The organism is Vicingus serpentipes (assembly GCF_007993035.1).
GTDB lineage: Bacteria > Bacteroidota > Bacteroidia > Flavobacteriales_E > Vicingaceae > Vicingus > Vicingus serpentipes.
In genome coordinates, this window is record NZ_VOOS01000003.1 from 488872 (window position 1) to 541731 (window position 52860).

Below are 52860 nucleotides of genomic sequence, written 5' to 3' on the forward strand. Positions count from 1 at the left end.
GTTCCATAATTTGGACTGAAACTGTAAATAAAGTAAGAGAGGTTTCTCCAGGGACAACTATGGAAACCCTAATACCTGATTTTAAAGGAGATTGGGATAATTTGCAACGTATTATTGATGTAGCTCCAGAAATTGTATCGCATAACTTAGAAACGGTTCGAAGGTTAACCAAACAAGTAAGAATTCAAGCTAAATACGATAGAAGCTTAGAAGTAATTAAAAGGTTAAAAGATGGAGGGATGAGAACTAAATCAGGAGTTATGCTTGGTTTAGGAGAAACGGAAGAAGAAGTAATTGAAACTATGCAGGATTTAACAAATGCAGGTTGTGATATTTTAACTTTAGGACAATATCTACAACCTACACCAAAACATCTTGCTGTTCAAGAGTTTATAACTCCAGCTCAATTTGCTAAATATAAAGGAATTGGATTGAAAATGGGCTTAAGATATGTGGAGAGTGGACCATTAGTTCGTTCTTCTTATCATGCGGAGAAACATATGTTCTAATAAATAAAATTTAAAAATTAAGCTCCGAATTAACCGGAGCTTTTTTTATTGAATATGGAAAGGAAATACGAACATATATTTTTTGATTTAGATCGAACGCTTTGGCATTTTGATGAGAACTCTAGAAAAGTTTTAGGGGATATTTATCATAAATTCCACTTATATAAGTATATAGATTTACCTGATGATTTCATTTCGGTATATGAAATTATTAATGAAGAGCTTTGGACACTTTACCGAAATGGTAAAATTGCTAAAGAAAATTTACGATCAGAACGATTCCATCAAACCTTATTAAAGTTTAAAAATAATAATGAGCCTTTGGCAGATGAAATAGGTACCTATTATGTAGATAACTCTCCATTGCAAACAATTTTATTGCCTTTTGCAATTGATGTTTTAGAGCATTTAAAAGGAAGGTATCAAATGCATATAATTACTAATGGTTTTGAAGAGATTCAATTAATTAAATTGAATAATTCCAAGATTGAGCATTATTTTGATCAAGTTATTTTTTCAGAGAAAGTGGGAGTAAAGAAACCACACCCTTTAATTTTTAAGCAAGCAATAAAAGGTGCTGGAGCTACTTTTGAAAACTCATTAATGATTGGAGATGATTTTTATGCTGATATCTGTGGCGCTCAACGAGTAAAAATGGATAGTATTTATTTTAACTACAATAAAACAGTACATAATTACAAAATTGATAGAGAGATTAATTGCTTGAGCGAATTGTTTGAAATATTATAAAAATAAAAGAGGCTAACCATTGGTTAGCCTCTTTTATTGAAATACAGTAATAAAAATTATTCTGCAGTTTTAGTTTCAGAAGTTTTAGCTTTTGCTGAATGACAAGATTTTTTGTCAGCAGATGCTTTAGAAGCACAACAAGATTTTTTTGCTGAAGCTTTAGAACAAGATTTTTTAGAATCTTTACTAGTACATTCTTTTTTATCACATTTTTTACCATCTTCACAAGGAGATGCAGAAATTGTAGTTAATCCAACAAAGCTAAATAATGCGATTGATAATAATAATTTTTTCATTTTAATTGAAGTTTAGTTCTTAATAAGGCTAAAAATAAGCATTTTTGTTTTGTTTGTTTGTAGTTTAACGAAATTTAACAATTAATTTAAACAATTCAGAATCGTTCTAAAAGAATTAAAATTCAGCAAGAGTTGTAATCCCTCCTTTTACAGTTTCGTTTAATTTTACCTTTAATTTAGCATCTAGTGGTAAGTATAAATCAACTCGAGATCCAAATTTAATAAACCCACATTCTTCTGTTTGAACACAATCTTTACCTTCTTTGTCAAAGAATACAATTCTTCTTGCTAAAGCACCAGCAACTTGTCTAAACAGAACAGTTCTACCTTTCTCATCTTCAACAACAGCTGTAGTTCTTTCATTATCAGTCGATGATTTTGGGTGCCAAGCAACTAAAAATAAACCAGGGTGATATTTGAAATATTTTAGTTTACCAGCAATTGGATATCTATTAATGTGCACATTAATAGGAGACATAAAAACCGAAACTTGTAAACGTTTTTCTTTAAAATATTCTGTTTCTTCAACTTCTTCAATTACTACAACTTTACCATCTGCTGGCGAAATAATATGTCCATCTCGTTGAACAAAATTTCTGCTTGGACTTCTGAAAAATTGTAAAATTACAATTAGCAAAAATGCAGAAATAGCATAAGCCAAAACTTTAATTATTATATAGTCATTCAAAAAGAAATAAACTAAGCCATTTAAAACAGCAGCAAATAATAAGGTAATCAATAATGAAGGGTATCCTTCTTTGTGAAATTTCATTTAATAGGGTTTAAAAAACGGACAAAAATAATTAAATTAACTTATCAATACTAAATAGCAATAGATAAAAGGTACGGATAGAAATAGTCCATCAAATCGGTCAAGTATTCCGCCATGTCCTGGTAGTATATTTCCTGAATCTTTAATGTTTAAACTTCTTTTTAGCATAGATTCCACTAAATCACCTAACCCACCAAAAATCACTGTGATTATAGCAACTATAATCCATTCCACTAAATTAAGTTCTGTAAAGTAAATTGAACTAATGTAAGCTACAGCCAAGCCTAATATTCCACCACCAATACTACCTTCCCATGTTTTTTTAGGAGAAATTCTTTCAAACAATTTATGTTTTCCAAAAAATCTACCAGATAAGTATGCACCAGTATCATTAGCCCATAAAATAAAAAAGAACCCCCATAAAATATGATAACTAAAGTCAGCTTGAAATTGATTGTTTTGGTAAAATCCTAAATGATATAACAACGCAAAAGGTAAAGCAACATAAATACTAGCTAACAAAGTGTATGCAATATTTACAAAAGGAAATTTAGATTTGCGATACAGTTCGATTAGAAAAATTAAAAAAGATAAACCTAATGGAATTACAAAGTATTTTAACTCAATTTGATTTTGAGTAACTAAAGCAAAAATGCTAAAGAGAAAAATGCTTATGATAATACCAATAATTTTAATTGGGTTTACTTCTTTAGATTTTTTTACAAGGTTGTAAAACTCATCAGTTCCTAAAAGCACAATTGTAAAAAATAAAATAAAAGTACTAAGTTGACCAAAGTACATTGCAGCTAATAGTGTGAGCACAAAAAAAGTTCCAGTGATAGCTCTTGTTAACATTTAATCGATGTTTTTTGTAATGATGTGTTTTGCATTTATTGCATCATTTTCTTTTACATGAACTTCAATATCTCCGTTCATTAAATGAAGGTGCATAGAGTCCATTTTATTAATGATGATAGAAGGAATTTTGTGGTCTTCTAACAGCGATTTAATAATTTCGGCAGTGTTTATATTATTGCATTTATGTATAATAACCCAGCCGTTAGCCATTATGCATTGTTTTCGTCAGCTGTTGTATCATCAACTTTTTTATCTTCGGTTGTTGGGTTAGCAACTTCTGTTTCTGCTTCTAACACTTCTGCTTGTTCAATAATAGCTTCTGCTTTTTTAGAAACTTTTTTCTCAGCAATCAATTCATCTTCAAACATGCTTTTACCGAAAATAGCTTCCAAATCATCTCTAAAGATTACTTCTTTTTCTAATAGTTTCTCAGCTAATAAAATTAGTTTGTCTTTATTGTCTTTTAATATTTGAACAGTTCTTTTGTATGAAGTTTCTATTAAAGCACTAACTTCATTATCAATAAGTTCAGCTGTTTTATCCGAATATGGTTTAGAAAAAGAGTAATCACTTTGGCCAGATGAATCGTAATAACTTCTGTTTCCAATTTTATCATTTAAACCATAAACGCTAACCATTGCATATGCTTGTTTAGTAACTTTTTCTAAATCGCTTAAAGCGCCAGTAGATATTTTACCAAACATAACTTCTTCTGCAGCTCTTCCTCCTAAAGCAGCACACATTTCGTCAACTAGTTGCTCTGTTGTAGTAATTTGTCTTTCTTCAGGCAAGTACCATGCAGCTCCTAAAGATCTTCCTCTAGGTATTATGGTAACTTTAATTAAAGGATTTGCATATTTTACTAACCAACTCACTGCAGCGTGACCAGCTTCATGAAAAGCAATTGTTTTCTTTTCGTGATCAGAGATTAGTTTATTTTTCTTTTCTAAACCACCAACAACTCTATCAACAGCATCTAAAAAGTCTTGTTTACTTACTTTTTTCTTGTCATGTCTTGCAGCAATTAAAGCAGCTTCATTACAAATGTTAGCAATGTCTGCACCAGAAAAGCCTGGAGTTTGTTTCGCTAAGAAATCAATATCAATAGAATCGTCAGTTTTAAGTGGTTTTAAATGCACTTTAAAAATTTCTTTTCTTTCATGAACTTCTGGTAAATCAACATGAATTTGTCTATCAAATCTACCTGGACGAACTAAAGCTCTATCCAATACATCAGCTCTATTTGTTGCTGCTAATACAATTACACCAGTATTGGTGCCAAAACCATCCATTTCAGTTAATAACTGATTTAATGTGTTTTCTCTTTCATCATTCGATCCTTGTGCCATTCCTTTTCCTCTTGCTCTACCAATGGCATCAATTTCATCAATAAAAATAATTGAAGGAGCTTTATCTTTAGCTTGTTTAAATAAATCTCTTACTCTAGATGCTCCAACACCAACAAACATCTCAACAAAATCAGAACCTGAAAGTGAGTAAAAAGGAACTTTCGCTTCACCAGCAACTGCTCTTGCTAATAAAGTTTTACCTGTTCCCGGAGGACCAACAAGTAAAGCACCTCTAGGAATTTTGGCTCCTAAGTCGGTATATTTTTGTGGTTTTTTCAAGAAATCAACGATTTCTTGAACTTCTTCTTTAGCACCTTCTAAACCAGCTACATCTTCAAAAGTTACGTTAGTACCTTTTTCTTTGTCGAATAGTTGTGCTTTGGATTTGCCAATATTAAAGATTTGTCCGCCAGCACCACCAGCACCTCCAGACATACGTTTCATAATAAAATACCAAATACCTACAAAAATTAAAATAGGAAGTAATAAACTTAATATTCCTCCAAACCAATCTTCTTCGGTAGTGTATTTGTATTTTAAATCATAATCTTTCGACCAAGTTTTTAAATCAGCATCAAATACATCTCCAGAACCAATCTCAAATGTATAATGAGGCCCAGCTGCAGGCATTCCAAAGCTAGGTGATTTGATTTTTTTGTTGTGAGGTTCGTTTTCTAAAGCTTCTGGGTTAAGATAAACTTTTGCAGTTTTATGGTTAACAATAACTACTTCGTTAACCTCTCCATTAACTACCATTGATTCGAATTCGCTAGGAGTAATTACAGAATTACCACCTTGCCAGTTGAAAAGATTAAGTGAAATTAATGCAACACCAACTATTGCATAAATCCAATAAAAATTAAAAGGTTTTTTAGGGCTTTTTTTTGCTGCCATTTTTTTAGTTTATTTTTTGTTTCAATCTAAATGATTAGTTGTACTCTTTAAATTTTGCATCGGCCCACAAGCCTTCAACATTATAAAAATCTCTTGTTTCTTCTTGGAAAATATGGATAACTACATTTACATAGTCTAATAGAATCCATTCAGCATTTCCAAATCCTTCAGAATGCCAAGGTTTATCATTTAGCGTTTTTCTTACTTCTTCTTGTACTGCTTTTGACAGTGCATTTACGTGAGTATTTGATGTTCCTGAGCAAATAATGAAAAAATCGCAAACTGCGTTTTCTGTTTCTCTTAAATCTATACTGATGATTTTCTCTCCTTTTAAGTCTTGAAGACCTTTTGTCGCTACACCAACTAACATTTCTGATGATGATAATGCTTTCTTTTTACTCATTAATTATTTTAAAAAATTTGATGCAAAATAACGAATTATAAGCGAGTAAATACTTGTTAATTATAAACATTTAACACTTTTTTGAACTAAAATATTCAAATTCTTCTTTTTTGCTCTAGCTATTGAATATATTTGGCTTTAATATGAGTGAAGGATTAACTTTTGGCTATAGAATAATTAAATTAGATGAAGTGGCATCTACCAACTCATATGCTCATAATTTAGCTGTTGAAACAAATTTAATTGAAGGATTAGTTGTTTTGGCAAAAAATCAAACAGAAGGCAAGGGGCAAAGGGGTAATATTTGGCAAGTAGAATCGGGTAAAAACTTAACGTTTTCGTTGGTGTTAAAACCCAATTTAGCCGTAAGCGAACAATTTATGCTAAGTAAAGTTGTTGCCTTAGGAATTGCTGATTTTTTAGCATCGTTAAACTTAGAACAAGTTAACATAAAATGGCCAAATGATATATGGGTAAACAACAAAAAAATTGCAGGTATTTTAATTGAAAACACCTTAAAATCCAATAAAATAAGCACCTCAATTGTTGGGGTTGGTTTAAATGTAAACCAACAAGTATTTAACTCAAATTTAAATGCTACTTCTTTACAAAACGAGTTGAGTATAAATTTTGATATAGAAATCCTTTTAAACGATTTATTAATTTGTTTAGAGAAACGCTACTTAATGTTAAGGGCTTTACAATACCAAAAAATAAATACCGATTACCTTAATAATTTACTGGGTTATAATACTGAACTCAACTATAAAATTGGCGAAAACCATTGTAAAGGAATAATAAGAGGAGTAAACCCTCTAGGTTTATTGCAATTAGAAATTGAAGGACAGCTTAATGAATTTGATTTAAAAGAAGTGAGTTTGATTGGGGTTTAGTGTTTCGTTTAACGTTTTGGCTATGCGCAGTGTCCCGAAGGGCATTGTGTATAGGTATTGTTGTAGCCAGTTATTTTTTTTAAGTTCATATCTTCTATAAGTGTAGTTATCTCATTCGTAAAAAAACTATTTAACAAGTGTCATAAACTTATCCAAAATCTTTACCGAAGGCAAATTCGCAAGATTTACGTCAGCTGTAACGAGGCCCCTTTTCAGCACATTGAAATAATGGCAGCATTTAAACACGTTGAATGTTTTACAAGAAATGGGCTTCTTTTACAATATCCCAGCCAAAAAAGCCTTCATCCATGGTATAGTATAAGTATGTGCTACTTTTGGTTTTGCCAATATTTATGGTGAAAATAACATCTTCGTGCTTGAAAATTACTTTTGTAAAAGTGGATTGCTGCAGCCCATTATTGGCGAGTTTATCAGCATCATAAAGGTCTTCATCATGAGCTCCAAAAGCTGTTGTTTTGTAATGCTTCAATTTGCCTTTGCTGAAATAATAATTGAATGCGAAAGGCAAGGTTGAAAAGGAAATGATGTAAAAAAAGTAGCCCAAACTTAACGCAAGCATCATTTTATTCTTCTTACTTATTAACTCAGTATTACTCAAATACGGAAGTTCTTTATTTAATGCTTCCTTTTGTTTTTTGGACTGTTTCAAAACCACGAAGTAGAATAGAAGGTAATATGGTATGGCCAAAAATAAATTGATTACAAAAAAATATAGCCAACTTATATCGGTTTTGTAAACGATTTTCAAAAATGCAATGTTTAACCCAACGAGAATCAGGAAAAGTATGCTTATTAACTTGGTTTTTGGAGTGATTTTCATTTTACAAATTGGCTACAACGCTGTTCTTGGAAACGTTTTAATATTTCTTAAAACTGTTGTTAAACGAAGTTCGAGTATTTTTATGATAAAGTCAATGTTTGTTAATAAAAAAGCCTCGCATTGCGAGGCTTTTTTATCGTCTTATTTTGTGTTGTCTTATTTATACTTCTCAACCAATTTATCCGAAAGCATATTAAAAAAGTTTGTCAATGGTTTTTCAACCATCATTTTCATAAATGGGTTTATTTCGCCATCAAACTTTAGTTTGGCTTCGGTGGTGTTGTTTTCTTTTTCTTCTAAAAAAATGTTTAAGGTAAATTTAAAAGGCACTTTACCATAAGAATCTAAATAAATTAAAGAATTAGGTGTAGCAGCTACTCTTTTTAATCCAATATCAGTCATTCCTTTAATTCTAAAGGTACAATACTCTTCAGTTGAGTCCCAGTTTTCAATTTTATCTTCAGGAAATAATCCTTTAAAATTATTAATGTCAAACAAAAAATTATAAACCGTTTCAGGATTAGCGTTAACTATTTTTGGGGTAGTATCAATAATCATAATCGTATTTTATTTTGGTGACCATTCGGATGGATTTTCTCTCCATTCAGTTAATGATTGAACATCTTTTTCAGTAATGTAATTTTCAGCTTCAGCAGCTTGTATCAATACATTATAATCGCTTAAGGTTAATAACTTACATTTCTTTTCCTTAAAGTTGTTTTTAGCTAAATCAAAATCGTATGTAAAAATTGCAGCCATTCCTAAAACAATGCAATCGCTTTCTCTCAAAGCATCAACAGCTTTTAAACTACTTCCACCTGTAGAAATTAAATCTTCGATAACCACTACATTTTTACCTGTAGGTACTTCACCTTCAATTAAGTTTTGCATTCCGTGTCCTTTTGCTGCCGAACGAACGTAGCAAAATGGTAAGCCCATATCTTCAGCAATAAGAGCTCCAATAGCAATTCCACCAGTAGCTACACCAACAATTACATCTACATTTGGGTAGTTGTTTTCTATGGCTTCAACAAACTGTTGACGAACAAAAGTTCTCACCTTTGGATAAGATAAAATTTTTCGATTATCACAATAAATTGGTGACTTCCAACCCGATGCCCACGTAAAATGATTTGCAGGTTGCAATTTAATCGCTTTAATTTGTAATAACGATTGGGCTACTTTTGTTGCCGATTCTTTATTAAATATCATATCGCAAATGTATAAAGTTTTTATTAAGAATAAAGTGATTTTGTTCACGAATAATGAAACAAAATTAGCGCCAAAATTTAATAGTTTTTTACAATTGAATTTTTTTGAAAAAAATGCAGTGCCTTTTATTACCGAATTACTTTTGTCTAAGAATAGAATAAGCGGCATTATTATTTGTGTTGATGATGTGGAAGAAGCATTTCAGGAGTTTAAATCAACCTTTAAAGTAATTGCAGCAGCTGGAGGGGTAGTTAAAAACACCCAAAACGAAACCTTATTTATTTACAGACTAGATAAATGGGATTTACCCAAAGGCAAGGTAGAACAAGGAGAGCAAATTGATGAAGCTGCAATAAGAGAGGTAGAAGAAGAATGTGCAGTTACTGGACTAGAAATTATTGCTTCGCTAAAAGATACTTACCATATTTATACAATGGGAGAGGAGTTGGTTTTAAAGCAAACGCATTGGTTTAAAATGAAAACAACATTTAATGGTAAATTAATTCCGCAAACAGAGGAAGGTATTGAAGAAGTGAAATGGATGAGTGATGATGAAATTAATACTAATGTTTTGGCGAATACTTATGCTTCAATAGCTGATTTTATAGCAACTAGCGTTTGTTTATAAGATCAAAAAAATCTTTTTCAATATTATCTTCTGTTGCACGTTCGGCTGTTCCGCCAGGTCTTCCGGCAGGGGCTTTCAAAATCGTTAAATCATCATCTAATAAATAATAAGCAGGAGTTGTTTTAATCTGATAATACTCCAATAGTTTTTGGTTTTTGCCTAGGTGTAAAAATGGCCAATTGTAAGTTGGGTTTTTAGCTAAAAAAGCAGTCATTTTTTCAAAATCATTGTCGGTACAAATACTTAAGAATTCTATTCCTTGACTATATTTTTTATATAATTGCTCCATTACTTTCATTTCTTTTTGGCTAGGCACATTCCAAGTAGACCAAAAATTGATGTACAACGGTTTGCCTTTAAATGAGGATAAAGAAATTAATTCTCCATTAGGGTTTGTTAACTCAAAACTTGGAGCTTTAGATCCGCTACTTAATGGTTTTTTAGTTAAATCATTAATAAGTTCGGCAGCTATATTTTTTTGATGAGGAAAATCACTTGTTGTTTTTATCTCATTCATTATTTTAATGATGTTGTCTCTGTTAAAATATTTGTCATTGCTAATGGTTAGTAGTCCATACAATGCAAACAATTCTTTAAACTCTTTTGTTTCTAAAAAAGGATATTTATCTAGAGCTTTTGATAAAGCTGAAAAACTAGCTTGTTCATTGATTGCTTTAGCAACATCAAGTCCTGAAATTTTAAGCGTTAAATCTTTCATTTCAGTTTTAAAAAATGTTTTAAAAAAGTTAATGTATTCAGAACTGTTGTATAAAATTGGCTTGTTGTGCAGGTATTCTGTGTAAATGTTTGCTTTAGTGCTTAAGCTGTTTTTACCTGTTTTATTGTCTTGGTAAGAAACATCTATCGAATTTTCGAGTATAGCAATTGTGTATTTAATATAGCCTTTTACAAATGTAGATTTTACATTTTCGGCATCACTTAACATCTTTGTTTTAAAAGCTTTAATTTTTGGTTCTATAGAGCGATCTCTTTTTACAAATAAGGTGTAGTTTTCATCAAAAAATGAATCGTATTTATCGTTAAACTTTTTTATTTCTTGGTTTAGTTCGGTTGGTGCCGGAAAGTTAAATTTAAGCGAGAGTTGTTTGTCGTAAACACGTTGTTTATTATATTCTTCGTTATAACTTAGCGAAACATTATAAACCATTCCAGGTTGAGCAAAAAACCATGTTGTTTTATCTTCTATTTTTAAAAATATTTTTTGAATTTCTTCACATTCAAACTCAAAGTTAAATGTGCCATTTTGAGCTATGGTAGTGTAACCAATTGTTTGAATATTGTCGCTAAAATAATCGGTGTAAGAATAAACTGTAATTTCTTGGTTATCAAAATCTTTTACGTTTCCTTTAATTACAGTTTTGCTACCAAAAGAAATAAGGGTATTAAGTAATAATATAAATGAAAAGAGTGATTTTAAATGCATAAAAAAGGTGTTCTAAAAATCATTTTGAATTGAGGTAGGTACAAATTGCTTTGCATCTCCTTTATAAATTAGTATATCACGTACAATTGTAGAATTTATTGCCATTAACTCAGGAGAAGTTAACATAAATATAGTTTCAATATTGTTATTTAATGCCTTATTCATTAAAGCGATATTGCTTTCGTATCCATAATCTGTAGGGTTTCTTAGTCCTCTTAAAATGTATTGAGCATTAATTTTAGCACAAAAATCTACTGTTAGTCCATCATAAAAAATCACTTCCACTTTTGGGTTGTTTTTAAAAGTTGTTTTAATCCAAGCTATTCGTTGTTCTAATGTAAAAAGGTATTTCTTAGCTGTATTACTGCCAACACCAATAACAATTTTATCGAATAAAGGTAGAGCTCTTAAAACAATATCTTCGTGTCCTTTCGTAAAAGGATCAAATGAACCAGGAAATAATGCAATTTTCATAAAATCAAAGTTAATTATTCTCAATCATAAAACGGTAGAGCAAACGTACTTTAAAAATCAAGCCATCTTCAAAATCTTGGTTTAATTGTTTTCTATCATCTCCAAACTTAAAAGCCGAAAAGCCAAAATCAACTTTATCAGAAGAATCATAAACACGGTACGATCGGCCAACGGAATAACCAACTTGAGGCTCAATAATTAAATGTGTTGTTTTTGAATGGAGCTGTAGTAAAGCAAAAATTTCGTTAGAAGTTTTAACTAAATATTGATTTTGAACATCGCCAATGTAAAAACTTCTAACAAATGAATTAAAAGAAATACCACTATTAAGCCAACTTTTTAGCCTATAATTTAAGCCAGCATATACAGGTAAAGTAAAATTTGCTTCGAATTTTTGATTTTCGCTTTTGTAGTAAAAACCTAATAAAGGAACTGCAAATGGACCAAATAACTCATGGTTATAATAGGCTCCAAACTTGTATTTAAAGTTTTTGGTTTTAGTTTTTTCAAATAGTGCTAATCCACCAATTTGGAAATGGTTCCCATTTATTTTTTTTAAATCAGAAGATAATTTTGGAAGTAAGATAATAGTGCTGCTAAAATTTTCAGAATGATTGGTTTTATAACCAATTTTTGGATTGATGGTGTAGATTAAATTATTGGTTTTAGCGGTTTTTAAATTAGTTTGTTCATAAACAACGCCAGAAATAAAAACATTTTTGTTTTTTAATACAATGGGTGCTGTTAAATCAATTCCAAAATCAATTAATTGTGTTTTTGAGTTGAGATTTAGTGTGTCGTCTTTTATTTTGTTTTCAGGAGTAGCAGAATAGCTAAACTTAACTAAATCAATATAGTTTTGAGTAAAAGTAAATAGGGGTAGAACAGAAAAAAGTAATACAACTAATAATTTTTTTAATGCTAATACTAATTTCATTTAATCTAATTCAATAACAGTTATTTCAGGTAAAATGCCAACTCTTCCAGGGTATCCAAGAAATCCTAAACCTCTGTTTACATAAATGTATTGGTTATTTTTTTTATATAATCCAGCCCATTGCTTGTATAAATATTTAGAAGGGCTCCATTTAAATCCAGGGATTTCAATTCCAAATTGCATGCCGTGTGTATGTCCCGAAAATGTTAAGACAATGTCTTTGTGTTCAGGGAGTATAATTGCATCCCAATGAGAAGGATCGTGGCTTAATAATAATTTCACATCATCTTCTAAACAACCAACTTTTGCTTTATCAATATCACCATACTTTGGAAAGCGTAAGGCACCGCCCCAGTTTTCAACTCCTAAAATAGCAAGGCGTTCGTTGTTTTTGGTTAAGATATGGTTTTCGTTTAATAATAATTTCCACCCCAATTTAGCATGAACAGTTTTCATTAAGTCATAATTGTGTTTTTTTCCTGCCAAGTCATCTTTTTGGTAGTAATAATCTCCATAATCATGATTTCCTAAAATAGAAAATACTCCCATAGGAGCTGAAATTGTTTTAAGTGTTTCAATAAAAGGAATAGCTTCTTCGGTAATATCATTTACCAAATCACCAGTAAAGAAAATGATGTCTGGTTTTTGTTGTTTAATTATTTTGATAGCTGTTTCTAATGGTTCCGTAGAAATAAAACTGCCAACATGTAAATCGGAAATTTGAACAATTCGAAGTCCTTTAAAAGAGTCAGGTAAATTTTCGATTGTGATTGATTTTCTTTTAACAGTATAGTCAAAAGCAGATTTCAGCATTCCAAAAACTAAAGTTCCGAATGGTAATGCAGAAACAATTACCCCCGTTTTTTTTAAAAAATCTTTACGTGTTATTTGATTTTTACCTTCTGATTTTATTGTAGGGTTTAATTTTTTTTTGAGATAAATGATTAGTATTTCAATGTCATGAGCAATAATAAAAATACAGCCAATTAATTTTGATATAAGCACAACAAAAACAAATCCTAATACATAAACACGGACTATTTTAGGAGGTTTTATATTGCTTGAAAAATATGATGCAATATAAAACATTAAGCCAATTGTAGCGGCAGTATAAATCCAATATGCAATTTGTAAAGGCTGTTTTAAGTTGTGGGTTATTTTTTTTACAATAGCATTAAATGAACGGTAGTAATACCAATCAATAATTACGATAAAAAATATAGAAGTAAGTATGAATTTTAAATACACTTAAGTACGCTTTTATGAAAACAAAAGTATTTGTTTTTATTTAATTATTATTTTCCATTAAAATTTAATTAATTATTTGGAATTTTATAGAATTAATGGTTACATTTGCCACCGCTTAAAAAAGAACTGATAAAACAAAAAGAGATGAAAAAAGATATACATCCAGAAAATTATAGAACGGTAGTATTTAAAGATATGTCAAACGAGTATGCATTTTTATGTAAATCTACAGCTGCTACAAATGAAACTATTGAATGGGAAGATGGAAATGAATATCCTGTGATTAAGTTGGAAATTTCTCACAAATCTCACCCTTTTTACACTGGTAAACAAAACTTAGTAGATACGGCAGGTAGAATTGATAAGTTCAAAAACCGTTACGCAAGACACAAAAAATAATATTTTCACAATATTTCTTAAAAAGTCCCGATATACGTCGGGACTTTTTTATTTTAGTGCTATCTTAAAAATTGAATAAAAATGAATGTAGTTTTTTTTGATGATAATAGAATAGAATTTTTACCCTTAACTTATACGAAACCTATTGCATTACTAAGAATTGGTATACTTACTTTGGAGGAAAAATGGGTTAAGTATTTTGAAAAAAATAATGTTAAACCAATTATTTCATATCTAACAGAATCCTACTTAAGTAAAAAATATCCATTTATTGATGTAAAGGAGAGTTTTTACATTAATTCGAGGTATTGTCCTAATCCTTTTTTAATTGATTTTATATTAAACAACATAAATAGCAACGAGGCAATTTATGATGGAGAAACATTAATTGCAGCAAAGAGTAGTTATGAAGAATTTAAGGATCAAAAATTTTATATAAAGGATTACAATCAAAGTTTTGTTCAATTAAAAATTGAAAAGATAACGGATTTATTTGCTAAAAATGAAGAAGCTATAAAGGCTGATTATGAATTTCTTACTGAGGGCAGAAAATCACAAGAATTATCTACTACCAATACACTTGTTGGAAACAATATATTTGTAGAAGAAGGTGCAAAAATTGAAGCAGCAGTATTAAATTCAACAACAGGACCTATTTATATTGGAAAAGATGCTGAAATTATGGAAGGAAGTGTTGTTAGAGGACCTTTGGCTATGTGTGAAGGTGCTGTATTAAAACTTTCTACTAAAATTTATGGTGCAACAACAGTCGGTCCTTATAGTAAAGTTGGAGGAGAAGTAACCAATAGTATAATTCAAGGTTATTCAAATAAAGGACATGATGGCTTTTTAGGAAATTCAATAATTGGCGAATGGTGTAATTTAGGCGCGGATACGAATAATTCTAACCTAAAAAATAATTATGCAGAAGTTAAATTATGGTCATATGAAACTGAAAGGTTTAAGAATACTGGGTTACAATTTTGTGGTTTAGTGATGGGAGATCATTCTAAATGCGGCATAAACACCATGTTTAATACAGGTACTGTAGTTGGAGTTTCAGCTAATATTTTTGGTAGTGGATTTCCACGTAATTTTTTACCTTCTTTCACATGGGGTGGGGCTAGTGGATCAACTACTTATGCTTTAGCCAAAGTGTTTCAAGTAGCTGAAAAAGTAATGGAAAGAAGAGGTGTTGAATTAACTGGTTTTGACAAAGAAATATTGACAACTGTTTTTGATTTATCCGACAAATACAGAAAGTAATTACGACAAAATTTCCGTAATCAAATAATGGCACAAACCTTGAAAGGTTATAGGTGCTATAGTATTTAATTAAGGAATAATTAAATACTGCCATATTGACTTAAATAAAAAGATATTTTATGAAAGATAATTTTGATTTTGACCAAATAGCATTATCAAATGTGATGGATGAAGATGCTGAATTTATTCCTTTGTTATCTGCTGATGATGAAGAGCAGATTAATTCAGAAGAGTTGCCAGTTGAATTACCAATTTTACCATTAAGAAACACAGTTTTGTTTCCTGGGGTTGTTATTCCAATAACAGTTGGACGAGATAAGTCTATAAAGCTGATTAAAGAAGCTTATAAAGGAAATAAAACATTAGGTGTTGTTTCTCAAAAAAATGATGAGGTTGAAGATCCGAATTTTGAAGACTTAAATAAAGTTGGAACCGTAGCCCATATATTAAAAATGTTGAGAATGCCTGATGGAAATACAACTGTTATTATCCAAGGTAAAAGGCGTTTTCGATTGAAAGAAGTAACGCAAACTATTCCCTATTTAAAAGCAACAATTGAATCATTTAACCAAGCAGAAAAACCAAAAGGCAAAAATTTTAATGCCTTAGTAAGTTCTATAAAAGATTTAGCTTCTCAAATAATTGAGCAATCACCAAACATTCCGACTGAAGCAACTTTTGCAATAAAAAATATAGAAAGTCCAACCTTCTTAATCAATTTTATTGCCTCAAACATGAAGGCAGGAGTTCAGGAAAAGCAAGACTTATTGGAAGTTCCTGAGTTAAATGAAAGAGCAAATAAATTGTTAATTCATTTATCTAAAGAGCTTCAATTGTTAGAACTTAAGAATGATATTCAATCAAAGGTTAGAACAGATTTAGATAGACAGCAAAGAGAGTATTTCTTGAATCAACAAATGAAACAAATTCAAGAAGAATTAGGTGGAGACCCTGTTCAGCAAGAAGTTGAAGAATTTATTGCAAAAGCAAAAAAGAAGAAATGGAATAAAGAGGTTGAGAAAAGATTTAACAAAGAGGTTGAAAAATTATCAAGATTAAATCCACAAGCAGCTGAGTATTCAGTTCAACTAAATTATATCGAAACCCTAGTAGAATTACCTTGGGATAGTTATACGAAGGATAATTTTGATTTAAAGAGAGCTCAAAAAATATTAGATAGAGATCATTTTGGATTGGAAAAAGTTAAGGATAGAATAATTGAGCATTTAGCTGTATTAAAGCTAAAAGGAGATATGAAATCTCCAATATTATGTTTGTATGGTCCTCCAGGTGTTGGTAAAACATCTCTAGGAAAATCTGTAGCAGAGGCATTGGGTAGAAAATACGTTAGAATGTCGTTAGGAGGATTAAGAGATGAAGCAGAAATTAGAGGGCATAGAAAAACCTATATAGGAGCAATGCCAGGAAGAGTAATTCAAAATTTGAAAAAGGCAAATTCTTCAAATCCAATTTTTGTTTTAGATGAAATAGATAAATTAAGCAATAGTCATCAAGGAGATCCTTCATCAGCTTTATTAGAAGTATTAGATCCAGAACAAAATGCTACGTTTTATGATAATTTCTTAGAGCTAGATTACGATTTATCTAAAGTATTATTTATTGCAACTGCAAACTCATTATCTTCGATTCAGCCAGCTTTAAGAGATAGAATGGAAATTATAGAAGTAAGTGGTTATACAGTTGAAGAAAAGATTGAAATAGCTAAAAAACATCTTATTCCTAAGTTGTTGAAAAATCATGGACTAAAGAAGACAGATATTAATATTCCTAAAAATGTAATTGAGAAGGTAATTACTGAATATACAAGAGAATCAGGGGTTAGGTTATTAGAAAAAACTTTGGCTAAGGTTGTTAGAAGTATTGCAAAAGAAATTGCAATGGAAAATGAGTTTGAGTCTAAAATTTCATTAGAGCAATTGAGTAAAATTTTAGGTCCTGGTCATTCCAAAGATAAATATCAAGGAAATGATGTAGCTGGTGTAGTTACTGGTTTAGCATGGACTTCAGTTGGAGGCGATATTTTATTTATTGAAACAAGTTTAAGTAAAGGAAAAGGAAAATTAACGCTTACTGGGAATTTAGGAGATGTAATGAAAGAGTCAGCTGTAATTGCGTTGGCTTATTTAAAAGCTCATTCAGAAATGATTGGCCTTACTCCAGAAGTTTTTAATAATTGGGATATTCATGTGCATGTTCCAGAAGGAGCAACTCCAAAGGATGGACCATCAGCTGGAATAACAATGTTAACAGCTTTAGCATCGGCATTTACACAACGTAAGGTTAAAAATAAATTGGCTATGACAGGGGAAATAACTCTTAGAGGAAGGGTGTTGCCTGTAGGAGGAATAAAAGAGAAGATTTTAGCTGCTAAAAGAGCCGATATTACAGAAATAATTCTTTCTGAAGATAATAGAAAAGACATCTTAGAGATTAATGAAAATTACTTGAAAGGAGTAACGTTTCATTATGTGAAAAACATGATGGAAGTGATAGATTTAGCCTTAACAAATCAAAAAGTAAGTAAAGCAATAAAAGTGGCTTAGCCTTTTGTTTTTATAGGGTTTTAGTAATTAACATTGTGTTGATAATTATTGAAAAGTTTAAAAATTAAACAAAAGCAAATAAGTTACTTTTGTTTTAGTTAAAAAAGAAAAAACCAAATGAAATTTATAGTATCAAGTTCAATTTTATTAAAACAACTACAGTTAGTTGGAGGTGTTTTAAACTCTAGCAATACATTACCAATTTTAGATAATTTTCTATTTGAAATCAAAAAAGGAAAATTAAGTATTACGGCTTCTGATTTGGAAACAACGATGATTACTCAGGTTAATGTTGAAGCTAAAGAAGATGGAGTTATAGCAATGCCTGCAAAACTATTGTTAGATACGTTAAAAACGTTTCCAGAGCAACCTTTAACTTTTACAATTGATAATGATAATTTCGGAGTAGAAATTTCTTCAGATTACGGTAAATATAAATTAACAGGACATAACGGCTCTGAATTTCCTAAAACTCCAAAGTTAGATTCTCCATCAAATATTAATATTGATGCAGCTACTTTGGCAAATGGAATTAATAAATCTTTATTTGCTACAGGAAATGATGAGTTAAGACCGGTAATGTCGGGAGTGTTTTTTGAATTGAATAACGATGATTTGACATTTGTTGCTACTGATGCTCATAAATTGGTTAAGTATAAAAGAACTGATATTAAATCAGAAGTAGGGTCATCATTTATTTTACCTAAAAAGCCTCTAACATTATTAAAAGGTGTATTAGCAAATTTAACTGAAGAAGTTAAAGTACAATACAACGAAACAAATGCAATGTTTGCATTTGGAGATACTAAAATGATTTGTAGATTAATTGATGGAAAATACCCAAATTATAATGCAGTAATTCCAACAGAAAATCCAAACAAACTAACAATTAATAGAAACGCATTATTAAGTTCAGTAAAAAGGGTTTCTATTTTCTCTAATAAAACTACTCATCAAGTTCGTTTAAAAATAACGGGAAGTGAATTAAGTGTTTCAGCAGAAGATTTGGACTTTGCAAATGAAGCAAACGAAAGATTAACTTGTCAGTACGAAGGTGAGGATATGGAAATCGGATTCAATTCTAGATTTTTAGTAGAAATGTTAACTAATTTAACTTCAGAAGAAGTAAATATTGCAATGTCGGCACCAAATAGAGCTGGAATTTTAACTCCTTCAGAAAAAGAAGATGAGGCAGAAGAAATTTTAATGTTAGTTATGCCAGTAATGTTGAACAATTAAGATGAAAAAAATAAGAGAACTAAACTGTCATTCTGATAATTGAAGAATGGCAGTTTTTTTATATAAAGTATTATGGAATTTTTAAAAAAATTAACTGAGATAGAGGCTCCTTCAGGAAGTGAATATATGATGAAAGAATTTTTGATGAACTACATCAACGAAAATAAATCGGGATGGAAAGTTCAACCAGAAATAATTGAAGGAGAAGATTTTCAAGACAATATAATTTTAGTTTTTGGGGAGCCTCGAACAGCAATTTTTGCTCACATGGATTCTATTGGTTATACTGTTGGGTACGAGAATAATTTGATTAAAATAGGTGGTCCTGGAGCTAAAAAGGGAGCACTATTAGTTGGAGAAGATAGCCAAGGAAGAATTGAAGGGGAGTTAGTTACAGAAGAAGATGACCATCAATTTTTAACCTATTCTTTAAAATTTAATCGAGAAGTTGAAAGAGGAACAACATTAACTTATAAATCTGACTTTAGAGAAACAGATGAGTTTGTTCAATGTTGTTATATGGACAATCGATTAGGAATGTGGGTAGCTTTAGAAGTCGCAAAAACACTTGAAAATGGTATAGTTGTTTTTTCATCATGGGAAGAACATGGAGGGGGTAGCGTTGGTTATTTAGGTAAGTTTTTATACGAAGGCTTCGATGTGAAACAAGCCTTAATTTCTGATATAACTTGGGTTACAAAAGGAGTAGAACACAATAAAGGTGTAGCAATTTCATTACGAGATTCTGGTATACCAAGAAGACTTTATTTAAATAGAATTAAAGAACTTGCAAAAGAAAGTGGAATTCCATATCAATTAGAAGTAGAAAGTGCTGGAGGAAGTGATGGGAATGCTTTGCAGCGTTCACCTTATCCTTTTGATTGGTGTTTTATTGGTGCCCCAGAAGATAATGTTCATACTCCAGATGAAAAAGTACATAAAAACGATATAAAAGCCATGGTTGATATGTATAATTATTTAATGGCAAGACTTTAATAATGTTAAACTTATAAAGTTTAAAAAATGAATAAATTTTTAGGATTACAAGTTATTATTTCTTTGTGTTTACTTTCAACTAAAGTGTATTCACAATGTGATACCACAGATATTGTTGTCAATAAGGTAATAATGCCTAATATTTTTACTCCAGATATCGATGGTTATAATGATGGGTTTAGTATATATGCAGACTGTATAAAGAGTATAGAGAAAAAAATCTATAATAGATGGGGGCAATTACTTTATAAATCAAATTTTGTAAATGACCAATGGAATGGTAGGACTACAACAGGTTCAGAAGTACCTGAAGGGACTTATTTTTATGTGTTTGATGTGGTTTATAGCTTTAATAATATAGAGTCTCAAAAAACTTATAAAGGTTCGCTTACTTTGATGAGATAAAATTTCATCAAAGTAACCTCAACATTATTGCTATATTTACTTTTTATTAGAGTTTAAAAGTGAAGATTCCAACTACCATTTTTTCTAAAAGTAATTTAATTTTAATAGCCCTGCTTTTAATAGGGTTGCTTTATTTCTGTCTAAAATCTAATACATATATTCATGAAAATTTAAGTTGGGATGAAGTACATTACAGCAGTTTGGCAGACAAAGGAATTGTTTATAATGCATTAGAAAAAAACAGCTTAAATTTTATTGGTTTTTATAAAATTGGAAAAGCTAGAGCTGATAAGGATACTTTACTTAATCAGCAGTTGGTAAAGGAATATAACTACCCTGATGAAAATCTAAACCCGTTTTATTTACGTCATTATCACCCTCCCTTAGCAACTTATTATTGGAGTTTTTTTACTTCAAATGCTAATATTTATGAAAAAGATAAAAGTTTAAGGTTTAGCAATATCCTTTTAGGCGTATTTACTATTTTATCGCTTTTAATTTCACTCAGAATTGCAAAAATATTAACCGCTCAAAGTTTTAGTAGTATATTAATCTTCTCAATACTTTTGATTTTAAGCGATATCTTTAATTACAGCTTTGAAACACTCAATTTTCATACTTTTCAATTTCTTTTTTCGGTAATTTTTGTTGCCTGCTTAATTCGTTGGATTAACAATCAAACTAAAAAGAATGCTTTATTTGTTGGTGTGTCAACTGCTTTTATGTTTTTATCTTTAGAGACAGGTTTGTTTGTTGTTGCAGGTGCAATTTTAGCCTTATTATTAACAAAGCAAATAAAAGTAATTTTTAATTTTTCACTTCAAATATTTGGGAGCTTTTTCATTACAATTATTGCTCTTTGGCCTGGTATTTTAAAAACATTAGCCCCAGTAAAAACATGGATAATGTATGCGGCTCGAATATTTTTAAAAGGGAATGATGAGTATGACAGTGTTGATATGGGAGGAGCATGGAAAACAATGTTTTATGAGAATATTGTTTTATTTACTGTAATAATATTTACTGTAATAATACTCCTTATAATTTCAAGAAAAATAGCAAAAAATAAAACTTACATCATTCCTTATCTTGTTGCATTTACTTATTTTATTGCTATAACTCCCTTTATTTTAAATAAGACTTACATTTTTCCAGTTATCGGATTGCTAATTTTTGCAATTGTATATAATATATCAGTAATAGATTTAAAGGAGTTTCAATATATAAAAACCAATAAAAAAATAAAAGAATATGTTTTGCTAGCTTTATTAATCGGCTATATTTTCATTCCTTTTTTTAATTTAAATTATACTGATAATATAAATATAAATATAAAAGAAAGAGAGTCTTTTAATCAAGATATATTAGAATTAAAGGAATTGTTGAATTCTAAACACAACATTATTGCATTTAATGGACAGTCATTACGTTATTATCTACAAGACGAATCTATAGTTGATTTGAGAAAAAACTCAATGCAAAATCCAGGTTATTATATTCGAGAAAATGGATTGTATAAAAATGTTACTGAAGAATTAAAAATGAATAGGATAGGAGCGGTAGTTATACCAAAAAACTACCTAGATTATTATCCAGCTTCAAAAACTAAAATACTAGAAGATTATAATTACAAAAAAATTAAACTAAAACATTTTGAAGTTTTCCTATCTCAATAATAAGATAGAAATAAGTTTTAATTCGTTTTTGAAACTATTAAATTTGAATCAAGCTATAATTTAAAATAAATATGAAAGAATTTTTTAATAAAAACTGGAAATATCTAGCCATTTTAGCTGGCTTTCTTGCAGTTGCAAGTATATATTTTCTACCTGCTTTACAAGGATATTTTTTAGTACAAGGAGATACTTCAAGTTGGAAATCAGCAGCTAAGGAGTTGATGGATTTTAGAGCATTTTATGGAAAAGAAGCTGTTTGGACAAACTCAATGTTTGGGGGTATGCCTGGGTATATTATTAATACAATCTATTTAAATGGATTTACCCAAATTGATAAATTAATTGGGCTAGGACTGCCATTTCCAATAGACGTAATGTTTATTTCTATGGTGTCTTTTTTAATTCTATCAAAGTCTTTAAAGGTTGAAACGTTAATTGCAATAATTGGAGCTGTAGCTTTTGCATTTATTTCATATAATTTATTGATTATTGAAGCGGGACATAATACAAAAATGAGAGCTATAGCTTATATGCCAGCTGTATTAGGTGCATTTATAATGATGTATAAAAGTAAAAAGTTGTTATTTCCAACAGCTTTATTAGCATTTTTTATGGCTCTTGAAATAAGAGCAGGGCACATTCAGATGACTTATTATTTAGCATTTATTTTAATAGCTATTGGTATTTATGAATTTATAAACTACATCAAATCAAATCAAATCAAGTCTTTTTTGATTAGAACCATATTAATCGTTGTTGCATCAAGCTTTGGCTTATTAGCCAATTTTACTAATACTTATTATACTTATTCATACGGTAAGGATACAATGAGAGGGACGCCTGAGATAACTGTAAAACCAGATGGTAATAGTAAAGAAAAAACTCAATCATCAGGATTAGATAGAGATTATATTGTTCAATGGTGTTATGGTAAGCAAGAATCATTAAATCTTCTAATTCCTAACGCAAAAGGGGATAGTAAAAATTTAACAGGTAAGTATTTTGACTACTTAAGAGAGAGTAATCCTCAATTGTATAATTTTTCAGTTGAGCAATATCAGAAAAATGGAGGTAAAGTTTTTGGAGGGTATTGGGGGGATCAGCCCTTTACTTCTGGTGCTAATTATTTGGGTGCTGTAATTGTTCTATTAGCAATTATGTATTTGATTTTTGTTAAATCAAAATTAAAATGGGCATTTGCGGGAGTTAGTTTTTTAGCCTTGTTACTTGCATGGGGAAAAAATTTAGGAGGTTCTGTTGACGAAATGTGGTTAACTAACTTTTTTATTGACTATGTGCCTTTATACAGTAAGTTTAGGGCAGTATCATCCATACTTGTTATTTTAAATCTATTATTTCCTTTAATGGCTGTTTTGTTTATAAATTATATTTATAAAAACAAAGAATGGGCGAAGCAAAATTTAAAGAAGTTAATGATAGGTGCTGGAAGTATAGGAGGAATTGTTCTAATATTGGCTTTAATGCCTAATCTATTGTCGTTTACAAGTGATACCGAAAATGTATTGTTAAATGGTTTGTATAATCAACAAAATGGAGCTATAAATATAGCTGATCTTGAATTAACACTTACTGAATTTAGGAGTGGAGAGTTTCAAAAAGATGCATTCAGAACCCTTGGTTTTATGACAATAGCAATAGCCTTACTTTTCCTTTGGATTAGCGATAAATTAAAATATAATTTAGCTATTTTAGGATTAGCTTTTTTAGCATTAATTGACGTTACTTTAGTTGACAAACGTTATTTAAATAATGAAAAAAATCCACAAAACAAACGAGAATATCTATCATGGGAAAAGATAACTGGATTTGAAAATACTCCTAATGCAAGCCAAGGAGATTATCAAATATATTCAATACAAACTGAAAAAAATCCTAAAATAGAACAAGAAGCATTAGAAAGAATAAGTGAAGCAAAAAAGGTAAGTAAAAAGAATAGTTCAAAAATTGAAGAGAGCATTCGATTTGCTACGCTTAATTTTAATACTAATTACCGGGTAATGAATTTAGATAATCCTTTTAATAGTGCTACTGTAGCTTATTTTCACAAATCATCAGGTGGTTATCATGCAGCGAAAATGGCAAGGTATCAGGATATGATTGATTTTTATATTCAAGGAGAATTGTCGATGTTACAAACACCAGAAAAAACAAAGGTGTTAAATATGTTGAATACAAAATACTATTTATATCAAGGAAACTTAGTACTGGATAATCAATACGCCTATGGGAATGCTTGGTTTGTGAATAATACAAAAGTAGTTGAAAATGCTAATCAAGAAATATTGGCAATAGGAGATATAAATCCTAAAGAGACTGCTGTAGTTGATAAAAAGTTTGAAAATCTTATAGATAAGAGTTATCAAAATAATGAAGCATTTATTGTTATGGAAGACTACAAGCCTAACCATATTGTATACAATAGTAAATCTAATACTAATCAATTAGCTGTTTTTTCTGAAATGTATTATCATGATGACTGGGTTGCTTATATAGATGGGAAACAAGTCCCACATTTAAGAGCTAATTATGTTTTGAGATCTTTACCTGTTCCTGCAGGTGAACATAAGATAGAGTTTAAATTTGAACCAAAAATGATTGTGGTAGGTGATATTATATCAATTAGTGTTTTTGTTTTAATTATTCTAGCATTAGCATTTAGTTTTTTTCAAGAATGGAAAGCTAAAAATGAAGATAAATTAACAGGGGTATAATCGTATGATTTCTGTTGTAGTTTGTACTTATAATAGAGAAGTCTATTTGCCTAAAATGCTAGAAAGCATTCATTCGCAAATTTGTGAAAAAACTGATTTTGAAATTGTTTTAGTAAATAATAAGTCAACAGATAATACCGAAGAAATTTGTTTAAATTTTAAAAAAGAAAACCCATCAATTAATTTCAATTATTTCTTAGAAAAAAATCAAGGATTATCATATGCTCGTAATAGAGGTATAAAAGAATCAAAAGGAGATTTTATCGTTTTTGTAGATGATGATGCTTTTTTAGATGAAAATTATATCAAAGAGTTAGCTGTATATCTAAAAAAATCAGAAGGAGATTTAGGTTTTGGAGGTAAAATATTACCATTTTTAGAATGTGAATTACCTGCATGGATGTCTAAATATTTATCTTCATTAATGTCTATTATTGATTTAGGAAATGAAGTTAAGTTATTTAAAGGATCAAAATATCCTATTGGAGCAAATATGGGAGTATCAAAAGGGGTTATAGATAAGATAGGAATGTTTAACGAATCTTTAGGACGCACAGGAATATCGATGCTTGGAGGAGAGGAAAAAGACTTTTTTTTTAGAATTAAAGAAGCCGGGATTCCAATTTATTATTACCCAAAAATGTTAGTTCATCACGTGATTCCAGAAAAAAGGTTAACTGTTGAATTTATTAAAAAACAAGCTGAAGGAATTGGCGTTTCAGAAAAACTAAGAACAAAAAAAACTGGCGAGTTTTTAAAACGTTCAATATTGGAGCTTTATAAATGGGGAGGAACATTTGCATTATTTTTTATTTATTTAATAAAGGGACAAGTATCAAAAGGAGTAATGTTGTTAAAGTTTAGATGGTGGATTAGTAGAGGGTTATGGGGATAGTAATTCGTAAAACCATATCAACATCAATAATTAATTACCTAGGTGTTTTACTTGGAGTTGTGAATGTATTGTGGCTTCAAACGGCAATTATTTCTGAACTTCAAATAGGAATTTTGAGTTACGTAGTAGATGTATCGATATTACTTTTGCCTTTTATTTTATTTGGCACAAGTGGTTTACCAGCTCGTTTTATACATCTTTTTGCAGAAGGAAAAGATAGGAATGAATTTATAAATTTATTGTTTATAATACCTCTGATGACAGTTGTTATTACAGCAATTGTTTTCTTCGTTTTTGAGTCTAATTTAATTAAATCGTTGGGTGCTGATGCAGTTACTTACAGTCAATTTTTAGTATTTATTATTCCTTTAGTATTTTGTTATGCATATCAATATTTGTTAGAAGCGATACTAGCAACTGCCTCTCTAACAGTGTTCTCTGCATTCTTAAAAAGTATATTTAGAAGAGTAGTACTAATAGCTCTTCTTGTTTGTTTTTCAGTTCAAATATTAAATTTTTATCATTTGGTTTTATTTTATGTGTTTGCACATTTCATTGAAGTACTAGTTCTCTTTTTCTTTTTTAAGAAACATTTAAAATTCAAATTCAGTTTACCAAAATTGAATGTTTCTTCGGAGAAAAAGAAAGAAATAAAATCTTATGCTTTCTATTTAATAATTGGAGTTAGTGGGGTTGTAATGGTAGGTAAAATTGATTCAGTAATGATTAGTGGAATTACAGATGATTTTGGACAATTAGGAATATATTCAATAGCCTTTTTTATTGCAACAGTTATAGAGTTGCCTAAGCGAATAGTTCATCAACTAGCATTTCCCATAATGTCAAAAAACGTTACTGAAAATAAACAAGAAGAGCTTAGTGAGATGTATAAGCAAACCGGAGTTAATATGTCAATTATAGGTTTGTTTATGTTTTTAATTATTTGGTATAATATAGATGAATTATTTTTAATAATACCTAATGGTACTATTTATTCGACAGGAAAATGGGCAGTATTTTTTATAGGGATTTCTAAAGTTTTAGATGTTATTTTTGGTACAACTGATTTAATGATAAATGCTACAAAACATTATAAATGGAACGGTGTTTTGATACCTATTTTAATAGGATTAACCTTTATTACAAATTACTTTTTTATTAAAGAATATGGAATAGTTGGAGCCGCAATTGCAACAAGTTTAACTGTGTTTGTTTATTCTATAATTAAATATGTTTTAGTGATAATTCGGTTAAAGATGAATTTAATTTCGATACAACATATTTATATTACCATTACAACAATAATTGTAATAGGTGTGTTTTATATTAAGCCAATATTTTCGGCTAATAACTTTATAGAAATTGGCTTGAACAGTTTAATTATTAGTTTTATTTTTATTGGAGGAAATTATATCCTAAAATCATCCAAAGAAATGAACCAGCTTATTGATAATAGTTGGAATAAATATATCAGAAAAAAATGAAAATTATAGCACTTTTACCTATGAAGGGAAACTCAGAAAGAGTGCCGAATAAAAATCTAAAAGATTTTAATGGAAAACCCTTGTTTCATCATGTGCTTGAATCTTTGCAGAATTGCAAATTGGTTGATGAGGTTATAATTAATACAGATAGTGATAAAATTGCCGATAGCGCAACTACTTTTTCAAAAGTAAAAATTCATCAACGTCCCCAAGAAATTTGTGGTGATTTTGTTTCTATGAATGAAATTATAAATAACGATCTGGATAGATCAGATGGAGATATTTATATTCAAACACATAGCACTAATCCTTTGCTTAAGACAGAGACAATAACTAATGCTATTCAAGAATTTAAAAATTCGGATAAAGATTCTTTATTTTCTGTGACAAAACTTCAAACGCGTTTGTATTGGAAAGATGGGAAGCCAGTAAATCACAATCCTAATGAATTAATAAGAACACAAGATTTGCCCCCACTTTTTGAAGAAAATTCTAATATCTTTATTTTTACAAAAGAATCTTTTTCTAATTCGGGAAACAAGAGGATTGGGGTAAAACCCTTAATGTTTGAAATTGATAAATTAGAAGCAATAGATATTGATGAACCTCAAGATTTTATCTTAGCTGAAACTATTCAAAAACTTAACTTAGTGAAGTAATGAACTTAAAACAAAAAATACGAAATAAACAATTAACCTTAGGTAGTTGGATAACAATTCCAAACCAAGCTGTTATTGAAATAATGGCAACGGCAGGTTTTGATTGGTTAACGATTGATATTGAGCATTCGGCAGTAAATATAGAAAGTGTCCAAAATTTAATTGGTTTTATTCAAGGCAAAGGAATTAAAGCTTTTGTCAGAGTTTATGGCAATGATGAAGTAATCATCAAGCGGGTACTAGATGCCGGAGCAGATGGAATTATAGTTCCAATGATTAAGTCTAAACAAGAGGCTCAAGAACTAGTTAATCATGTTTATTATCCACCATTAGGGAAAAGGGGAGTTGGTTTATCAAGAGCTCAAGATTATGGTCTTGGATTTGATAAATATCAAGAAACGTTAAAAAATGATGTAGTTGTAATTGCTCAAATAGAGCACATTGATGCAATTAATAACTTAGAGGAAATTCTATCTATAGAAGAGATTGACTCTACTTTAATTGGGCCTTATGATTTGTCAGCTTCAATGAATAAGCCTGGACAGTATGATTTGCCAGAAGTAAAAGAAGCTATTGCAAAATATGATAAAATTTGTGATGCTTTGAATAAACCTAAAGGTGCTCATGTAATTCAATCAGATTATAGTTTTACCCAGTTAAAAATTGATTTAGGTTATACTTTCTTAGCTTTTTCATTAGACTTTTTCTTTTTGGGAGATAAAGCTAGAGAACAAATGGCATTACTTAAAAAATAGATGAATATGAAGATAGCAGTTTTTGGAGGTACAGGGTTTTTAGGTAGTTATTTAGTGACAGAATTGTTAGAACGTGGTTATAATGCATTTGCTCTAGATATTAATGATTCAGAGCATATCCCTTTAGATAAATTTATTAAAACGGACATTTTAGATGTTCACCATTTAAGTCAACTTTTTGCGGATCATAAATTTGATGTTGTTTATAACTTAGCTGGATTTGCTAGTTTAGAAAAGGCGGTTGAAAACCCTGTTGCTGCATTTCAGTTAAATGTTATGGGTAATCTTAATCTTATAGATTTATGCGTAAAACATGAAGTGAAGCATTTTGTTTATGCCAGTAGTGCTTATGCTATGAGTAGTAAAGGTTCTTTTTATGGTTTATCTAAATTATCTTCAGAAAAGATAGTTGAAGAGTACAAAGAAAAATACAATTTAGATTATACGATTTTACGTTATGGGTCATTGTATAGTGAAAGAGATTTTGAAAACAATTACATTTTTAATTTAGTTAAAAATGCGATTAAAACTGGAGAAATAAATCATGCAGGGGATGGAGAAGAGGTAAGGGAATATATTCATGCTTTTGACGCAGCAAAATTATCGGCAGATGTTATAGAAAATGAAGAACATAAAAATAAACATCTAGTATTAACTGGTGTAGAACGTATAAAGCGTGGTGAATTATTTAAAATGATTAATGAAATATTGGGTGATACTTTGAAGATCAACCTTTCAGCTGATGGGTATAAAAATCATTACAAATATACTCCATACAGTTTTACGGCAAAAACTAGTCAGAAATTAACTCCTAATCCTTATGTTGAAATGGGACAAGGACTGTTAGCCTGCATTCAAGAAGCAAATGAAATATTAAAGGGAGATGAGTAAAACCTTGTTTTTATCTTACCCATTAAATGATGAAGCCTTTGGTTATGGAAATGGCAATCGTTTTAAAATTTCTCAAGTAAGAGATATGTGTTGTGGAGATACCAGTAACAATTCTGTTTTTGAAATGCCCACACATTATGGTACTCATATTGATTTTCCTTATCATTTTTCTATAAATGGAAAAAAATCTACAGACTATCAAGCTAGAGATTTTATATATGATCAAATTGGTATTGTTGAGATTGACTCCGAAAAAGTAGAAGATTATTTAATCAAAAATAAAAATTTAGAGATAGATCATTTAGATCCCAATATTCAACTTTTATTTATTAAAACAGGTTTCTGTTCTAAACGATATACGCCTCAATACTGGGAGTTTGGATTCGGATTTCATCCAGAGACTGCAACTTTTTTAAAACAAAACCTCCCTAATTTAAAAGCGATTGCTTTTGATTTAATTTCAATGAACTCATTCCAGCAAAGAGAAATAGGAAGAGAAGCCCATAAAGAATATTTAATTGAGAATGATATTTTAATTGTTGAAGAGGTAGACTTATCTCAAGTATCTTCTCAGACTCAGTTTAATGAAGTAATTATTGCTCCTCTTTTACTTGATAAAGCTGATGGCGCTCCAGTAACTATAATTGCAAAAACAGTATGATAAAAGCTATATTTTACGATTTTGATGGAGTCATTAAAGAATCTACTGATATAAAATCAAAAGCATTTTATGATTTATATATTGAATTTGGTGAAGCTATTGCTAAACAAGTTGAACACTATCATATTGAACATGGAGGTGTTTCTAGATTTGAAAAAATTAGGTATTGGCATAAAACACATTTAAACATTGAAATTTCAGATAATGAGTTAGAACTTTGGGCTCAAAAATTTTCAGATTTAGTTTTGAAAAAAGTAGTAGAAAGCCCTTATGTAAATGGGGCTTTAAATACAATTACAAATCTGAGTAAAATTTATAAACAGTATATTATAACAGGAACACCACAAAATGAAATTGAAAAAATCTGTAATGATTTAGAAATCTCACATTTGTTTGAAAAAATATGCGGTTCTCCCACTAATAAAATAAAATGGTGTAATCAATTAATGCCTGAAATAGGATTAAGTAATAAGGAAATAGTTTTTATTGGAGATGCTACTACTGATTATGATGCCGCTAGTTACCATAACTTATATTTTATTTTGAGAGAACATAAAGAAAATGAGCTACTTTTTGCTGATAAAAGTGTTATTAAAATTAAGGATTTACTAAGTTTGGAATCAGTAATAAAAAAAATAAATTAATGAGAGTAGCGGTAACATCACCATCATTTTCTAAACATCCTGATTTAATTGCCAAAATGGGAGAAGAATTTCCTGATGCTAAGTTAAATTTAGAAGGGTTACTTTTTTCTAAAAGTGAACTAGTTGAATATTTAAAAGATTATGATGCCGCAATTGTTGGTTTAGATGAAATAGATGATGAAGTTTTAAGTCAATTACCACACTTGAAAATTATTGCTAAATATGGTGTTGGATTAAATAACATAGATTTAGAAGCATGCAAAAAATATAATGTGAAGATCGGTTGGACTGGTGGAGTAAATAGAGTTTCTGTTGCTGAAATGGTCTTAGGAAATGCACTTTCTTTGTTACGTAATTTATACCAAACTTCTAATTTACTTAGTGATGGTGTATGGAAAAAAGATGGAGGAGAACAACTTACGGGCAAAACGGTTGGGATTATTGGTGTTGGTTTTATTGGTAAGGAATTGATAAAAATGTTAAAACCTTTTAATTGTAAAATATTGGTTAATGATGTGATTAATCAAGATGCGTATTATGCTGAAAATAAATTAATAGAAGCATCAAAAGAAGAAATTTTTAAAAATTGTGATGTTATTACAATTCATACCCCTTTAACAATAGAGACAAAGTATATATTAAATAAGCAAGCATTTGATATGATGAAATCAAATGCTATAATATTAAATACAGCTCGAGGAGGTATAGTGGAAGAAAATGATTTATATTTTGCTTTAACTGAAGGGAAAATTAAGGCTGCATCACTTGATGTTTATGAAGAAGAACCGCCTACTAATATGAAATTACTAAGTTTACCAAACTTAATTTGCACCCCTCATATTGGAGGGAATGCAAAAGAAGCTGTTTTAGCTATGGGGATGAGTGCAATTGGCCATTTAATAGATTTTAAAATACAGTGATAACTGATATGTTGAAGAAAAAAATAAAAGAATTAGTTCCAAATAGCTTGATTGATCAGCCAGGAAAGTTGAGTCGAAGTAAGTATGAAATTGCTAAACTTAAGGATAAATTTAAAGGAAAACGTTGTTTTATTGTAGGTAATGGTCCTTCTTTAAATAAAATTGATTTAAAACTATTAGAAAACGAGTACAGTTTTGCTGTTAATTCAATTTATTATAAAACCCAAGAAATGGGCTATAAGCCTAGTTTTTATGTTGTAGAAGACCCTCATGTGATAAATGATAATATCAATGAGATTAATAATTACCAGTGTGATTATATGTTTTTTCCCGCTAAATTTAAGTCTAAATTTAAAAAGGGAGACAATCGTTATTTTTTGAATTTAGATTATTCTTTTTACAACGACACTAGTCCTTATTTTGAGATACCTAGATTTTCTCAAGATTTATCAGAGGAAGCGTTTTGTGGACAATCTGTAACCATTGTGAATTTACAATTAGCCTATTATTTAGGGTTTACAGAAGTTTATTTGATTGGAATGGATTTTAGTTATAATATACCAGATAGTGCTAAAGTTGATGGCAATGTAATTGAAAGCACCGAAGATGATGTTAATCATTTTCATCCTGATTATTTTGGTAAAGGTAAAAAGTGGCATGATCCTAAATTACATAACGTTTTAAAAAGTTACCGCTTAGCAAGATTAATGTTTGAATTAGATGATAGAAAAGTTATAAATGCAACTGTTGGTGGAAATTTAGAAGTATTTAATCGTTTAGATTTCAACTCTTTATTCAAATAAGTTATTGTGAAAAGGAAATTGAGTGAAATATTTTATTTCTTCTTGGCTACAGTTATAAAGTTGAGATTAATATTTTATAAACTTAAAAATTCTAATAAGCCATCTATATTTATTTTTACTGATTCTAGAGGGTTTGATGTGACTAAAATAACTCATAAATACAATCCTTTCTCTTGGTATACTAAGTATTTTATAAAAAACTATAAAGCAGATGTGTATGTTTGTCCGGAGCGAACAACAACCGTTTATGATTTTTTGGAATATTATCACAATACAAAAAAACAATACAAATTTGTTTTAGCTCATATAGGTGTAGTAGATTTTGCATCTCGACCAATCTCTCAAAATATAGAAATTTTAGAGTCTAAAAAAAGTAAAATTATTGGTTTTTTTGGTGAGGAAATTTATCAAAGACTGATTGATTTTAAAGGCTACAGTGAAGAATATAATGGTGAGAAAACATCGTCAACAGTCCCTGAATTCATGGTTGAATTGATAGCTACTGAATTTAATAAAATTGAAAATTTAATATGGATAAGTTGTAATGATGTTGATTTAAACTGGGTTGGAAATTATAAAAAACGACCTTCTAATTCAGGTATGATTTTAGAAAAAAGTAAAATGATGTTGGCTTTTTTAAAAAATAGCACAATTTTGGACTTAACAAAGTTGTCATATTCAGAAATACATGAATATACTTGTGATAATGTACATTTAACAAAAAAAGGAAGTAGATTTATCCTTGATAATTTAAATGAATTAATAGAGAAAAAATACAATTAAATGATTGAAAATTACCATAAAGCAATAAAAGAGGCTGTTGAAAGTGATGGGATTATTACTGATGACGAAGTATTGACTGGTTTTTCTGGGCATAGAATGGTTAGATTGTTACAGAATGTTGCAAAAGCTAGATTAGATCAAAATACTTGTTATGTTGAGGTTGGAGTTTTTCAAGGATTAACATTGTTGTCAGTGGCAAGAGTTCTAAATAAAGCACAAGTTTATGGGATAGATAATTTTGCTTTTTTTGATAAAGCAGGTAAAAACTTATCTATTGTTAATGAAAGAACTAAAAAATTAAATCTTAACAACGTAAACATTGTTAATGAAGATTATGAAGATGCTTTAGAGAATTTAAAAAATCATATAGGAGATAAAAAAGTTGGAGTTTATTTTATAGATGGTCCTCATGATTATAGAAGTCAATTAATGTGTTTAGAATTAATGAAACCTTATTTAGCAGATAATGCTATTATTATAGTTGATGATAGTAATTATAGGCATGTAAGACAGGCTAATAGGGATTTTTTATATAACAACAAGGAATATAAATTAATGTTCCAGTCATACACAAAATGCCATCCCCTAAATTTAAATGAGAATGATAGAAAAGAAGCTGAAAAAGATTTTTGGGATGGTGTAAACGTAATTGTAAAAGACACAGAAAATAAATTAAAAGAAGCATTTCCTCCAACTTATAGAAATAGAAAATTATACGAAATTGAGCATGAACTCCATGCTTCCAAACATCCTGATACATTAGTATATTTTTTGCCTATAGCAAATACCTTAGGGGGGCTGGTTAAGAGAATATCAAAGAAAACTTTTTCTAAAGCAGGTAAATTTACTGCAATGAATACATATAGTGAAAACTTACCTAAAAACGACTTTAATGAATCTTTAAAATAGTGAATGAAAACTCCTTGGTATAAAATATTAGGGCCAGGGCTATTATATGCAGGTGCGGCAATAGGGGTTTCTCATTTGGTTCAATCTACTAGGGCTGGCGCTGATTTTGGGTATGGGTTAGTTTGGGCTATATTAATAGCTAACTTTTTAAAGTATCCTTTTTTTGAATTTGGTCCTCGATACGCAGCAAGTACTGGTAATAGTTTGCTTTATGGCTATAAAGCTATAGGTAATTGGGCTTTATATTTATTTATTGCTATCACTTTTATAAGTATGTTTATCATTCAATCTGCAGTTACAGTTGTTACTGCAGGATTGGCTTCTGAAATTTCTGGACTGGATATCTCTCCTTGGTTAATGTCAACTATTTTGTTAGCTATCTGTACCTCTATTTTATTAGTAGGAAAATATACTGTTTTAGATAAAGTAATGAAAGTGATAATCTTAACGCTTTCAGTTAGCACTATTATTGCTTTAGTAGCTGCATTTACAGGTCATAATGAGCAATATCAAGAATATATGGTTTCATTTACTTTCTCTGAAAAAAGTCATGTGTTATTTTTAATAGCTTTAATGGGGTGGATGCCTGCTCCGTTTGATATTTCGGTTTGGCATTCACTTTGGACAGCAGAAAAAAATAATCATCAAAAAAGTAATTTAAAAGAAGCTTTACTTGATTTTAAAATTGGCTATTGGGGTACAATGATTTTAGCCTTATGTTTTGTTTCCTTAGGAGCAATTACAATTTATGGTTCAGGAATTGAATTACAAAATAGTGGAGGAGCTTTTGCCAAACAATTAATAGGTATTTATACTAATAATATTGGGAGTTGTGCTTATTTTGTTATAGCAATTGCAGCTTTTACTACTATGTTAAGTACAACAATAACTTGTTTAGATGCTTCTCCTAGGACGTTAACTGAAAGTTGTAATTTAATTATTGGTAATGCTAAATACAATAAGAAGTTTTATATTTTATGGATTCTAATACTAGCGATTGGAACAGTATTTATTTTAGCTTTTTATTTAACTAATATGAAAGCTTTAGTTGATTTCGCAACTACCTTAGCTTTTTTGTCCTCACCAATAATTGCTATTTTAAATTATCTAGTTATTACAGGTAAAACGATGCCTACAGAAAATAAACCTAGCTTATTATTAAAAGGATTAAGTTGGTTGGGTATAATTTATTTTATTGGGTTTTCTATTTATTTTTTGATTTTAACTAATTCCATTTAAAATCATTTCTATTTTGCACCTTTTTTAGCATCTTTACGTACAATTTATTATGTACCATAAAAATAAACTTCATATAGCTTTTTTTGTGCTGTTAGTATCTTCCTTTTTAGGAAATATAAGTGCTCAATGTCCTCAGTTGTATGATTTTTTTGGGACACCAAACAATACCCCTTATTGGTATGATTGTACAGGTAATAATTATACGTTAACAATCCAATCTCCAAATAATATAGGTAGTTACACTATTGATTGGGGAGATGGCAGCTCTAATAGCACTGGAGGTTCTCTAATTCCACCAGCAAGTGTAACTCATACATATAATTCGGCTGTAGATACTTTTATTGTGACATTTACTGAAGATACTTCAGGGTGTGTAATTCAAGGGGTTATGGTAATGGAAGAAGCAACAAGCGCTTCTATTCAAATTCCAATTGGTGGTTTAACTCAAACTTGTGCACCAGCACCTCTAGAATTTATTAATAGTAGTACTAATACATCAGAAACAACTGTGTTTACATGGGATTTTGGTGATGGAAGTCCTCCAGTAGTTTATGATTATACTAATGTTGGGCAAACAATATCTCACACCTACCAACAAGGAACTGTAAATTGTGTTACTCAAGTTACATTAACAGCTGAAAATTACTGTAATACAATTCAAGGAGGAAATAGTATGGCAACATTTAATCCAATAAGAATTTGGGATATAGATGATGCTGCAATTAATGCTTCTGCAACTGTTTTATGTTATCCAGACACAATTGTTACTTTTCAAAACATTACAAACAGAAATTGTTTAGCTCAAGGAAATATAGCTCAACGTTATGAATGGTGGAATTTTGGTGATTATTGGGGTAATGGTTATGATTCAATTGTAGGTTGGGTAGCTTGGCCTCCTGCTAATCCTTATACAATGGCTTATCCTGGAATAGGAAGTTATGATGTAATGATGGTAGATAGTAGTTTTTGTGGATTAGATACAGCATTTATTACAATTCAAATTGTTCCTCCTCCATTTGCTGCACTTAATGCGAATAAGGATACAATTTGTGAAGGAGAATCAATAACATTTAGCAACCTTTCTGGAGGTGGAGCAAACGCATATTTTTGGAACTTTGGAGATGGAGGAGGCTGGGTTCCATCAGCCGGAGGAGCTGTTAATCATACTTATAATAATGCTGGGGATTTTACGATACAAGTTGTTTCTAATATTACTGGAGGTACAGGAGGTTGTACTGATACAGCTTCTCTCGATATTCATGTATTAGCAACGCCATTAGCAAGTTTTAGTTTTGATAATAATAATGGTTGTGATAGTATGAATGTTAATTTCACAAATACATCATCAATTGATGCAATTACTTGGGTTTGGGATTTTGATAATGGACAAACTGATAATACATCAACACCTCCAATGCAATTTTATGGAGCGGCAGGTAATTATAATATTGATCTAACAGTTACTAATGCAAATGGTTGTCCAAATACATCTAATCAAACTTTAACTGTTTACCAATCACCAGTTCCAGCATTTACACCAAAGAGTGTTTGTGTTAATGAAATGGCATCTTTTCTTGATAATTCTACTTTTTTAGGAACTGATTCTATTTTAACTTGGAGTTGGGATTTTGGTGATGGTGCTACTTCTATCCAGCAAAACCCTTTTCATATGTATACTGCACCAGGTTTTTATAATATGGTTTTAACTGTGAATACAGCCTTTTGTGTTGGTGCTGATACTGTTCAAATTAATGTTGAAAATATACCTACAGCTAATTTTGTTCCAGATACGACAAGTGGATGTGCTGATTTATTGGTTAACTTCAATAATACATCATCTGCAAATGCAACTAATTTTTATTGGGATTTTGGAGATGGTGATACTTCAATAGCAATAAATCCATCACATTTATTTTTAAACTCATTTGGATATGATACAACTTATACGGTTACATTAATTGCTCAAACAACATTTGGTTGTTCTGATACTGTAACTCAACAAGTAACCGTTTTTCCTAACCCTTCAGCATCATTTGTTGATAATGCTTCATTAGATTGTGCTCCGTTAATTGTAAACTTTACTAATACTTCTTCTGGAGGAGTTGCTTACGAGTGGGATTTTAATGATGGATCACCTATTGATACAGCTTTTAGCCCAAATCATACATATCAAAATTTAACACAATTTATTGATAACAATTTATTAACGCTAATTGTAACTAGTGCAAATGGATGTACTGATACTGTTCAAAAAAATATTGTTGTATATCCTGAACCTCAATTTGGATTTAGTATTAATCCAGACTCTGGATGCAGTCCATTATTAGTAACATTTCCATCAGTTATTGGAGCTGTAGATTATCAATGGGATTTTGGAGATGGTACTTTTGGATCTGGTCCTACACCAAATCATATTTATTATAATACGGTTACCAATAACATTGTTTATAATGTAACATTAACAGCAACTTCTCCTTTTGCTTGTGTTGATACGACTTATGGAAGTGTTTTGGTTTTCCCTAATCCTTCAGTACAGTTTACTATAGATTCTCTTAATGGATGTCATCCGTTAGAAGTTAATTATATAAATAGCTCAACAGGAGGTACATTTTATCATTGGAATTTAGGTGATGGAACTATTTTTGATACTTTAAGCTCTAATTTTCAGCACACTTACACTAACACAACAGGAGCTACAGTTCAAATGCAAGTTGAATTAATTGCAGAAACAGATAGGAATTGTAAGGATACTATTACACAACTGGTAGACGTTTACCCTAAAGTGACTGCTGTTTTACAAGCAGATACAGTTGGTTGTAGCCCATTTACAACTACGTTTAATAACTTTTCTTCAGGAGCTAATAGATATTATTGGAATTTTGGAGATGGATCTGCAGTTGATACAACTTTTAATCCTACACATCAATTTATTAATCCTGGATTTACAAATATTACATATACAGTTTCACTTATTATAGAATCAGTATTTGGATGTCTAGATACAACTTATCAAGATGTTTTAGTTTACCCTGCTACAACCGCTTTATTAGCTACTAATGATACAATAGGATGTCATCCACTGACTATTAATTTCACTAATAATTCAATAGGGGGTACTTTTTATCATTGGAATTTAGATGATGGAAGTAGTTTTGATACAACGTCGTTAAATTTTAATCATACATTTTTAAATGCATCTGGTGTAATTCAAAATTACAATGTTAGTTTAGTTTCAGAAACAAACAATGGGTGCAAGGATACAACTTTCCAAAACATTTTGGTGTATCCAGATGTAACAGCTATATTACAAGCAGATACATTTGGATGTAGCCCTTTTACAACAACGTTTAATAATTTTTCAATAGGCGCAACTAAATATTATTGGGATTTTGGAGATGGTTCAGCTATAGATACAACTTCTTCACCTACACATCAATTTGTTAACCCAAGTTTAGTAAATACATTTTATACTGTAACCTTAATTTCTGAATCTATCTATGGATGTACAGATACTGTATATCAACAAATATTGGTTTATCCAGCTACAACAGCTCAATTGTCAGTAGATAATATTATTGGTTGTCATCCTCTGACTGTTGGATTTGTAAATAATTCAATAGGTGGAACTTCCTATCATTGGGATTTTGGTGATGGAATAAGTTTTGATACTTCAGCGTTAGGCTTTAATCATACGTTTTATAATACAACAGGAGTAATACAAAATTTCCAAACTGCATTAATTTCAGAAACGATTAATGGATGTAAAGATACAGCATATCAAAGCATTGACGTTTACCCTGATGTAGTTGCTATTTTTGTAGCTGATACTTCGGGTTGTAGCCCATTAAACTCTAATTTAGTAAATAACTCAATAGGTGCTTCAACTTATGTATGGAATTTTGGAGATGGTTCACCAGTAGATACATCATTCAGTCCTTCACATCAATTTACAAATACAACGCCTAATAATGTAACTTATGCTATTTCATTAATATCTGAATCGGTTTATGGTTGTTTAGATACTATGATTCAAGATATTACGATATATACTACCCCACAAGCATCATTTACTCCTACACCATTAATACAAACTTACCCTAGTACATCTATTGCAATTAGCAATACAACTTCAGCAGGTGTTTGGCAATATCATTGGTATTATGGAGACGGAGATTCATCTTTATTATCAATACCACCTAATCATGTTTATTCAACCTGGGGGAATTATACTGTTTCTGTTTTAGTTGAAGGAGCTTATTGTTCTGACACTGCTTCAAGTATTATTCAAATCATACCTCCTGTTCCTGTTGCGAATTTCACAGGTCCAGCTCAAGGTTGTAGACCATTAACAGTTTCGTTTCAAAATAATTCAATTTATGGGTATTCAAATGCTTGGAATTTTGGAGATGGAGGTATTTCTACTCAAGAAAATCCTACTTATACCTATTATAATGCAGGTATATATTCAGTAACTCTAACTGTTGTTGGAGATGGAGGTCAAGACACAGAAACGCAGACACAAATAATTGAAGTTTATGAAAATCCAAATGCTGTATTTACTGTTAGCCCTTCAGTAGTTTTTATTCCAGACGAACCAGTATTATTATTTAATCTATCTAATTTTGCTTCTAGCTATTCTTGGGACTTTGGAGATGGTGGAACATCAACAGACCAAAATCCTCAACATTTTTATACTCAACCAGGGTTTTATGATATTCAATTAGTTGCTTCTACAGAAAATAATTGTACTGATACATTTAGAATTATATCAGCAGTAGAAGCTAAAGCAGAAGGGGGAATAAAAATTCCAAATGCATTTACACCAAATATAGGAGGTACTAATGGTGGAGAAGTAACCCCTGGGAATTTAGATAATGATGTTTTTCATCCAATATTATATGGAGTAGATAAGTATGAATTAAACATTTTTAATAAGTGGGGAGAGTTATTGTTTATTAGTACTGACATTAAAATAGGTTGGGATGGATACTATAGAGATGAACTATGCCAACAAGATGTTTATGTTTATAAAATTCAAGTTACTTACATTGATGGAACCTCAGATTCTTTTGTAGGTGATTTAACGTTATTAAGATAAAAGATATAAAATGAAAAATATTATTAGTTTACTAATTTTAAACTGTGCTGTGTTTTTATCTGTAAAAGCACAATCTCCAGATTTGAAAAAAATTATTAAATCTGCTGATGACCGATTTGAAATGCAAGATTTTTTTGGAGCCGAAAAGCTATATAATCAAGCTTATGATTTAGACTCATTAAATAAAACAGTAAATTATAAATTGGGTGTATGCAATTTTGAATTGAAAGATTTTAAAAAGGCTGAGTTTTTTTTCATTAAAAGTAGTAGTGCTGTAAGTTTAGAAATATTCAGATATAAAGCAGCTATAGCACATGCTGATAAAAAATTTAAAAAAGCAATAAATTATTATAATGCATATAAATTAATAATTGGAGATAAAGATTTAACAAATGAAGAAGTAAATAGTTTAATTGCAAAATCTATATATGCAGAGACAGTTATTAAGAATCCAAGAAATGTTTCGATTATAAATATAGGTTCAAATGTAAATACTGAATATGATGAATATGTTCCATTAATTTCTGCAGATGAAGAGATTATGGTTTTTACATCAAGAAGACCTGAAAGCACAGGGAATTTATTAGATCCGAATGGAAGATTTTTTGAAGATATTTATTCATCAAAAAGTATTGGTAAAGAATGGCAAAAACCAATTCAATTAGGAAACGGAATAAATACAAAAACTAATGATGCATCAGCAGGACTTTCGGCAGATGGTCAATTATTATTTATTTTTAGGACAAATGATGATTTAATTTCCGGAGATTTATATGAATGTAGAATGGGATTAGATGAGTGGGAGACTCCTAAAAAATTACCTTCAAATATAAATTCTAAATACATTGAATCAAGTGCTTCTATTGTTCCAAATGAACGAACTCTATACTTTTCGAGTGATAGAGATGGTGGTTATGGAGGTAAGGATATTTATAAGGCTGAAAGATTACCAAATGGAAGTTGGGGGATGGTTCAAAATTTAGGACCAACAATAAATACATCAAATGATGAGGATGCACCGTTTATTCACGCTGATGGTAGAACTTTGTATTTTAGCTCAACAGGACATCAAAATATGGGAGGGTACGATATTTTTAAAACTAAACTAAATGAATCTGGAGAATGGACTAATCCTGAAAATTTAGGTTACCCGATTAATAGTGTTAATCATGATATATTTTTTGTGATTGCAGCCGATGGAAAAACTGGATATTACTCTTCTTTGAGAGAAGGTGGTTACGGAGGTCAAGATATATATAAAGTTCTACTTAATGATGAATTTGAAAAACTTACAGTTATAAAAGGTGAAGTTTTAGGGGAAGATAAAGAGCCTATTTCAGCTAAGATTACTTTAATAGATATAGAGTCAGCTTCGATTCAAGGTATCTATAAATCAAAAGATGGAACGGGTAAATTTATAATGTTAGTTAAGCCTGGTAAAGCTTATAATTATGTAATTCAAGCAGATGGTTATCACCCCAAAACAGATGATTTAGATTTTGACATCAAAAGTAATACACCAATTAAATTTACTTTAGAGCCTAAAAATTGAGAAAATTAATAAGCATATTTCTTTTTGTTTTTTTGTGTTCAGTTATTAAAATTGGAGCACAGGATATGCAATTTACTCAATTTAATGCTGCTCCGTTGTATCTAAATCCTGCATTTACTGGTTCAACAATTCAACATCGTTTTGCTTCAATTTATCGAAATCAATGGACAGCCATACCTGGGCATTATAATAATTTTGCTTTTTCATACGATTATAATTTAGCTGATATGAATAGTGGGTTAGGATTGGTTTTTGCGAGAGAACAGGCAGGTACAGCTGGTTTAAGTACTACTGAGTTAGGGTTATTATATTCATATCGATTTCTTTTGAAGAAACAGGTTTATATTCAAGCGGGATTAAAATTTAATTACATAAGAACAGGTATTAATTTTTCTGAATTGGTTTTCAATGATCAACTTTATACTGATGGTGCTGCAACCACAGAGTCTTTATTGCTTCAAAATACATCATATTTAGATTTAACCAGTGGAGTATTGATTTATAGTAGCAAATTTTGGGGAGGAATTGCAGTAAATCATATGAATCAACCAAATCAATCTCTAACTAACAATGAAAGCCCTTTGTATTTAAAACTTTCTATGCATGGAGGTTATAAATTTGATATTGACGATGGAAATAAAAGAAGTGCTGCTAAGTATTTTAATTTAGCCTTTCATTACAAAGCTCAACATAAGTTTGATCAGTTAGATTTAGGAGTTTATTATACCCAAGAGCCACTTGTTTTCGGTCTTTGGTATAGAGGTATTCCTTTGGTAAAATCTTATCAAGGAGTTTTAAATAATGATGCTGTAGCCATAATTCTAGGTTATGTAATTCCAGAATCAAATTTAAGTATTGGTTATAGCTATGATGCTACGATTTCTAGGTTAGTATCAAGTTCAGCTGGATCGCACGAAATTTCTATTATTTACGAAGTTGCAAGTAAACGCAAGAAAAAACGAAATCGTAAATTCTTTGCACCATGTGCTAAGTTTTAATTACAAAGCTTTAGCTTTATTCCAATAAACGTCCATTTCCTCTAAAGTCATTTCACCCATTTTTTTGCCATCTTTAGCCGATTCGGTTTCTAAGTATTGAAATCGCTTTATAAATTTCTTGTTAGTTTTTTCAAGGGCATCCTCTGGGTTAAGATTAAGAAAACGTCCATAATTTATTAATGAAAAGAGAACATCTCCAAATTCATCTTCCATTTTATCACTTTTTTTATCAGCTTCAACTTTAAACTCTTCTATTTCTTCATTTACTTTTTCCCATACTTGCTCTTTATTGTCCCAGTCAAAGCCAACACCACGTGCTTTATCTTGTATTCTAACTGCTTTTACTAATGCAGGTAAAGACTTAGGAACACCTTCTAAAACTGATTTTTTACCTTCTTTTAATTTTAGTTTTTCCCAATTTGCTTTAACTTCATCTTCATTGGTAACTTCAACATCTCCGTAAATATGAGGATGACGATGAATTAATTTTTCGCAAATTCCATTTAAAACATCAGTAATGTTAAAGCTATTAGTTTCAGAACCAATTTTTGCATAAAAGACTAGATGTAACATTAAGTCACCTAATTCTTTTTTTACTTCTTCTAAATCATTGTCAAGAATAGCATCGGTTAACTCATAAGTTTCCTCAATGGTTAAGTGTCTTAAGCTTTGCATGGTTTGTTTCATATCCCATGGGCATTTAGCTCTTAAATCGTTCATTATATTGAGTAATCTTACAAATGCTTCTGCTTCCTGTTTCATATCAACTTATTATTATATTTTTGCTTTGTGATTAAGCTATGCTTCAAATATCGGTTATTTTTTGCCTTTTTCTTTATTTTCAAAATTGGTTTTGCCCAAGATGATTTTCATAATCTAGGAATAAAAGGAACTTTTCATCATGGTTTTATTGCTCCTCATAAACCTTTAGTTAATGAAGTAATTAAAGGTCATACTCAAATTTTTGAACTTTCGCTGTATAAGAACACAGTTGGTGAAAGACAATGGGAACAATATTTTAACAATCCGAAAATTGGTATTTCAACTATGATTATCAATACTGGTAATGATGAAAGTTTAGGTAAAGCTTTTGGTATATTACCATTTGTAGAAATACCCCTTAACCAATGGAAAATAAAATGGAATCTAAAGTTTGGTTTTGGGGTTGGATACATAGAGAAACCTTTTGATAGAGAAACTAACTATAAAAATTTAACAATAGGATCTCACTTTAACGCTTTAATTTTTGTAAACTCTTTATGGAACTTGCCAATAAATGAACGTTTTAATACTTCTTTAGGCTTGTCATTAACTCACTTTTCCAATGGTTCGTTAAAACGACCAAACTTGGGAATTAATTTGTTGTCAGTAAATTGTGGTATAGGGTATAATTTTGGAAAAAAGAAACAGCTTGTTCCATTTAATGAAGTAAACAAAGAAAAAAAATGGAATAGTTTTGTTGCAGTTTCGGGAGGAGTAAAAGAAATACCTCCAATTGGCGGTAAAAAATATTTAGTATATTCATTTGCTTATCAATGGATTAAAACCACATCAAATAAAAGTGGTTTTGGAGGAGGAACAGATGTTTTTTATAACACATCTTTAGAACCTTTAATAAAAAGAGTTCAAAATGAAGATAAAGGAACAATAGGTAATTTTAGATTTGGAATTCATGGTGCCTATCAATTGACTTTAGGTAAATTAACTTTACAGTTACAAGTTGGAGGTTATGCTTATACAGCATATAAAGACAATGGGAATATTTATAGTAAGTTAAATTCTCGTTATTTTGTTTCTGATAAATTATTTTTAAATCTATCATTAAAAACACATTACGCTGTAGCTGATTTTATTGAATATGGAATTGGATTTAAGTTAAAATAATGATCTACAAAAACAAAATAGTAAAATATTTAATAGCAATAATTTATATATGCTTGCTCAATAGTTGTGATAAAGATTCTGCATGTATAAAAGGAGCTGGAAATATTGTAACAGAAGATAGAACAACTTCAGAATATTTTGATAAGATTTTCCTTAATCATAATATAAACTTACAAATAATTCAAGATAGCAATATATCTATAGTAGCTGTAGGAGGAGAAAATTTATTATCGAGAATAATAACCAAAGTTGAGGATGGAACATTAAAAATTTCGAGTGAAAATAAGTGTAGCTTTTTAAGAGATTATGATAATTTGATTACTGTTTATTTAAGTGTTCCAAATATTAAAAATATAGAATACATTGGTTTTGGAGATGTAACCAGTAATGGAATATTAGACTTTCCTGAACTTACAATAGATTCAAGAGAGGGGACAGGAAAGATTAATCTAGAATTAAATTCAAAAAATTTATATTTAAAACAACATACTGGACCAGTAGATTTTAATATTAGTGGGTTTACTAAATTTTTATATGTTTATACAAATGGAAATGGATGGGTATATTGTCAAGATATAGTTTCAGAAAAAGTTCATGTAAGTAGTAATGGAACAGGAGATGTTTTTGTAAATCCATTAGATGAGTTACGAATTGAATTGCGTTCAATAGGTAATGTAAATTACTTTGGTAATCCGTTATTGAATATTACAGACCAATCAGGATCTGGAGAAATTATTAAAAAGTAGAATTATTTCTTTTTAAAAACTAGATAAGTAATTTCTCGATTATTATAAATACTAAAAGTTTTTAATAAGGTTAATTTATCATAACCCATTATTTTTTCTTTTGTTATTCCATTTTCAACAAAACTAAACCAGTTATCCCATATAATTATATCTGTTTCTTGAGTTTGGTTTAAATATTCAAAAGATAAAGGTTTTCTTATTGTTTTGTCAAAATAATTAATGGAAAGAATTTCACTTAGGTATGGATCAGAAAATGCATAAGTACTTTTTTTATCTTTAATGCTGTTTATGTATAGAATACATTCGTTTGCTAATAGTTGACTATCAGATAAAGAGAAGTCATGTTTCCAGTTTATTGCAGCTTTATTACCCGAAAAAGGGAAAAGTATGGTTACGAGTATTAATATAAATTGAACAATTATTTTTAGTTTATTTTCTTTAATAAGATTAATACTGCTATTAAATCCAACTAAACATATTATAGCTATAAATGGAGCAACAGAAATTAATACCCTTTTTAGCCCCATAGAGTTAAATATTCCTAAATACCAAAATAAAGAATGAGCTACAAAAAAACTAAGAAAACCTCCAAGTATTAAAGTGTTTGAGATGCTAAAAGTCAACTTATTATGTCCAAATAAAAATGAATATATCAGGAAAAAAAAGCCTAGAACAAGGAGTATATAAATAGGCGCTCCAATGACATAAAAAAGTTGATGAACAAAATGAGTTATTTCACCACTTCCATATGTGCTATTTAATTTAGCATAAGGTATTTTATTAAAAACCCATAAAATATCATGATAATAAAAATATCCAATAATAGAGTATACAATATGTCCTAAGCTAAATAATGGTGTCCATTTCCATTGTTTTTTTAATAATAAATAAAAAGCAAAAACACCAATTATTATTAAACCTTCAGACCTGACAAATGGAAGGAATGATAAGATTAATATTCCCCAAAAGTATTTTTTTTTAGTAAATAAGTACGTTGATAAAATCGTAAAAAGTGCGAATAAAGGCTCTGTTAATCCTGAAAAGGTTAAAACAAAAAATAAGGGTGTAAATAATAGAATTAAAGGGGCAAGTATTGGATGTTTTAAGTTTAAAGAAACAGCTACTTTATAAGTGTAAAGGAGTGTGAAAAATGTTATGATTACATTGAATAGTTTGATGCCAATAAATCCAAATTGAGCAAACGGGAATGATAATAAAACAAAAACTGGTTTTGCCCAATGATCTAAAAATAAAGCTGGATTATTTAAAGAATATTTTGAAAATAAATAATGTAATACACTGTCTCCAGATCCATTTTCACCAGTCCCGTCAAATGAAAATAGAATTACAATAGCAGTAATAGTATAAAATAAAAGCAAAATGAAGATTTCATTTTGCTTAATTTTTTTGAGCATAATTTAAAAGATTATTTACCTAGCATTTGATCTCTTAAATCATCATCAGCTGGTTCGTTACAAAACCAAATACCAAACAATGCTTGTTTGAATTTCAATCCTTTAATTGTAATCGAAGGCTTACTGTTTTTGTAGACTACAGTACCTTTATTAGGAATATATACTAAATCGTAAATATCATTTTCTTTAATTTCTGGAGTGAAAATAGCTTTAAATTTTTCGATTTCATCTTTTAATTCAGCTTGTTTTCCTTTCATCGATTTTTTAAAACCTTCATCAACTGCATCAACCATTTTTTTTGTTGTAATCATAGATGAAATAATATGTAGTTTAATAGCCATAGTTTTATCATCATTCATTACGCTTGTTGCGTCAGAATATTTTTGAGAAGTGTAAAGCCCTCCTACATATAAATCTATCCAAAATTTCTCTCGAATTCCGGCTCCATTTAATGCTAATGAAGTTTCTTCAAATTTTACTTTAGTAGGTATTGTAACTCCAGCAATTTCTTTTTGAGCAAAAGTTAAAGTGATTAGAGAAACAAAGATGCTTGTAAGAATTAATTTTTTCATGATTAAAATGTTTTAAATGTTTTCGTTTTTAGTTTGTTTAGCGTGTTCGATACTTGAATTTAATTCAAATCCAATAAGTAAAACTAATGAATTAAAATATAACCATAACATAATAACAATAAGTGTTCCAATTGAGCCGTAAACTTTATTATAGGTTCCAAAGTTGTTTATGTAAAAGGCAAATCCCCAAGATAAAAGCATGATAAGTAGAGTTGCAAGACTTGAACCTGCAGACACAAACCTAAATTTACTATTCCCAGTATTTCCGTAATAGTAGATTGACGAAATACCTAAAAAGAAGACACCTATCAATACAATAAATTTACCAATGGTTAATAGAATAACAGAGATGCCATCATTTAAAAAACCTAAAGATATAAGGTAAGTTATAATTACTTTACTAAAAACAATTAATGCAATTGCTATAACCATTAATATAGTTAATATAAAAAGTAATAAAAATGATATTAATCGTTGACGAATGAAACTAGCCTCCTTTGTCGCATGATAAGAGTTGTTAAATGCAATTATCATAGAATTAACTCCATCACTTGCTAGGTAAATTGCAAACAAAAAACCAAAAGATAATAATTCAGAGTTTTTATGATTAATTAAATCATCAATAGTTGAAATTGCTAATTCGTATGCACTAGATGGTAAAACTTGTTCAATTAAAAGCATTAATTGCGCATGAAAATTATCAATGGGTATAAAAGGAATTATTGATAATAAAAAAATAATTGTAGGAAAAAGTGCTAAGAAGAACCTGAATGCTAATGAACTTGCTCTTGTGGTGAGAGAGTTTTTTTGTAAACCTTTTATTAAAAATACGACAACATCAAATAACGGAATATTATCAAAACCAGGCAAAACTAACTTTTTAGAAATGGCTAGTGGTTTTTGAACTAAATCAGTAGCAATTATTTTTTTTATAAGTTTATTCACTAGTTAAATAGCTTTAAGGCTAAGGTCTAAACTTTTTATCTGATGAGTTAAAGCTCCCACAGAAATAAAATCAACACCACATTCAGCATAATTTCTAATGGTTTTATCTGTAATTCCACCAGAAGCTTCAGTTTCATATTTTTTATCTATAAGCTTTACTGCTGTTTTTAAATCTTCGTAAGAGAAGTTGTCGAGCATAATTCGATCTACCATTCCAACATTTAAAATTTGATTTAGCTCATCTAAATCTCTCGCTTCTATCTCAATTTTTAGTTGTTTATTGTTGGTTTTTAAGTATTCAACTGTTGTTTTTATTGCCTTTTCAATTCCTCCAGCGTAGTCAATGTGATTGTCTTTAATCATAATCATATCATATAAACCTATTCTATGATTTTGCCCACCACCAATCTTTACAGCTAATTTTTCTATTTCTCTAAGTCCTGGAGTTGTTTTTCTTGTATCTAATATTTTTGTATTCAATCCATCAACTAAGGAAACATAATAAGAAGTTGTTGTAGCAATGCCACTCATTCTTTGCATAAAATTTAAAGCCAATCGTTCAGCTTGTAAAATTGATTGTCGGTTTCCTTCAATTGTAAAAACGATGTCTCCTTTTTTTATTTGTGATCCATCATTCATTAATTTATTGAAAATTAAATTTGAGTCAATGCGTTTGAATATTTTTTCAGCAAGTTCAACACCAGCTATAATTCCAACTTCTTTAACTAATAAATGTGCTTTACCAATCGCATTTTTTGGGATACAAGCTAAAGAGGTATGGTCTCCATCACCAATATCTTCTTTAATAGCTATTTCTATTAATTCGTCAGTATACATTATTTTTTTATGAAAAGTTACTCGTCAGTTTCTATTCTTAATTCAACAATGGTTGACTTACCATTAATTTCTTTGTAAAGAATATAGACTCTAAATTGACCTTTTACTGTGTCAAGTGTTCCTATTGCGTAGTGAGTGTTGTTTTTTGCGTCACCACTATTTAAAACCCTAAAGTCAGAAGGTTTGTTTTTAAAAAAGAAAGTTTTAAGAATAATTGTGCCTTGAGTCTTACTAAACATTCCTTCATTTTCAGGAATACTTAAGTCTATAGATGAATCAATAAACTTCGATAGTTCAGTTGCATCTCCTGCTTTTAATGCGTCTACGATATTAGAATTAAGTGGTAAAGCAACAATATGTGTTGATATAATTAATAATAATCCTAAAAAAAGGTTTCTCATTTTACTTTTATTTTTTTGAGAAGTTATTAGCAACAATTAAGCCATACAAAAAACTTAAACATATAACTTGTATGCTCAAAAATAATAATTTTTAAATTAGCCGAATGAAGATTAAGTTAATAGTTATTGGAAGAACAGACGAAACTTATTTAAAAGATGGAATTACAAAGTATTTAGAACGCTTGAAGCATTATGTTAATTTTGAATTTATAATACTTAATGACATTAAATTAGGTAAAAAAGCAAACATTATTTTGCAAAAAGAAATGGAAGGTAAGTTAATATTAGAAAAAGTTAATTTAAATGACTTTTTGGTTTTGTTGGATGAAAATGGAGAGCAGTTTACTTCTATGAATTTTTCAAATTACATTCAAAAAAGAATGAATGCAGGCAATGATTTAATATTTGTTGTTGGAGGTCCATTTGGCTTTTCAGAAGAAATTTATTCTAGGGCTAATGCAAAAATATCTCTTTCAAAAATGACTTTTTCTCATCAGATGGTTAGATTGTTTTTTGTTGAGCAAATTTATAGAGCTTTTACCATTTTAAAAGGAGAAAAGTATCATCACCATTAGTTTGTTTAGTTAGGTTTTCAACAGTTGTTAATTTTTAATTCTTTTTTTAGTGTTATGAATTCTTAAATTTATGGCACATAAAAGGAAAATTTTAACATAAAACTAAACTAAATTACAAATCATGAAGAAAATTACACTTTCGTTACTTTCTTTCTTTATGGTGTTTATGTTGTTCGGACAAAAACTAATTCAAAATCCGAATATACAATCGCCACAAAGTCAGACTTTAACGACGGCTCCATTAAATTTTGAGCAAATTAGTCAGCAATTACTTAACAATGCACAAAGAACGCCTGATGGCTTGGTTCGTTGTTTTTCTACTGAGTATGAACAGCTTCAAAGAATGCAAAATCCTCAGATGGAAAGCATTGAAGATTTTGAGGCTTGGTTAGCTCCTAAAGTAGCTGCATATAAGGCTAGTTTATCTAATGGGAATACGAATAAAGCTGTAATTACTGTTCCTGTAATTATGCACATTATTCATAATTCAACTGAAAGTGTTGGCCAAGGACGAAATATTTCACAAGCTCAAGCAACATCTCAAATTACTATTTTAAATGAAGATTTTAGAAGACTTAATGCTGATGCAGTAAATACTCCAGCTGCATTTTTACCAGTAGCTGCTGATTTAGAGATTAATTTTGTACCAGCATTGCGTTATGCTTCAAATCACCCTTTAGCTGGGCAAACTTTAGCTGAACCAGGTATTAATAGAGTTTCAACTGCAGATATTGCTGGAATTAACAATACGACTAACGGTTACAGTACAGCAACAATTGACGCAACAATTAAGCCGGCAACTTATTGGGATAGAACAGAGGTGATGAATGTATGGGTGTGTCAAATACAAGGTGGGATTCTAGGTTATGCACAATTTCCATCTTCTTCTGGTTTAGGAGGGTTAAATGCTAATGGAGGTTCAGCAAATACTGATGGTTTAGTTTTAGGATATACATACACTGGTACAGGAGGTGTAACTACAGCTCCATTTAATAAAGGTAGAACAGCAACTCACGAAATTGGTCACTGGGCAGGATTGCGTCACATATGGGGTGATGGTGCTTGTGGAACTGATGATTTTGTTGCTGATACTCCAGAATCTGACGCTGCAAACTATGGATGTACTCAAACACATGTCTCATGTGGTTCTACTGACATGGTACAAAACTATATGGATTACTCTGATGATGCTTGTATGAACTTATTTACCGAAGGTCAAAAGGCAAGAGTAACTCAAGTTTTTGCAAATTCACCAGGAAGATCAGAACTACCTACATCAACTTTAGGTAGTACTTTAGTTACTACTGCTCAATTTGTTGGAACACCTACAACTGTTAATGTTGGCGGAAGTGTTACTTTTACAGATCAATCACAAAGTCCAGATAACATTACATCATGGAACTGGTCTTTTCCAGGAGGAACACCAAATTCATTTGTTGGACAAACCCCACCTGCTATCTCTTATGCAGCAGCAGGGCAGTACAATGTTACATTAGTAATTACGGATGATAATGCTGGAGGAGATACTGAAGCTAAAACAAATTATATTAACGTTGTTAATGCAGCAGCATGTGATACTTTATTAAACATTTTAGATTCTGATACATTAAGAATTTATTCTACAGCAAGTGGATTTGCAGCAGGTATGAACGAATATGATTTAACACCAACAGCGGAAAAATACCTTACTAATTCTCCTTATAGTTATGTAACTAGTGCAGATGTTTATTTGTTTGGAGTAGCTGATGGAGGAAATGGAGCAACGGTAAGATTGAAAGTTTGGGATGACAATTCGGGTGTACCAGGAAATGTTCTTGATTCTGTTGAATTTACTTTAGCAGATTTGGCTGCTACTCTTGCAGGTGCAGGAGGTCAAGGGTTATTAAATTTACCTTTCGATAATGCTGTAAATGTTGGATCAAATGACTTTTATGTTGGATTGAGCTATCATAATTACGATGTTAATAACGGTGATGCATTAGGTGTTGTATCTAATAGTATTTTTGACCCAGGAGCAAATACAACATATACAGTTTATGACCCAGGTTCTGGTAACGCATGGTTTGCTTATGATGCGTTGTTTGGGAATCCTTATACTGTTTATATTTCACCTCATATGTCATTAGATGCACCTACAGCAACAATATCAACTAACACAACTACAATTTGTGCTGGAGAAACTGTTGATTTTGATGCTTCATCATCAGTTAATACTACTGGGTATAATTGGGTATTTAATGGTGGTTCACCAACAAGTGCTTCAACTGCAACTGAAACTGTTACATATGTAGCAGCAGGAACACCAAGAGCTTATTTGATTGTTGATGGTAACTGTGGTTCTATTGCAATTGATAGTGTTGATATTACAGTAACATCATCGAACACAGTAGGAGCAGCCTCGAGTTCACA

The 52860-nt window shown here is 30.1% G+C and carries 50 protein-coding genes (1 of these 50 only partly in view); 31 read left to right on the forward strand and 19 right to left on the reverse strand.

Going from position 1 to position 52860, the window contains the following annotated elements:
• A protein-coding gene (gene lipA / locus FRY74_RS08560) for a lipoyl synthase (protein ID WP_223265851.1) crosses the window boundary here: on the forward strand, positions 1 to 509 show its 3' portion. The gene continues 373 nt to the left of window position 1, outside the view; only the last 509 of its 882 coding nucleotides appear in the window; its start codon lies off the left edge, out of view; it ends in the stop codon at positions 507 to 509.
• Positions 510 to 563: 54 nt separating this feature from the next.
• A complete protein-coding gene (locus tag FRY74_RS08565) occupies positions 564 to 1259 on the forward strand; it encodes a YjjG family noncanonical pyrimidine nucleotidase (protein WP_147100518.1) in 696 nt (231 codons plus the stop codon).
• Between the two features lie 56 nt (positions 1260 to 1315).
• Here the strand turns inward: FRY74_RS08565 and FRY74_RS08570 are convergent, their stop codons facing one another.
• From FRY74_RS08570 to rsfS, 6 genes are all read right to left on the reverse strand, one after another.
• Complete coding sequence (locus tag FRY74_RS08570) at positions 1316 to 1555, reverse strand: hypothetical protein (RefSeq protein ID WP_147100520.1); 240 nt, start codon at positions 1553 to 1555, stop codon at positions 1316 to 1318.
• Between the two features lie 115 nt (positions 1556 to 1670).
• Entirely contained in the window at positions 1671 to 2327 is a 657-nt protein-coding gene (locus FRY74_RS08575; protein ID WP_147100522.1) for a phosphatidylserine decarboxylase family protein, read from the reverse strand.
• 36 nt (positions 2328 to 2363) lie between these two features.
• Positions 2364 to 3182: a phosphatidate cytidylyltransferase gene (locus tag FRY74_RS08580; protein ID WP_147100524.1), complete on the reverse strand. Its 819-nt coding sequence runs from the start codon at positions 3180 to 3182 to the stop codon at positions 2364 to 2366.
• Positions 3183 to 3395, reverse strand: a complete 213-nt coding sequence (locus FRY74_RS08585) for a putative signal transducing protein (RefSeq protein WP_147100526.1) — start codon at positions 3393 to 3395, stop codon at positions 3183 to 3185. It lies immediately after the preceding gene.
• The gene (ftsH, locus tag FRY74_RS08590; RefSeq protein ID WP_147100528.1) at positions 3395 to 5428 is read right to left on the reverse strand and encodes an ATP-dependent zinc metalloprotease FtsH; all 2034 of its coding nucleotides are present in this window, start codon (positions 5426 to 5428) and stop codon (positions 3395 to 3397) included. Before ftsH ends, FRY74_RS08585 begins: the two co-directional genes overlap by 1 nt.
• Positions 5429 to 5462: 34 nt before the next feature.
• Positions 5463 to 5831 (reverse strand): ribosome silencing factor, encoded by a 369-nt coding sequence (gene rsfS / locus FRY74_RS08595; protein WP_147100530.1) that lies wholly within the window; start codon positions 5829 to 5831, stop codon positions 5463 to 5465.
• A 143-nt stretch (positions 5832 to 5974) separates the two neighbouring features.
• Here rsfS and FRY74_RS08600 point away from each other — a divergent pair, with 143 nt between their 5' ends.
• Complete coding sequence (locus FRY74_RS08600) at positions 5975 to 6724, forward strand: biotin--[acetyl-CoA-carboxylase] ligase (protein WP_147100532.1); 750 nt, start codon at positions 5975 to 5977, stop codon at positions 6722 to 6724.
• Positions 6725 to 6980: 256 nt separating this feature from the next.
• Here FRY74_RS08600 and FRY74_RS08605 read toward each other — a convergent pair whose 3' ends face one another.
• The 3 genes from FRY74_RS08605 to pyrE form a co-directional block, all read right to left on the reverse strand.
• Positions 6981 to 7394, reverse strand: coding sequence for a hypothetical protein (locus FRY74_RS08605; RefSeq protein ID WP_147100534.1), 414 nt, complete (start codon positions 7392 to 7394; stop codon positions 6981 to 6983).
• A 327-nt stretch (positions 7395 to 7721) separates the two neighbouring features.
• The gene (locus FRY74_RS08610; protein WP_147100536.1) at positions 7722 to 8123 is read right to left on the reverse strand and encodes an SRPBCC family protein; all 402 of its coding nucleotides are present in this window, start codon (positions 8121 to 8123) and stop codon (positions 7722 to 7724) included.
• A 9-nt stretch (positions 8124 to 8132) separates the two neighbouring features.
• Positions 8133 to 8777 (reverse strand): orotate phosphoribosyltransferase, encoded by a 645-nt coding sequence (gene pyrE, locus FRY74_RS08615; protein WP_147100538.1) that lies wholly within the window; start codon positions 8775 to 8777, stop codon positions 8133 to 8135.
• A gap of 94 nt (positions 8778 to 8871) precedes the next feature.
• On the opposite strand from pyrE, the gene FRY74_RS08620 reads away from it, so the two are divergent.
• The gene (locus FRY74_RS08620; protein WP_170227989.1) at positions 8872 to 9405 is read left to right on the forward strand and encodes an NUDIX hydrolase; all 534 of its coding nucleotides are present in this window, start codon (positions 8872 to 8874) and stop codon (positions 9403 to 9405) included.
• Here FRY74_RS08620 and FRY74_RS08625 read toward each other — a convergent pair.
• From FRY74_RS08625 to FRY74_RS08640, 4 genes are read right to left on the reverse strand one after another with little or no spacing between them, the layout of a single operon-like run.
• The gene (locus FRY74_RS08625; RefSeq protein ID WP_147100542.1) at positions 9389 to 10849 is read right to left on the reverse strand and encodes a TlpA disulfide reductase family protein; all 1461 of its coding nucleotides are present in this window, start codon (positions 10847 to 10849) and stop codon (positions 9389 to 9391) included. The genes FRY74_RS08620 and FRY74_RS08625 overlap by 17 nt on opposite strands.
• Positions 10850 to 10861: 12 nt before the next feature.
• On the reverse strand, positions 10862 to 11323 hold the full coding sequence (gene coaD / locus FRY74_RS08630) for a pantetheine-phosphate adenylyltransferase (RefSeq protein ID WP_147100544.1): 462 nt from the start codon (positions 11321 to 11323) through the stop codon (positions 10862 to 10864).
• A 10-nt stretch (positions 11324 to 11333) separates the two neighbouring features.
• On the reverse strand, positions 11334 to 12260 hold the full coding sequence (locus FRY74_RS08635; protein ID WP_147100547.1) for a DUF6268 family outer membrane beta-barrel protein: 927 nt from the start codon (positions 12258 to 12260) through the stop codon (positions 11334 to 11336).
• Positions 12261 to 13508: a metallophosphoesterase gene (locus tag FRY74_RS08640; protein WP_147100549.1), complete on the reverse strand. Its 1248-nt coding sequence runs from the start codon at positions 13506 to 13508 to the stop codon at positions 12261 to 12263.
• Positions 13509 to 13652: 144 nt separating this feature from the next.
• On the opposite strand from FRY74_RS08640, the gene FRY74_RS08645 reads away from it, so the two are divergent.
• The 23 genes from FRY74_RS08645 (at position 13653) to FRY74_RS08755 (ending at position 43076) form a co-directional block, all read left to right on the forward strand.
• Positions 13653 to 13907, forward strand: a complete 255-nt coding sequence (locus FRY74_RS08645) for a type B 50S ribosomal protein L31 (RefSeq protein WP_147100551.1) — start codon at positions 13653 to 13655, stop codon at positions 13905 to 13907.
• An 81-nt stretch (positions 13908 to 13988) separates the two neighbouring features.
• Complete coding sequence (locus FRY74_RS08650) at positions 13989 to 15173, forward strand: GlmU family protein (RefSeq protein WP_147100552.1); 1185 nt, start codon at positions 13989 to 13991, stop codon at positions 15171 to 15173.
• Between the two features lie 119 nt (positions 15174 to 15292).
• Positions 15293 to 17737: an endopeptidase La gene (lon, locus tag FRY74_RS08655; RefSeq protein WP_147100554.1), complete on the forward strand. Its 2445-nt coding sequence runs from the start codon at positions 15293 to 15295 to the stop codon at positions 17735 to 17737.
• Positions 17738 to 17854: 117 nt separating this feature from the next.
• Complete coding sequence (dnaN, locus tag FRY74_RS08660) at positions 17855 to 18976, forward strand: DNA polymerase III subunit beta (protein WP_147100556.1); 1122 nt, start codon at positions 17855 to 17857, stop codon at positions 18974 to 18976.
• 72 nt (positions 18977 to 19048) lie between these two features.
• Entirely contained in the window at positions 19049 to 19972 is a 924-nt protein-coding gene (locus FRY74_RS08665) for a M20/M25/M40 family metallo-hydrolase (protein WP_147100558.1), read from the forward strand.
• A 27-nt stretch (positions 19973 to 19999) separates the two neighbouring features.
• Positions 20000 to 20377, forward strand: coding sequence for a T9SS type B sorting domain-containing protein (locus FRY74_RS08670; protein ID WP_147100559.1), 378 nt, complete (start codon positions 20000 to 20002; stop codon positions 20375 to 20377).
• Between the two features lie 59 nt (positions 20378 to 20436).
• Positions 20437 to 22053, forward strand: coding sequence for a glycosyltransferase family 39 protein (locus FRY74_RS08675; protein WP_147100562.1), 1617 nt, complete (start codon positions 20437 to 20439; stop codon positions 22051 to 22053).
• 71 nt (positions 22054 to 22124) lie between these two features.
• Positions 22125 to 24785, forward strand: coding sequence for a YfhO family protein (locus FRY74_RS08680; protein WP_147100564.1), 2661 nt, complete (start codon positions 22125 to 22127; stop codon positions 24783 to 24785).
• A 4-nt stretch (positions 24786 to 24789) separates the two neighbouring features.
• Positions 24790 to 25680 (forward strand): glycosyltransferase, encoded by an 891-nt coding sequence (locus FRY74_RS08685; protein WP_147100566.1) that lies wholly within the window; start codon positions 24790 to 24792, stop codon positions 25678 to 25680.
• Positions 25671 to 27164, forward strand: a complete 1494-nt coding sequence (locus tag FRY74_RS08690) for a lipopolysaccharide biosynthesis protein (RefSeq protein WP_147100568.1) — start codon at positions 25671 to 25673, stop codon at positions 27162 to 27164. The genes FRY74_RS08685 and FRY74_RS08690 overlap by 10 nt, the downstream gene beginning before the upstream one ends.
• Entirely contained in the window at positions 27161 to 27823 is a 663-nt protein-coding gene (locus tag FRY74_RS08695; RefSeq protein WP_147100570.1) for an acylneuraminate cytidylyltransferase family protein, read from the forward strand. Before FRY74_RS08690 ends, FRY74_RS08695 begins: the two co-directional genes overlap by 4 nt.
• Positions 27823 to 28578: an HpcH/HpaI aldolase family protein gene (locus FRY74_RS08700; RefSeq protein WP_147100572.1), complete on the forward strand. Its 756-nt coding sequence runs from the start codon at positions 27823 to 27825 to the stop codon at positions 28576 to 28578. Before FRY74_RS08695 ends, FRY74_RS08700 begins: the two co-directional genes overlap by 1 nt.
• A 6-nt stretch (positions 28579 to 28584) precedes the next feature.
• Complete coding sequence (locus FRY74_RS08705) at positions 28585 to 29469, forward strand: NAD-dependent epimerase/dehydratase family protein (protein WP_223265852.1); 885 nt, start codon at positions 28585 to 28587, stop codon at positions 29467 to 29469.
• Positions 29462 to 30130 carry a cyclase family protein gene (locus tag FRY74_RS08710; RefSeq protein WP_147100575.1) on the forward strand — a complete coding sequence of 223 codons (669 nt, stop codon included), beginning with the start codon at positions 29462 to 29464 and terminating at the stop codon, positions 30128 to 30130. Before FRY74_RS08705 ends, FRY74_RS08710 begins: the two co-directional genes overlap by 8 nt.
• Positions 30127 to 30774, forward strand: a complete 648-nt coding sequence (locus tag FRY74_RS08715; protein ID WP_147100577.1) for an HAD family hydrolase — start codon at positions 30127 to 30129, stop codon at positions 30772 to 30774. Before FRY74_RS08710 ends, FRY74_RS08715 begins: the two co-directional genes overlap by 4 nt.
• Entirely contained in the window at positions 30774 to 31694 is a 921-nt protein-coding gene (locus FRY74_RS08720; RefSeq protein ID WP_147100579.1) for a phosphoglycerate dehydrogenase, read from the forward strand. Before FRY74_RS08715 ends, FRY74_RS08720 begins: the two co-directional genes overlap by 1 nt.
• 8 nt (positions 31695 to 31702) lie before the next feature.
• Positions 31703 to 32497: a 6-hydroxymethylpterin diphosphokinase MptE-like protein gene (locus tag FRY74_RS08725; protein WP_147100581.1), complete on the forward strand. Its 795-nt coding sequence runs from the start codon at positions 31703 to 31705 to the stop codon at positions 32495 to 32497.
• A 6-nt stretch (positions 32498 to 32503) separates the two neighbouring features.
• On the forward strand, positions 32504 to 33280 hold the full coding sequence (locus FRY74_RS08730; protein WP_170227990.1) for a hypothetical protein: 777 nt from the start codon (positions 32504 to 32506) through the stop codon (positions 33278 to 33280).
• On the forward strand, positions 33281 to 34189 hold the full coding sequence (locus tag FRY74_RS08735) for a class I SAM-dependent methyltransferase (RefSeq protein ID WP_147100584.1): 909 nt from the start codon (positions 33281 to 33283) through the stop codon (positions 34187 to 34189).
• A gap of 3 nt (positions 34190 to 34192) precedes the next feature.
• Positions 34193 to 35428, forward strand: coding sequence for an Nramp family divalent metal transporter (locus tag FRY74_RS08740; protein WP_147100586.1), 1236 nt, complete (start codon positions 34193 to 34195; stop codon positions 35426 to 35428).
• Between the two features lie 49 nt (positions 35429 to 35477).
• Positions 35478 to 40526 (forward strand): PKD domain-containing protein, encoded by a 5049-nt coding sequence (locus tag FRY74_RS08745; protein WP_147100588.1) that lies wholly within the window; start codon positions 35478 to 35480, stop codon positions 40524 to 40526.
• A gap of 10 nt (positions 40527 to 40536) precedes the next feature.
• Complete coding sequence (locus tag FRY74_RS08750; protein ID WP_147100590.1) at positions 40537 to 42078, forward strand: PD40 domain-containing protein; 1542 nt, start codon at positions 40537 to 40539, stop codon at positions 42076 to 42078.
• Positions 42075 to 43076 carry a PorP/SprF family type IX secretion system membrane protein gene (locus FRY74_RS08755; RefSeq protein WP_147100591.1) on the forward strand — a complete coding sequence of 334 codons (1002 nt, stop codon included), beginning with the start codon at positions 42075 to 42077 and terminating at the stop codon, positions 43074 to 43076. Before FRY74_RS08750 ends, FRY74_RS08755 begins: the two co-directional genes overlap by 4 nt.
• Here the strand turns inward: FRY74_RS08755 and mazG are convergent, their stop codons facing one another.
• Positions 43077 to 43838: a nucleoside triphosphate pyrophosphohydrolase gene (gene mazG / locus FRY74_RS08760; protein ID WP_147100593.1), complete on the reverse strand. Its 762-nt coding sequence runs from the start codon at positions 43836 to 43838 to the stop codon at positions 43077 to 43079.
• A 27-nt stretch (positions 43839 to 43865) separates the two neighbouring features.
• On the opposite strand from mazG, the gene FRY74_RS08765 reads away from it, so the two are divergent.
• Together FRY74_RS08765 and FRY74_RS08770 are read left to right on the forward strand one after the other, a co-directional pair.
• The gene (locus tag FRY74_RS08765) at positions 43866 to 44960 is read left to right on the forward strand and encodes an acyloxyacyl hydrolase (protein WP_170227991.1); all 1095 of its coding nucleotides are present in this window, start codon (positions 43866 to 43868) and stop codon (positions 44958 to 44960) included.
• The gene (locus tag FRY74_RS08770; RefSeq protein WP_147100596.1) at positions 44960 to 45706 is read left to right on the forward strand and encodes a head GIN domain-containing protein; all 747 of its coding nucleotides are present in this window, start codon (positions 44960 to 44962) and stop codon (positions 45704 to 45706) included. Before FRY74_RS08765 ends, FRY74_RS08770 begins: the two co-directional genes overlap by 1 nt.
• Before the next feature lie 2 nt (positions 45707 to 45708).
• Here FRY74_RS08770 and FRY74_RS08775 read toward each other — a convergent pair whose 3' ends face one another.
• The 5 genes from FRY74_RS08775 to FRY74_RS08795 are packed head-to-tail and all read right to left on the reverse strand — an operon-like array spanning position 45709 to position 49876.
• Positions 45709 to 47121 (reverse strand): hypothetical protein, encoded by a 1413-nt coding sequence (locus tag FRY74_RS08775; protein WP_147100598.1) that lies wholly within the window; start codon positions 47119 to 47121, stop codon positions 45709 to 45711.
• Between the two features lie 11 nt (positions 47122 to 47132).
• Entirely contained in the window at positions 47133 to 47693 is a 561-nt protein-coding gene (locus tag FRY74_RS08780; protein ID WP_147100600.1) for a chalcone isomerase family protein, read from the reverse strand.
• Between the two features lie 12 nt (positions 47694 to 47705).
• Complete coding sequence (locus FRY74_RS08785; protein WP_147100601.1) at positions 47706 to 48638, reverse strand: YihY/virulence factor BrkB family protein; 933 nt, start codon at positions 48636 to 48638, stop codon at positions 47706 to 47708.
• Between the two features lie 3 nt (positions 48639 to 48641).
• A complete protein-coding gene (nadC, locus tag FRY74_RS08790) occupies positions 48642 to 49475 on the reverse strand; it encodes a carboxylating nicotinate-nucleotide diphosphorylase (protein WP_147100603.1) in 834 nt (277 codons plus the stop codon).
• Positions 49476 to 49492: 17 nt separating this feature from the next.
• Positions 49493 to 49876 (reverse strand): DUF4783 domain-containing protein, encoded by a 384-nt coding sequence (locus FRY74_RS08795; RefSeq protein WP_147100605.1) that lies wholly within the window; start codon positions 49874 to 49876, stop codon positions 49493 to 49495.
• 104 nt (positions 49877 to 49980) lie between these two features.
• Between FRY74_RS08795 and rlmH the strand changes: the two genes are divergently transcribed.
• Both rlmH and FRY74_RS08805 read left to right on the forward strand, forming a co-directional pair.
• Positions 49981 to 50451, forward strand: coding sequence for a 23S rRNA (pseudouridine(1915)-N(3))-methyltransferase RlmH (rlmH, locus tag FRY74_RS08800; RefSeq protein ID WP_147100607.1), 471 nt, complete (start codon positions 49981 to 49983; stop codon positions 50449 to 50451).
• Between the two features lie 121 nt (positions 50452 to 50572).
• A partial coding sequence (locus FRY74_RS08805; RefSeq protein WP_147100609.1) for a PKD domain-containing protein occupies positions 50573 to 52860 on the forward strand: 2288 nt, incomplete at its 3' end.

Excerpts from the sequence above, each read along its gene's own strand:
- FRY74_RS08625 (WP_147100542.1), bottom strand. The coding sequence starts at position 10,849 with ATGCATTTAAAATCACTCTTTTCATTTATATTATTACTTAATACCCTT.
- lon (WP_147100554.1), top strand. The coding sequence starts at position 15,293 with ATGAAAGATAATTTTGATTTTGACCAAATAGCATTATCAAATGTGATG.
- FRY74_RS08710 (WP_147100575.1), top strand. The coding sequence starts at position 29,462 with ATGAGTAAAACCTTGTTTTTATCTTACCCATTAAATGATGAAGCCTTT.
- FRY74_RS08745 (WP_147100588.1), top strand. The coding sequence starts at position 35,478 with ATGTACCATAAAAATAAACTTCATATAGCTTTTTTTGTGCTGTTAGTA.
- FRY74_RS08670 (WP_147100559.1), top strand. The coding sequence starts at position 20,000 with ATGAATAAATTTTTAGGATTACAAGTTATTATTTCTTTGTGTTTACTT.
- FRY74_RS08715 (WP_147100577.1), top strand. The coding sequence starts at position 30,127 with ATGATAAAAGCTATATTTTACGATTTTGATGGAGTCATTAAAGAATCT.
- FRY74_RS08600 (WP_147100532.1), top strand. The coding sequence starts at position 5,975 with ATGAGTGAAGGATTAACTTTTGGCTATAGAATAATTAAATTAGATGAA.
- FRY74_RS08690 (WP_147100568.1), top strand. The coding sequence starts at position 25,671 with ATGGGGATAGTAATTCGTAAAACCATATCAACATCAATAATTAATTAC.
- FRY74_RS08750 (WP_147100590.1), top strand. The coding sequence starts at position 40,537 with ATGAAAAATATTATTAGTTTACTAATTTTAAACTGTGCTGTGTTTTTA.
- FRY74_RS08665 (WP_147100558.1), top strand. The coding sequence starts at position 19,049 with ATGGAATTTTTAAAAAAATTAACTGAGATAGAGGCTCCTTCAGGAAGT.
- FRY74_RS08770 (WP_147100596.1), top strand. The coding sequence starts at position 44,960 with ATGATCTACAAAAACAAAATAGTAAAATATTTAATAGCAATAATTTAT.
- FRY74_RS08650 (WP_147100552.1), top strand. The coding sequence starts at position 13,989 with ATGAATGTAGTTTTTTTTGATGATAATAGAATAGAATTTTTACCCTTA.
- ftsH (WP_147100528.1), bottom strand. The coding sequence starts at position 5,428 with ATGGCAGCAAAAAAAAGCCCTAAAAAACCTTTTAATTTTTATTGGATT.
- nadC (WP_147100603.1), bottom strand. The coding sequence starts at position 49,475 with ATGTATACTGACGAATTAATAGAAATAGCTATTAAAGAAGATATTGGT.
- FRY74_RS08645 (WP_147100551.1), top strand. The coding sequence starts at position 13,653 with ATGAAAAAAGATATACATCCAGAAAATTATAGAACGGTAGTATTTAAA.
- FRY74_RS08775 (WP_147100598.1), bottom strand. The coding sequence starts at position 47,121 with ATGCTCAAAAAAATTAAGCAAAATGAAATCTTCATTTTGCTTTTATTT.
- FRY74_RS08575 (WP_147100522.1), bottom strand. The coding sequence starts at position 2,327 with ATGAAATTTCACAAAGAAGGATACCCTTCATTATTGATTACCTTATTA.
- FRY74_RS08740 (WP_147100586.1), top strand. The coding sequence starts at position 34,193 with ATGAAAACTCCTTGGTATAAAATATTAGGGCCAGGGCTATTATATGCA.
- FRY74_RS08725 (WP_147100581.1), top strand. The coding sequence starts at position 31,703 with ATGTTGAAGAAAAAAATAAAAGAATTAGTTCCAAATAGCTTGATTGAT.
- dnaN (WP_147100556.1), top strand. The coding sequence starts at position 17,855 with ATGAAATTTATAGTATCAAGTTCAATTTTATTAAAACAACTACAGTTA.
- rsfS (WP_147100530.1), bottom strand. The coding sequence starts at position 5,831 with ATGAGTAAAAAGAAAGCATTATCATCATCAGAAATGTTAGTTGGTGTA.
- FRY74_RS08565 (WP_147100518.1), top strand. The coding sequence starts at position 564 with ATGGAAAGGAAATACGAACATATATTTTTTGATTTAGATCGAACGCTT.
- FRY74_RS08610 (WP_147100536.1), bottom strand. The coding sequence starts at position 8,123 with ATGATTATTGATACTACCCCAAAAATAGTTAACGCTAATCCTGAAACG.
- coaD (WP_147100544.1), bottom strand. The coding sequence starts at position 11,323 with ATGAAAATTGCATTATTTCCTGGTTCATTTGATCCTTTTACGAAAGGA.
- FRY74_RS08680 (WP_147100564.1), top strand. The coding sequence starts at position 22,125 with ATGAAAGAATTTTTTAATAAAAACTGGAAATATCTAGCCATTTTAGCT.
- FRY74_RS08695 (WP_147100570.1), top strand. The coding sequence starts at position 27,161 with ATGAAAATTATAGCACTTTTACCTATGAAGGGAAACTCAGAAAGAGTG.
- FRY74_RS08635 (WP_147100547.1), bottom strand. The coding sequence starts at position 12,260 with ATGAAATTAGTATTAGCATTAAAAAAATTATTAGTTGTATTACTTTTT.
- FRY74_RS08720 (WP_147100579.1), top strand. The coding sequence starts at position 30,774 with ATGAGAGTAGCGGTAACATCACCATCATTTTCTAAACATCCTGATTTA.
- FRY74_RS08580 (WP_147100524.1), bottom strand. The coding sequence starts at position 3,182 with ATGTTAACAAGAGCTATCACTGGAACTTTTTTTGTGCTCACACTATTA.
- FRY74_RS08705 (WP_223265852.1), top strand. The coding sequence starts at position 28,585 with ATGAAGATAGCAGTTTTTGGAGGTACAGGGTTTTTAGGTAGTTATTTA.
- rlmH (WP_147100607.1), top strand. The coding sequence starts at position 49,981 with ATGAAGATTAAGTTAATAGTTATTGGAAGAACAGACGAAACTTATTTA.
- mazG (WP_147100593.1), bottom strand. The coding sequence starts at position 43,838 with ATGAAACAGGAAGCAGAAGCATTTGTAAGATTACTCAATATAATGAAC.
- FRY74_RS08570 (WP_147100520.1), bottom strand. The coding sequence starts at position 1,555 with ATGAAAAAATTATTATTATCAATCGCATTATTTAGCTTTGTTGGATTA.
- FRY74_RS08585 (WP_147100526.1), bottom strand. The coding sequence starts at position 3,395 with ATGGCTAACGGCTGGGTTATTATACATAAATGCAATAATATAAACACT.
- pyrE (WP_147100538.1), bottom strand. The coding sequence starts at position 8,777 with ATGATATTTAATAAAGAATCGGCAACAAAAGTAGCCCAATCGTTATTA.
- FRY74_RS08700 (WP_147100572.1), top strand. The coding sequence starts at position 27,823 with ATGAACTTAAAACAAAAAATACGAAATAAACAATTAACCTTAGGTAGT.
- FRY74_RS08795 (WP_147100605.1), bottom strand. The coding sequence starts at position 49,876 with ATGAGAAACCTTTTTTTAGGATTATTATTAATTATATCAACACATATT.
- FRY74_RS08780 (WP_147100600.1), bottom strand. The coding sequence starts at position 47,693 with ATGAAAAAATTAATTCTTACAAGCATCTTTGTTTCTCTAATCACTTTA.
- FRY74_RS08735 (WP_147100584.1), top strand. The coding sequence starts at position 33,281 with ATGATTGAAAATTACCATAAAGCAATAAAAGAGGCTGTTGAAAGTGAT.
- FRY74_RS08685 (WP_147100566.1), top strand. The coding sequence starts at position 24,790 with ATGATTTCTGTTGTAGTTTGTACTTATAATAGAGAAGTCTATTTGCCT.